This window comes from Alkalihalobacterium sp. TH-98 (genome assembly GCF_057473385.1).
The window spans coordinates 57672-115342 of the sequence record NZ_JBYCKM010000044.1 but is presented as its reverse complement, the minus strand read 5'-3'; the positions used below and the strand labels follow the sequence as shown (position 1 = coordinate 115342).

Below are 57671 nucleotides of genomic sequence, written 5' to 3'. Positions count from 1 at the left end.
TCATCTCGGTGCTGTTTCCTGTAATCATCCCAATTTGTTGGGCGACTTTCTGAATCTCTTTATCTAAAAAAGCCCCCGGAACGTGAAGCAAATTATCCACATGTTTTTCAAGCTCATCAATATCATCAAACGGCTTTTCAATGTAATCATTTGCGCCATTTTTAATCGCATCAACAGCTGTCTTAACCGTACTATAACCTGTCATGATAATGACCTTACATGAAGGTGTTTTTTCCTTGATCATTTGTAACACTTGTAGTCCGTTCGTATCCGGCATTTTTAAATCAACCATGGCAAGGTGAAAACTCGTTTGGTTTAAGTGATCAACGACTTCATGATAAGTCCGTGCTACACTCACTTCATAGCCTTTTTTCGTAAACAAGTAACTTAAGAAATTTCCAATTTCGTATTCATCATCAACCACGAGCAGTTTTGTCATTTAGACACTCCTTCCTTTAGGGAGTTTAAGAGCTTTTCAAATTCCTCATGTATTCGTGAAGGATATTATTTAATTGCCTTCTTTTTTTATGGGCACTAATAAAATAAATGTACTTCCCTTTCCTTTATCGCTGTTTACTTCAATGCCGCCGCCATGTTCTTTGGCTATGCCTAAACTAACAGACAAACCTAAGCCTGTTCCATTCATCGCATCTTTCGTCGTGTAAAACGGACGGAAAATTTCGTTAATTTCTTGCTCACTAATGCCCACCCCATTGTCTTGTACCGACAAATAAACAAACGTTTCATTTTTGATCTGTTTCATCCCTGTTTTAATTAAAATCTCTTTTTCTAGTTTCTCAGTTTCTTCTAAAGCATCTCTTGCATTTAAAATGAAATTAATAACGATTTGTTCGAGCTGTTGTAAATTACCTTCTATCAACGGAAGCGACGGGTCAAGGTCGACACGTAACGATACGCATTGTCGTTCAATCTGATAACGAATTAAGCTTAAAACCTCTTCAACGGCTTTATTAATTTGACATGGCTCAAATTCATATTCATCTTGGCGGGAAAACGTTAATAAATTACGGATGATATTCTTACTTCGCAGTCCGCAATTATGAATATCCTTCAATAAATTGTAGGTAGGGTCCTGCTCATTAAAATCACGTAAAAGTAATTGACTATTTCCGATAACAGCGGTTAACGGACTATTCAATTCATGTGCGACTCCTGCCGCCATTTCCCCAATGGCAGCCAGTTTCCCCGAATGCATCAGTTGCGCTTCGGTATATAATTTTTTCGTTACATCTTTCAAATAAATAATAACCCCGTACATTTCTTGCGTTTCATTAAAAACCGGATATGTATAAATATCACAAATTCGATTATGATCCAATCTCGACTGGCGAAAAGCGGTTTTCTTCGTCCGATAGCTTTCGCTGACTGGACAGTCAATTGGATCTTGATAATGAATCACTTCATACGTTTTTCTTCCATACAAATCGCCATCTTCTAATTGAAAAAACGCTTTGACCGCATCATTAAAGCGAATAATTCGATAATCTAGACCAACAAATAAAATTAAATCTTGAACCGCTCGAAACGTTTCTTCCCACTCTTTTTTTCCGTTTAACACCGCATTATATAACGAAGAGTTTTCCATACATACCGCCATTTGATCGGCTAGTTGTTCAAGAAACGAAAAGTCATCATTCGGGTAATCAATTCTCGTCTTACTCCCAAGACTAAGGACACCAATCACTTGTTTTTTTCGAAATAGAGGTAAGCAAACAACCGTTTCAATTCCTAAAAGCTTCATCGTATTCTTCTCGACGTCAGATAGTTGTCCATACGTTCCATTCACATCATTCATAAGAACCTTCTTTTCATCGATCACTTGATAATACAATGAATTTTTATTTGGCAGGACTTCCCCTACTTTTAAGAAAAATGAATCTTGCGGATACACATTCGTCAAGACTAACTGTTGACCTTCGTAAATCGTGAGACTCATTCGATCAAACGTATAAAGCTTTTCAAGTTTTTCCATGATGTTTTTCAGAAGTTCATCCATCGTCATGTCAATCGTAAAACTTTTCGTCACTTCATTAATAATTTCCAGTTTCATGTTCTTCTTTTCGAGTTGTTCAACCATTTTTTTCAGTTCTGTATAGTAATTTCTTTTGGACGATTTAACCCCTGTTAATCTCTCAATCATCATCTGTTTTTCATTTATCGGCATTGGTCATCTCCCCTACATCGCTCGTGAAAAAATGTCCTTTATATCTTTTGTCGTTACATCACGAGGGTTCGTAATCATGCATGCATCTTCAAGTGCCATCGTTGCCATTTCGTCCATACTTTCTTCATCTGGTGAATGTAAGGCTAATTCGGAAAAATGCTGAGGGGCCCCAACTTCTTTGGTGAGTTGGCGGATCACCTCAATTCCTCTTTTTCCTGCTTCCATTGGCTGAAATCCTCTCGTATCCACGCCTAATAATTCAGCAATCTCAACATACCTTTCAGGTTTTGCTAACAAATTAAAGTCCATCACATGAGGTAAAAGGATTGAATTCACTTCGCCGTGAGATAATTCATACCGCCCACCGACCGCATGAGAAATCGCATGAACCGCTCCTAATATGGCATTTGAAAATGCTAAGCCCGCTTGAAGACTCGCCATTGCCATCGCATGTTTCGCTTCTTCATTTGACTTAGTAGCAACAGACGGTCGTAAATATTTACTGACTAACTGGATGGCATTCTTTGCTTGGACATCCGTAAGCGGTGTAGCTGCAATACTGACATACGCTTCAATCGCATGAGTTAACACATCTAAACCGGTCGCTGCCGTTAAACTCGCATCCTTCGTCGCTAAAGTCAGTGGATCTGTGATTGAAATATCAGGAATAAGCGATTTTGAAATAATCGTCATCTTCTTTTTCTTCTCCGAGTCTACAATGACAGAAAATTGAGAAACTTCAGAGCCTGAACCAGCCGTTGTCGACGCCATAATTGTTGGCGGTAACGGTGCCAACAGCTTGTCCACCCCTTCATAATCATTGATCTTTCCACCATTCGTCGCAACAATCGCAATCGCTTTAGCGACATCCAAGACACTGCCACCGCCAATCCCAAGCACCGCATCACATTCTGTCTCTGCAAACACTTGCGCCCCGTACGTCACTTCAAAATCTTTCGGATTCGTCGTCAAATTAAAAAAAGTCGAATACTCCAAACCAGCATTCAAACAATTCTCCATCACCTGATCCACCCAACCTGCACGACAAACACCGGTATCACTGACAATCAATATTTTCCTTGCACCTAACCGTAAAAAACTTTCCCCCACATGCTCCAACGCACCCTTACCAAAAATAATTTCGGGAGACATAAACTTATTGATCATTGAGTATCAACAACCCATCCTATTAATCTAGAAATATTTGTAATCGTTTTCATTTAGTTTACTATATTTTGGATTTAAGGGACAAGTTTTTGTAGCAGTTTTCCAATGTCACAGTATAAAATAGAAGTACTTAAACTTTTAGTCAGAAGGAAGAGATTTATGAAAGTATTCTCATACATATTTATCATAGCTGGACTAGGATTACTTCTGTTCGGTGGATACCAATATTGGCAAACACAGTCAGCTCAAAAAGCCAGTCTTACATCTGCTTATGAACTTCTCAAAACGTCAGAAACAGCGGATAACGTTCAACCTACCATCGACGACTTTAATCCTGAAGTGGGAGAAACCGTTGGAATATTATCGATACCTTCCATTCATGCAGAACTTCCAATCGTTGAAGGAACAGATGAAGATGAATTAGAAAAAGGTGTTGGTCACTACAAAGGAACAGCTTGGCCAACGCAAAACGATCAAATTGTCTTATCCGGGCACCGAGACACCGTGTTTCGTAGAATGGGCGAGCTTGAAATTGGGGATCGATTTATTATTAAACTTCCTTACGGGGAGTTTGTGTATGAAATTGAAAGTACGAAAATCGTGGATGCTGATGACCGAACGATTATAGGCTCAACAGCACCGCATGAAGTACTAGTTGTCACGACGTGTTATCCATTTTCTTATGTCGGCAGTGCACCGGACCGTTATATTATATATGCAAAACCGATTAATTAAACGTCAAAAGACAGCGTAAGAACGACTATTCTCACGCTGCCTTTCTTATATTTATATGGAAACTAGTATCATTTCGATATACTTTTGGAATGCATGTGAAAAACAATATGGAATTCAACTAAAAGGAAGTATGAGAAGTTACTCTTCTCATACTTCCTTTCTCATTCTATACCTGCCCGTTATTTCTCCGGTAAAATTCATGAAACAACTTCATTAAAGCTCTCTTTTCAATCCGAGAAACATAGCTTCTCGAAATGTTTAATTCTTTTGCAATTTCTCTTTGTGTTCTTTCCTTCATTAAGTCTAAGCCGAACCGCCCGACAATGACTTCTTTTTCTCGTTCATCTAGAACGTGGATGTAATCGTAAATTTGTTTCTTTTCCATTTTCAGTTGGATCGTGTCAACGATGTCATCGGTTTCTTCTTGAAGGACATCAATTAACGTAATTTCGTTTCCTTCCTTATCCGTTCCAATTGGATCATGGAGAGAAACATCTTTTTTTACTTTCTTTAACGCACGAAGGTGCATGAGGATTTCATTTTCAATACACCTTGCTGCATATGTCGCTAATTTCGTTCCTTTACCTTGCGAATAGCTCTCAATCGCCTTTATTAACCCAATCGTACCTATCGAGATCAAGTCTTCGGTATCCTCACGTGTATTTTCAAACTTTTTAACGATATGGGCAACCAATCGTAAATTATGTTCAATGAGGCGATTTCGAGCTTCTTCGTCTCCTTGCTCCATGAGCTGTAAGTACTTTTGCTCCTCTGCTTTCGAAAGCGGTTGCGGGAAGGCATTGTTTTTTACGTACGATACAAAAACAATGACTTCCTTAAAGAAATAGGTGATGGCTGCAAATAATGACACTTCCTCACCCCCATAAGGTTTGATATCTTATGTCTATGTAGGGATGGGCTCGGTTGTGTCTGTACACAAAAAATATGTGAAATTTTTTAAATATTACACTTTAAGAAACATATTTAACTTGATCTAATCACAAAAACAACTCTTTCAATGTAATACTTAAATAGTCAACATTTTTCTTCTATAAGATTAAAACATAATTACCTTTATAGAAAAATAAAACTTTCGTTAGTAAAATCTCGACATTATCTCCAATTATCTATTGCTATTTTACAATTTATTCCTGCTACATTTGGGCTATACCTTAAGGTTTATAAACTTCCAACTACGTAAAGAGGACTAAATAACTATAAAAATAACCTTTTCACTGTTTTCATATTGTTTAATAGGTTAATTATACCTATTTTGTGTTATAACATTGTCAAAATTCATTACTTTCTAAATTTTATTACATCGACACTCTTCAACACCACAAAATTTTCTCATCCTTTATACTACTAATGACAAGCCATAAGTCATATAAATTGTAAAAAAGTATGTTAATTATTAAAAAATAAAGTAATCAGTCAAAGGGCAAACCTATTGAAAGGTAGGGACGCAAAGTCACAGGTCTAAGGTTGAATTCTCAATGATGATGGCTGGACTACCTGAAATGCTTAATGTATTTTAGGAGGTAATGATTATGAAGAGTAGCGGGATATTAAACCTTGATCACGAATGGGTTGAATTAATGAAGGAAGCGAAAGATTTAGGTATGAATACAGATGAAGTGCGATCTTTTTTCTTGAAAACTGAAAAAACTGCAAAAACCATTCGCACATCAAGGACGTTCACGATTAACAAAAAGACCTCCTCTTTTTACGCTACGCTATAATATGAGAAAAGTGATATGAGATGAAACTTGTTCATCCCGTATCACTTTTTTTACAAACTGAACCTGCCTTACTAGAAAGTAATTAAAAAAGGGAAAATCTCTAAAAATACTATATAACGAACGTAAAGCGACTGATTCTGTCTATTTTTCACTATTTTTCTTCAATTACCTTATTTGATTATCTAATATCGTTCTATATAATGAACATTAAGAAGAATAAAATGGAGTATTAGGAAAAGGGAGAGATCGTATGAAACCTACTGAAATACCCTGCGAGGAAAGGCTGCTGGATTTAGAGTGGATTTTACTTATGAAAGATGCAAGAGAGATCGGACTTCAGCTAGATGATGTTAAAGCCTTTTTAGAGCAATGTAATCGCAATCAAGAAGAAAGGTAGCGCTATCATAAATTTTATGAGTATAGTCTTAAGTTAAATAGCTTAGTTTCCCAAGTCAAATTAGTTTTACTATAACCACTATTGAAATAGTGTAGGACTACCAAACTATAAATACCTTCTTTTGACCCATAAATGAACTGTAGAAATTCGGAAGTTTTTGTCTAAAAGTAAAGGTTGAATAGTTTTTTTTTCTAAGAGTATTCTTTACAAACACATTTACACTAAGTGTTACGCGCTCTAAATAAAATGTCGATTGGAAATTTATTGCAACTGTTACTATAAATATGACTTCAGTAACTAAAAGTTTTTCCTATTTTTTTATATGATGGTAATGGGTTAACTAATTGTAGTCGCAAATTCCCAACTATTTTATTAACTATTGATCGCCGTGTTTATATATAGACCTATTGCTATACTGACAGTAGACTGATATTACTGTGTACAGGAACTAGGAGGTAGAAGAATGAACACAAAGACCTGTGAGGCTTTGGACAAAGAATGGACAGCTTTAATAATTAAAGCTAAAGAATTAGGGTTTACGATTGAAGAAATTAAAGAATACCTTAACAAAACCGTTAAAACATGATCTCGCAGTTCTATTTACAGAACAAGCCTTAAACTGTTATAATTCCTATAAGTATACAGGTTGAGAGAGGAAACGATACAGATGATCGGAGAAACAGTCAAACGATTACGATTAGAAAAAGGCTTGTCTTTATCTGAATTAGCAGAATCCGCTGGTGTAGCAAAATCCTATTTAAGTTCTATAGAAAGAAACATCCAATCTAATCCCTCCATACAATTCCTAGAAAAAATTTCTTCGGTATTAGGTGTTAGTGTTGAAACACTATTAAACGAAAATAAAGAAAAGAAAACTGAGTTAGAATACGACCTCGATTCAGCTTGGGTGGAATTAGTTAAAGAAGCGATGGAGTCTGGTGTCTCAAAAGAACAGTTCCGTGAGTACTTAGAATTTAACAAGTGGCGTAAAAACAACAATTAATTGGAAGTTCAATATATTGAAAAAACAAACAATCCACCTCTCTACATGGAGGTGGATTGTTTGTCTTCTTCTTCCGAATTCATTACTTCTATTAAGTGAATTAGCTCAACACCAAGTGCTTGTGCCATCTTTTCCAAAACCGATAAACTCGGGTTCGTCTGTAAACCGCGCTCAATATAACTTAAATAGGACTTAGAAACACCTGACAATTCAGAGAGTCGATCTAAGGATAAACCTTTCTTTCTTCGCAGCTCCCTAATATTCCCCCCATTCATATTTACCTCACCCTTTTTATTTTGTCATTTTTATCGATATTCCTCAATTCGTCTTAAAATTCATTTCATAGTAATACTCTTTACTTTGAACATTTTTCACGCACGTTAAAATCATTCCGTATACTTCCATTGACTTTCCAAATATATTAAGAGTCGTTCGATAAATGACCTGCTCTGAAACTGGAAATTTTAAAGAACTAATAAATATAAGTGATGTTGTTGTGAACTCAAATACATTAACATAAGTACATTTCGAGTTGACTACGTTGTCTTTCACGAGATGTATCATTAATTCCGCCTGAATTGGACTTTCTATATCAATGGTCTGCATTATTTGATGACCCTCCTCTCCTGCTTTGGTAACACCACTTCGTTCTTTATAAAGAATATTATATGATTAAAGTTCGTTATAGTAAACGGTACTTAAGTCCTTTCATTCTTTATTAAGAACATTTATTACGCCTTTCTTAGTGTTAACTTATTTACGTGACGCTTGTTTTAAGAATAGAAAAGTAAGAAATAGGGAATTGGTAAGGAGATCGAGAGGTATCGGCGATAGACAACAAAAAAAGTGATAGGAACCTACACACAGCCCTACCACTCTATTTTGATATAAAAACTTTTAAAGGTTGAAGCAAACCACTTTTGGTTCTGTCATTTCTTGAATAGCGTATTTCACACCTTCTCTTCCTAATCCTGATCCTTTGACGCCACCGAATGGCATGCTGTCAATACGGAAGTCACTGCTGTCGTTCACCATGACACCACCGACATCGAGCCTTTGGATCGCTTCAAAAGCAGCCTGGAGGTGATTGGTAAAGATCCCTGCCTGCAAGCCATAGTTCACATCATTTGCCCGTTCAATTGCCTCTTGTAAACTATTGACTGCGAAAATCAGAACGACGGGGCCAAAGATTTCTTCTTTAGCGATCGTTGCATTTGGCGGGACGTTTGTTAACACCGTCGGCTCGAGATATGCTCCTTCTCGGTTTCCACCGCATGCTAAAGTGGCTCCTTGTTTGATCGCCTCATTCACTAGTTTTTCAACTCGGATCGCCTCTCGTTCATGAATGAGCGGCCCCATATCAGTACTATCAAACAACTTGCTGCCTTTTCGATAGGTTTTTGTTTGTTCAACAAATTGTGCTGTGAACTCTTCATACACATCTTTTTCTACATAAATGCGTTGAACGCCTAAGCAGTTTTGACCGGCTGCCCAAAACGCTCCAGAAACTGTAGAGTCAACTGCGTGATTGAGATTGGCGTCATTCAACACAATGACGGGAGAGTTCGATCCGAGTTCCATACTTAGTTTTTTCAAGCCCGCTTTTTTCGCTATTTCTGTTCCTGTTTCTAAGCCACCTGTAAAGGAAATCATTCTAACGTCAGGATGAGTAACGAGTGTATCTCCGACTTCAGCGCCTCTACCCGTAATGACGGATAAAATTCCATCTGGAAGCCCGGCCTTTGAAAACGCTTCTGCTAGCTTTAATGCACTAAGCGGTGTCACAGTTGCCGGTTTTACAATAATCGCATTACCTGAGGCTACTGCTGGACCAATTTTATGAGCGACTAAGTTCAATGGATCATTGAACGGTGTGATCGCGCCGATAATTCCAATCGGGAACAAAGAGTAATATCCTAAACGATTTTCATTTCCACTGCTTTGATCAAAAGGGATCGTTTTTCCTTCTAATCGCCGCCCTTCTTCTGCACTGATGCGCAATGTTTGAATGCATCGTGCTACTTCTTTTCTCGCTTCGCGGATCGTTTTGCTGCCTTCTAAGGCAATCGTGACCGCAAAATCTTCTTGTTGTTCTTCTATGAAATCGGCCGCTCGCTGGATAATTTCAATTCGCTTAAAAACAGGCAACTTTGCTGACACGACAGCTCCTTTTTTTGCCGCTTGAACCGCTTCAAGCATATCTTCCTTTGTCGCTGCCGGCACTGTAGCAATAGCTTCATTATTTTCTGGATTGGTTACTGTAATCGTCTGGTCTCGGGTCACCCACTTTCCGGCGAGAAACATTTTCCTTTGTGCCACTCGAACTTTCATTGGCTTTCCCACCTTTCTTTTTTATAAAACCTCCATCTGTCTATCAAGCTTTGTCGCTCAATTAACTGACAACATTCTTTTTGGGCTGTGAAAATCATAAATGGTTCCTATATATATTCAATAAATCAATTAACAAGGAATACCCTGTTTCCGTTCGTCCTGCCCCAGGGCCTGAAAGGGTGATCGTTCCAGCTAAATCACACTCAAAAGTAACTGCATTTAGAACTCCTTGAATGGAAGCGAGTGGATGGGTTTCATCGATCATTTCTGGTTGTACCGATGCTTTGATTTTGCCATTTTCGTTGCTGACACGAGCAATTAATTTCCAACGCTTCCCTTTTGATTTCGCTTTTTTAATATCATAAGGGGTCAGGTGAGTGATCCCCTCACACTGGACATCATCGACTTTTAGCAAAGAATTCATGACGGTATTAGCGAGAATAACGATCTTATACCGCGCATCATAGCCTTCTACATCACTCGTAGGGTCTGCTTCGGCATACCCGAGTTGTTGTGCTTCTTCGAGTGCTTCTTCATAGGAAAGCCCTTCTTCCATTCTGAGTAACATGTAGTTCGTCGTTCCGTTTAAAATGCCTGTAATTTCTTTGATTTCGTTACCTGCTAGTGCTGCGAGCGGCATTCTAAGCGCAGGCGTACCGCTCATGACCGTTCCTTCAAATCCCCAGCGCACACCGTGTTGTTTCGCTAATTGTGACAGCTCCTTATAAGCTAAAGCTACTGGACCTTTATTACTCATTACGACATGTTTTCCTGCTCTAAACGCCGCTTTGCAATGATCGATTGCCGGTTGGCCTGTTTTGACATCGGTGAACGTCACTTCGACAATCGTATCTGCGTTCGTTTGCTCAATCGTTTCAAAGCTGTCTAAGTCACGAACCAATCGCTCGCTATCGGGGTAGTCATCAAGAGTCCCTGTTCGTTTGACAATGTGTAATGCTTTTTCTATATCAAGGCCGTCTGGATCATATATGGAGCCTTTCATGACATCTGAAATTGCAACGATTTTTCCTTCCCAACCGGTTTCTGCTTTCAAGGCCTCTTTTTTTTCTGCTAAAATTTCCGCCAATCCTTGACCAACTGTGCCAAATCCTAATAAAGCAAGTTTCTGCATATTCTAAGCCTCCTTCAGAAATGGCTAGCGAACTGCCTTTTTCACATGCGTAAAGGCTTCTTTAAAATCGTTGATGATATCTTCCGCATTTTCAATCCCGCATGAGACGCGAATGAGTCCTTCAGGTATTCCCATCGCTTTACGCTCTTCTGGGGTACACTCCACATGGCTAGTCGTTCTTGCCGGGCCTACTGTCGTCTCAACTGCTCCTAAGTTTGCAGCACGATGAGCAAAGGTTAAGTTTGGTAAAAGATCTTTTACGGTATCCATGCCGCCTTTTACAGAGAAGCTCATCATGCCCCCGAAGCCAACCATTTGCTTTTTCGCAATATCGTGGTTCGGATGCTCCTCAAGTCCTGGGTAAAATACGGATTCGACCAACTCTTCTGACTTTAAATAGTTTGCTAGCTTTAATGCATTTTCTTCTTGACGTCGAACGCGAAGCTCGAGCGTTTTCATTCCACGTAAGATGAGGTATGCCGCCCACGGATCCATCGTTGCCCCGTTGATTTCTCGGTAATGATAAATTTTTTCGATATACTCTTCGTTATTACTGCACGCCACTCCGCCTAATGCATCCGCGTGACCACCGAGAAATTTTGTTGCACTATGAAGGACGATATCCGCTCCAAGCTTTAACGGTTGCTGGTTTAACGGTGTCGCAAATGTATTGTCAACGATGACGATCGCTCCAGCTTTTTGACCGGCTTCGGCCATGCGCTTAATATCGGTAATTTTTACAGTTGGATTCGTTGGGGTTTCGAGATATAAGATCTTGCAGCCTTTGGCGACTTCCTTTTCTACTTCTGCATGATTACCCGTTTCACAGAACGTAATTTCTACGTCCATTTGGGGTAAGAATTCCGTAAAAATTTTATTCGTTCCGCCGTACGTATCTTTAATCGTTACAACACGATCGCCTGGTCGCAAAAAGGTATAAAGCGTATTACTAATCGCCGCCATCCCCGTTGAGAAACTCGTCGCTGTCGTTGCTTCTTCAAGTTCTTTTAATTTATCTTCGAATGCTTGAACGGTTGGATTCGTGTTTCGGCCATAAATATGTCCTTTTTTACGTCCAACCGCGACTTCATACCACTCATCCATATCATCATAGTTGTAAGCGACACTCGGTATGACAGGTACTTGAGTTGCTCCATGAACCAGATAGTCCTTCTCCCCTGCCCAGACGGCTTTTGTCCCCATATTTGCTTTTTTCATTTTGTTTTCCATACGATCTACCTCCTTGAATTAATTACGCTCCCATTCCCCCTGGCCATAATTTCTTTCCTGCGTGTTTGACAAACAACTTTCTCGGTGCACTTGCTAATAATTCATAACCTGTTTTCGTGACACGGAAGGACTCACTTAATTCAACGCCATAGTCATCCATCCAGATGCCTAGGATCATATGAAAGGTCATATTCGGCTTTAAGACCGTTTGATCACCTGGACGTAAGCTTGCCGTATGCTCCCCCCAGTCTGGTGGATAGTTTAAGCCGACTGAGTAACCAATTCTTGACTCTTTTTGGTAGCCTCTTTTCTGTATTGATTTTCTCCAGGCGCGCTCTACTTCTTCACATGTAATCCCAGGTTTAATTACGTCTAATGCACTCTCCATCCCCTCAATAACAACTTCAGATAAGTCCTTCACCTTTTCTTCTGGCTCTCCAATGGTTACAGTTCGGGCGAGGGGAGCGTGATATCTTTGATAACATCCAGCTAATTCAATTAAAACAGTCGTATTCGGTTTGTACGTTTCCTCTGTCCACGTAATGTGCGGCGTCGATGTGTGTTCACCTGCTGGCATGAGTGGAACGATCGCGGGGTAATCGCCACCGAATTCAGGTGTTCCTTTAATTTGAGCTTCAAAAATTTTCGCCGCCACATCGCATTCACGTACACCAACATCAATCGATTCAATGCCGACTTTCATTGCACGAACGGCGATTTGACCTGCGCGTTTCATATATTCAATTTCCGTATCCGACTTTATGATGCGCACCCAATTGACGAGATTCGTACTGTCTCTAAAAACAGCTTGAGGAAGAGCTTTTAATAGGCGTTCAAAGCACTTCGCAGAAAAATAGTAATTATCCATTTCGAGCCCGATTACTCGTTTGCTTTGCCCAATTTCTTTTAGAATGTTTCCGATAAAATCATACGGGTGTGTTGTATCCGAATTCACGTAATAATCTGGGTACGGAATAATATGCTCATGAAAGAGCCAGCTCGTTACTTTCGCAGCATTCGCATCCATTTCTCTACCAATCCATAGTGGCTGCGGTTCATCGATAATTACGATTAGTGCTTGATGAACATAAAATGACCACCCATTATATCCTGATAAATAATTCATATTGGCGGGGTCGGTCACAACAAGCACTTCAATTCCTTCTTGAACCATTTTCTCTTTTGTTCGACGCAAACGCTCATGAAATTCCCCATGTGTAAAATGGAGCATCTTCTCCCACTCCTTTCGCCCCTTTCTTCTTTTTTCCTTACTTTTGTGATTTGTTATTATCATAAGCGAAAGGCACCGGACACGATATTGTAAAAAGTGTAAGAATAATCAGTTATCATGTATTACACTTTTGTTAGGTTTTGGGTGTTGTGGGGGTTTTGCGGGAATTTGTGATGGGCTGTCGCGGGGCTTCGGATGGGGGGCGAGGGTAACCTCATTTGCACTAATTACTCTCTTTAATGCACTATTTATTACTACTATATTTTTCCTTTATTGTTATTTAATCACAGTTTTAGTTCATGTATTGACCTAATTTTTTCCTTTATTTTGCTCTAATCACTGCTTTAGTTCATAGTTTTACCTAATTTTTTCCTTTATTGTGTTCTAAACACTGCTTTAGTTCATAGTTTCACCTAGTTTTTTCCTATACCGCTCACTATTCACTGCTTTTTGTCCACGCTTCCTCCTATTTTTTTCCTCTTTCGCTCACTATCGCCACTTTTCGTCCACGCTTCCTCCTATTTTTTTCCTCTATCGCTCACTATCGCCGCTTTTCGTTCACGCTTCCTCCTAATTATTCCCTCCAACGCTCACGATTCAGCGCTTTTCGTTCACGCTTTCTCCTAATTTTCCCCTCTACCACTCACGATCCAGCGCTTTTCGTTCACTCTTTCTCCTAATTTTTCCCTCTACCGCACATCATTCACTGCTTTTGATTCACGCTTTCTCCTAGTTTTTCCCTCTACCGCTCACGTTTCAGCGCTTTTCGTTCACGCTTCCTCCTAATTCTTTCCTCCACGGCTCATCATTCCGTGCTTTCCATTCACACTTTCTCCTAGTTTTTTCCTCTACGGCTCACCATTCCTTTTCGTTTACACTTTCTCCTGTTTTTTTCCTCCACCGCACACCATTCCACGCTTTTCATTCACGCTTTCCCTAATTTTATCCTCTATCGCACACGATTCACTGCTTTTCGTTCACGCTTCCTCCTAATTATTCCCTCTACCGCTCACGATCCAACGGTTTTCGTTCACGCTTTCTCCTAATTTTTTCCTCTACCACTCACGATCCAGCGCTTTTCGTTCACGCTTCCTCCTAATTTTTCCCTCTACCGCACACGATCCAGCACTTTTCGTTCACGCTTTCCCCTAATTTTTTCCTCCACTACACTCCAATCACTGCTTTTAGCTAATAGATGTCGCCTTCACTTAGCTCATGCGGTCTATTAAACTCTCTCTACTAACCTAAAAAAGAGATATAAATCTCACCCGATTTATATCCCTTCCCTACTTATTTTATTTTTCTACCCAACACTAATCTACGAATTAAATATACAATCTACCTTCATTCAATGAGCGGCTTCTGAGAGTGAATATAGTTGCGGGCATCTTCTGGTGCGGATGTGGCCAGCCATATTCGAATACTTAAGTTTAATAGGAATAAGTCGTCTGGATTTACGAGTGATAGTTTGGTTAGTTTTTCAATTTTTCTGAGGCGGTATAACAACGATTGGCGGTGGAGGGACAGGCTGCGTGCTGTTTTGCTAACATTGTAATGATACTGCGTGAATATTATAAATGTACGGACGAGCTCCATTTGTCGTACTTGATCGTAATTGATTAATGGTGTGATTACGGATTCTGATAGGTGTTGGACTTCTTCATTTTCACTTAAAGATAATAAGATGCGTTCGACCTTCGAGTCATCGTAATACATTCTCTGACCCGGTCCTTTTTGGCGTCTGCCAATTTCGAGTGACTGCTGCGCATCTCGATAACTTTTTGTAAACTTTAATTCCTCATCATACACTCTGCCAATCCCCCACGACATGACTACTCCTGGTAATAAATTGCCCAATCGTCGTTCGAGCAGATCGAGAAAATAATGCACACTGTCTTTTCTCGAGACGACGGTTGCTTCAAGGAAAATAATAATTTCATCCAGTTGATAGGTCATGAGCAGTTGCTTTTCTAAAGATTGGCTTGCAAATACCACTTCTTCTTCAATGTAATAGACCATGCTATGCAGCCACTTTTCATAACTCGTATGCTTAATTTGATCGCTCTTTTCATACATGGCTCGCAAATTTTCGGGATAACCGACAATACAAACATACGGAACACTTACATCATATCCTAGCAGTCTCGCGCGCTCACTTATCCGTTCCCAAGAGGTTAAATCTCCTTTGGCGATACTGCATACGAAATCATCTCGCAACTTAAATTCAGTTTCTAGCACTGCATTTTCACGTAAAAACCATAAGGCACTTGCGGTTGAAGCGTGTTCAAGAAGATTAATAGAAAAATGGCTGAGGTCATCTTTAAGAGGGTGAGTAGAATGTAAAATAATAAATAAAAATCCGAGAACACGATGAACATCTTGTATGATCGGTAATTGGACAATTTTCCACGGGGGATGATCTAGTTTATAAATTTTTTGATGAAGCGGATGGTGTGTCGTATCATCTGTGATAAACGTATGGTGAGGGACTTTATTATCTGTTCTTAGCTTTCCCCACATCGATCGAAGCTCTTTCGTTTGCCTGGCACTTCCTTTGACTTGACCATCTTTGTCAGTTATGAGTACGGGGGCCTGAATATTCTTTCCGACATATTGTGCCACTTTGTCTAAATTTCCACCATTTAATAATATGTTTATCAGTTGCTGTTGGACTTTTTCAGACTCTTTTAATTCTTGTTGTTGCCTGCGGTTCAGTTCTTTCATGACCTCATGTGTAATATCTGCAAACCTTATTTCCCAAGGAATTTCGATGATTGGAAACTGCGCTTGCTCAGCCAGTTGAATGACTTCAGTCGGGATATCATAAATATAACGACCCGTGGCAACTGCTAAGGCACTTGCTTCAGAATCGACAACATCTTGAACATATTGTTCAAAAGCGTCAATATTTTGTTCACAGCCAATGCCAGTCGTTAAAACCAGTTCATTTTTACGGACAAAGTTTTCAACTGGGTTTTCTGTAATGGAAACCCACTCGACATAACGTTCTTTCAAATACTTTTCCCCAGAAAGGACACGAGCCGAATCCAACAAATCGAAATTCATAATATCATTCATTGTAAGTTGCAAAGCTCTGCCTCCTCTTCGAAAAGTTCTCTTACTACCACAGTATTAATCTACTCTTCTAATTATTAGCAAAGACAAGTATTTTCTCTAATTCTTACCCTTTTTCGAGTACCAGTATTCGGTTTCCTTCATTGTCTACTTCTTTTTTAAAGTTTTTTTATTAATTGTGTTTTCTTCATTTCGACCAAAAAAAAAATAGCTATCCAATGAAATGGATAGCTACTAGGGGGAGTTGGAGAGAGAACAGTTGGAGCCAACTCTTTGGTTAAGGAGCACCTTGTAAGATTATTATAAAAAATAAATATTGTTGTTACAGCTTTTATGTCAGATCTTCTTACGGAAAAAATCCGTCTTTTTCTTCAATATTGAAGTAGTATCTCATTTGTTGGATCACTTCTTGTAATTGTTGGTTATCTTGCTCTTGTCTAGCCACTCTTTCCATCTCGCTGTACATCGATTGAAGCATCGATTGTGGATCATCTTGATGCTGATGCTGACTGGCTGGAGACGTAAATACATGGTCACTTTTCATATCAATGTCCTCTGCTGACATTGATTGGAGCTGCTCTTTCACTTGATTTAAATTTGTTTTTAAATCACCGGAAATTGACTGTGCATGCTGTAAGAAATTGTTAACGATCTGTTCCATTTGTTGCTTTTTGTCCATGATTCAATCAATCCTTTCTATCATCCCTACACATAGGATTTACAAGAACATGAAAATTATGTCACATTCTTTTATTAGATATAAAAGGAAACTCGAATTATTTAAACTGCAGTTCTTTTAAATAAACAATTGCTTGTGCGCGGTCTTTCACCCCTAGTTTGCTGTAAATTTCACTGATGTAATTTTTTACCGTTCCTTCACTAATAAAAAGTTGCCCGGCAATTTTTCGGTTGCTAAATCCCTTGACGATTAAAGACGCAACTTCTCGTTCTCGTTCAGATAAATGAATTCCGTTCTTTTTAAGCTTATCGACGTTAATTTCATTTTCGATCGCCGAATTGAATTTTGAAAGGCGCTGCGCCAATTTTGATGCAATGACCGTCGGAAGCATTAACTGACCAACTGCAGCCTCTCGAATGGAGTGGATTAATTGATCATAATTCATATCTTTCAGCAAAAATCCATCCGCACCACTTGCTAAACCTTCGATAATATAGTCATCTTCTGCAAACGTCGTTAAAATAACAATTCTCATCTGTGGTTTTAGCTTTTTTATTTTTTTTAAGCTATCGATCCCGTTCATGTTTGGCATTTTAATATCCATTAATATTAAGTTCGGCTCAAACACCTTTACTTTTTCAATTGCATCTTGTCCATCTTGAGCGGTCGCTACAACTTCCATATCTTCTTCAAGATCAATGATCGTTTTCAGACCTTCCCTCATCAATGTTTGATCGTCCGCAATTAAAACTTTTATAGCCCTCAACTCACTCACCTCGATTAAAAATCTCATACCACCATTATACGATGAAATTACCAGATAATTTGTAAAACAATTGAGTTTTAACAATATTTTTTATATACTTTAGCTAGTCCTAATTGGAGTAATTTTTTATAAAATTCATTCTTATTTTAGGAGTTTCCCTTGCATAGAGCGAACATAATTAGACCTTATCTTTCTTTTTATGACCTAAAGGAGGTATTTCTTTTTTGAGAGATATTGATGACCTAGATAAGAGCATCCTCAAGCTACTTTCAAAGGATGGAAGAATGTCTTTTACCGAAATTGCTAGTCAACTTGAGGTGACAGAAAAAACAGTGCGGACTCGTTATAGAACTCTTGTAGATCAAGGAATTTTAGAAGTAGTTGGGGTCGTTAATCCTATTTCACTCGGGCTAAAAGTTTCCGCCATCTTACAGCTAGGTGTTGAGTCACAAAAGTTGAATGATGTAATGAAAAAAATAATGTCCTTTAAGGAAGTACGGCACGTTTCTTTGATTACTGGGGAATATCAACTACTCATGCAAGTTAATGTTAAAACATATGATGATTTAACATTGTTTTTAAAAGACTTGAATACGCTTTCAGGTATTAGCAAGTCGAATGTAATGGTTCAACTAGAAGTTAATAAAAATACGTTTGAAATTCATTAAGGGGGATACATATGCCAAACAAAAGACCAATCACAAGTGAGGATCTGTTTAAAATTTCGAATGTCGGCGAAGCTCAAATTTCTCCGTGTAACGGCAAGTTTGTTTTTGTAAAAACAACAATTGATGAAGATCAAGAGTACCGTTCTCACCTTCATTTCCAACGTTTCGATGATGCTTCTAGTGTACAGTGGACATTCGGAAAAGTACGCGATCACTCTCCATGCTTTTCTCCAGATGGTAAGAAACTCGCTTTTGTTTCGAATCGTTCTGGAAAATCACAAATTTGGGTTATCTCTACCGAAGGCGGCGAGCCGCAACAAGTAACCCAATCTAAAAATGGTGCATCACACCCGGTTTGGTCACCGTGTGGTACGCAATTACTTTTTAAAACATCATTAAAACTAGATAAAGATGAGAGTGTCTTTGACCAAGAGGAAAAGAAAAAAGAAGAGAAGAAATCGGAACCTCTTGTTGTCAATCGTCTAAAATATAAATCAGATGGTGCTGGTTTCCATAACGAAACGTATCAACAGCTGGCACTTATTAATATAGAAACAAATGAAATCACAGAGCTTACTTCTGACCGTTTTAGTTATGAACCGAGCTCTTGGTCACCAGACGGAAAAACGATCGCCCTTTCAGCCAACTTAACAGATGACGCTGACTTTCAAATCGTTTCCGATCTCTACCTTTTAAATGTTGAAACGAAAGAGCTTACTTTATTAACGGATCATAACGGGGTTTATACTCACCCTACATGGTCACCGGATGGAAAAACGATTGCTTGTTTTGGTAATGAACGGGAATATTTAGGGGCAACCATCAACCAAATTTATACAATTAATATCAGCACGAAAGAAAAGCAATGTATTACAGAAACATGGGATGTCCATATTACCGATGCTGCCATTTCTGACATGCGTTCCGGTCATCCAAACCCTGGTCCGATCTGGTCAAAAGATGGAAAAACACTTTACTTCACTGGCAGTGAAAACGGGAATACGAGCCTCTATGCGATTGATGAGAATCATGAAATTACACCAATTTTCGCTGAAGAAGGTCATGTGTATGGATATACGTTTGATGAGGATAGAAAATATGCCATCATTGGACTTAGTGATGCATCCAATCCGGGAGATCTTTACAAAATTGTCTTAGGTGAGAAAAAGAAAACGAGATTGACTTATATTAATGAAGCTTTTCTTTCGGAAGTTCATCTTTCCATCCCCGAGCCAATTACAGCAAAGGCAAGTGACGGCTGGGAAGTACACGGGTGGGTCATGAAACCACATGGCTTTGAAGAAGGTAAAAAATACCCAATGATCTTAGAAATTCATGGTGGTCCGCATGCCATGTATGCCAACTCGTTCTTCCATGAGCTCCAACTTTTAGCTGCTCAAGGTTATGTTGTTCTTTATACGAACCCTCGAGGCAGTCACGGTTACGGCCAAAAGTTTGTAAACGCTTGTCGTGGTGATTATGGTGGAAAAGATTATGAGGATCTAATGGCAGCAGTTGATTTTGCGCTAGAAAACTTTGATTACATTGACCAAGATCGCCTAGGTGTAACTGGAGGCAGTTACGGTGGTTTTATGACAAACTGGATCGTCGGTCATACGAATCGCTTTAAAGCTGCTGTTACCCAACGTTCAATTTCAAACTGGACGAGTTTCTATGGTGTTAGTGACATTGGTTACTTTTTTACAAAATGGGAAATTGGTGCTTGCTTCCAAGATGACCCAGAAAAACTGTGGTACCACTCTCCACTTCGTTATGTGAAGAACATTGAAACACCATTGTTAATTTTACACGGTGAAAATGACTATCGTTGCCCGATTGAACAAGCAGAACAACTATACATTGCCTTAAAACACCAAAAGAAAGATACGATGTTTGTTCGCTTCCCGGAATCGAACCATGAACTTTCACGCAGCGGTCCGCCACACCTTCGCATTGAGCGTTTAAACCATATCGTTAATTGGTTTAACGAAAAACTTTAATTGATTTATAGAGCGCTTGTTCCAACCAAGATTGCGCTTTACTAGATTTACAAAAACACCTTCGCATAAAAAAGCTGACTCGAAGAATTGCAATTTCTCACGATTAAATTCATGTGAGGAGTACAAACTTTTATGAGTCAGCTTCTTTTTTTGGTATGATAAAAATAAAAATGTCAAGGAGATGGAGGAAATGTCTGTAACTCTAGACCAAATCAAGCAACTCCTCGCCAAGAGAGATGCCGGTGTCTTAAAGGATTCACGTGCTTTAAAATCAGCGGTATTCGTTCCAATTATAGAAAAAGACGATGAACTTCACATCTTGTTTGAAGTACGTTCCAAACAATTAACCCGCCAACCCGGTGAGATTTGCTTTCCCGGTGGAAAAATTGACGCAACGGACCCATCAGAAGAAGAAACGGCGAAACGGGAATTATGTGAAGAGCTAGGACTATCCGAAGCTGACATTACTACTATTGCGGCTTTAGATGTCCTAGTCACACCATTCCGCGGGACAATCTTCCCATTTGTTGGTCAAATCTTGTCACCCGAAAAGATCTCTGCGAGTGAACATGAAGTTGAAGAAGTATTTACCGTTCCTTTATCCTTTTTACTAGAAACAGAACCGAAAATGTACAATATGAATATTCATTTTGAGCCTGATGAAAACTTTCCATTTGACCGCATTCCGAATCGCGAAGCCTATACGAAACGAACACATTCGTTTCCAGAGTTTTTTTACTTCTACGATCAGTACGTCATTTGGGGCTTAACGGCTCGTATACTTCAACATTTTATCGAATTAATTAAATCTGATCTTTAATTTTCATTCACCTTTTCTTCTCGCGGTAAAAAAAATATTAAAATAAGACTAATGAGTGCAAATATGAAAATCCCCCAATACACATAAGATAATGCCTGTGAAAGAGCTTCTTGAATAAATACGACTTCTTGTTCAGTCAGTACTTTTCTTTGTTCGGGGCTTAAAATAATATTGACAATATCCATATCCAATTCATAGTCAATAGTTCCTAAAACCCCCTCAAGTTGTGACTTTAACTTGCTATTAAGAATCCCACCTAATAAGGCCACACCAACTGCGCCTCCTAATGTTCTCATAAACATATTGGAAGCCGTGGCCACACCTCTCTTTTTCCAATCAACATGACTTTGTATCGAAACGATAAAAGTTGTCGTTGAAAAGCCCATTCCTACTCCAATAAAGAACGATCCTAATCCTGCCCAAACCGGGTGATGGATGAGCGATAGAGTTAAATAAAATGTCGAACCTAAAACTAAAGCAAAACCACCAATAAGCGCTGCCTTTCTGTACCCAATTTTAAGTAGAAGTTTTCCAGCGATCGTTGATGATATCGGCCAACCAATTGAGATCATCGTTAATGTAAACCCAGCAATCATTGCCGGCTGATTCATAACTCCTTGAACATACGTAGGAAGAAAGGATGATACTGCCAGCAGCAAAGCCCCTGATGCGAACGATGCAATGTTTGCAATCACAATTAACGGTGTTCCCCATATATCCATCGACATAATCGGTTCCAGTGCTCGTTTTTCTTGATAAATGAATGCAATAAAACTAATCCCAAAGACACTGATACATAGTAAGACAGGTAGTGAAAGCCACTCCCATTGAACGCCACCTTGGATTAACACCATCATTAAAGATCCAACACTGATTAAGATTAAGAGGGCGCCGAAATAATCGACGGCTGGTCTCGTTTTCTCAACATTCTCTTTTAAAAATAGTACGATTAAAAGTACAGCTAACAAACCAAACGGAATATTCATCCAAAAAATCCAAGACCAATGAAGGTATTGAACAAATACTCCACCTAATACTGGACCAAGAATGGATGATATCCCCCAAATACTTGCTAGATAGCCTTGAATGCTGGCTCGTTCTTCTTTCGTGTATATATCACCGACGATCGTCGTTGCAATTGGCTGAACTGCACCGGCCCCTAGACCTTGAATAAATCTAGCAATAATTAACCATTCCATTGAAGTCGCAAACCCGCACCATATGGACCCAATAAGAAAGATGAAAATACCAATCGAAAAAATAATTTTCCTTCCAAATAAATCTGCTAATTTTCCATAGATCGGGATTGAAACCACTTGCATTAGTAAATACCCTCCAAAAACCCAAGTGAATAAACTAAATCCACCTAGATCTGATACGATTCCTGGCATCGCAGTCGCGACGATCGTAGCTTCAACGGCTGCCATAAACATCGCCATAATTATCGCAAACAGGACAATTGGTCGGTTGGTTGTTTTCCGTCGGAGTAACTCTTTCATTTTTATCAACTCTTTCTAATTATGGTATTTACTGTATTAATATACATATAAAATATCAGAAAACTTTAAATTAAATATAATTTTCTTACGATTTAACCTTGAAACAATTCCAAATTTCGTGTAAATTCTAATTAAGTTTACTAATTTTTCTCTACTTGTGAAAGGGAGGGGGATTTTTTTAACTCAATATTTCTTCAACTAGGGGGCATGTATATTTAGAAAACCGACTGGTCGGTCAGTTTTATTTTTTGGTTGAAGACAGATTGAGTGTTCGTTCAGTTCATCAATGGGTTAGTGAGCTTAGGAAAAAATGAAAGCACTTACAAAATTGAAGGGGGAGATTTTTAATGAGTGCGTATAAAAAAGAAGTTTGGTTTACAATTATTATGTCTGCTATTTTCCTACTGGCTGGGCATGTCGGCTTCATCTTTTCTATCTTTCCAGTAGAAGGTAACTTGTTCGGATTTCCGATCATGTACATCGTACCAATTCTAATCGGTTGGTTTGGAATTTTCATTTTAACTCTAATTGCAGGTAAAATTGGAAATCACATCGATGAAGCAATTGATGAAGAAAATGCTCGTTTAAGTCAAGACACAAATGATAGCCAGAAAGGAGTAAGTTAAGATGGAGCAATCATGGCAGTTATCCAATCCAATTATAGGTATCGTAATCGTTATCGCAACATTCGTACTATTCTATGCTGTAAGTTATTTTTCAAACCGTGCAAGTAAATCCGTCGAGGACTTATATGCCGCTGGTGGTGGTGTAGGACCAGTAACCAATGGTCTTGCAATGGCTTCAACATACATGAGTTTAGCTACATTTTTAGGGGTAACGGGATTAATCCTAAATCTCCAAGTTCCATTTGTTTTGTTATGGATCCAAATGATTTTAGCTATTCCATTAATCACAATTATTTATGGAACATCTTTACGTCGTATGGGTGCTTTCTCACCTACTCACTTCGTTCGTGAGCGTTATGGTGTTTCTGCTTCTATTATCGCTGCATTATTTATGATCTTAGTTTCAATTATGTACGCGCTAGGACAAATGATCGGTATTGCTGTTACATTTGAAACGTTACTTGGTATTCCTTATATTACTGGACTTATTGTTGGTGGTATTTTAATTGTTGGTTATGTAACCATTGGTGGTATGAGTGGAGCTACAAACAACGCTGCTATTCAAATGGTTATTATTGCACTAATGTTTATCGTTCCATTAGGAGCAATCATGAAAGCTATGGGTGGAACTGGTTGGTACTTCCCTCCACTTTTATATGCTGATATGGTTCCTGCCATGTTAGAAGCAATGCCGAGTTTCTTTGACTACCAATATTCTTCTAAATGGTATTTTGCAATTATTCCTGCTTTAACAATTGGTTCTCTTGGATTACCTCACTTAGCGATGCGTATTTATACAGCATCTAGTTTAAAAAGTGCACGTCAAGCAATGGTATGGTTTGCATTAGTTTTAGGTCTTGTTTTCTCTGCTACTTATGCAATGGGGTTTGCAGGTGTATACTACACGCAAATTTCTGGAGTAGAAATTTCTTCTGCAGATGCGGATAAGCTTACAATTATCTTAAACTTAGTTTATAACCCTGAATGGGTAACAGCACTTGTTATTGCTGGTGCGATCTCTGCTGGTCTATCTACTTTAAGTGGTAACTTACTAGCAATTGGTGCTCTAATTTCTCAAGATATTGTTACGACACTTAAGCCAAACTTAACTAGTAAATCTAAAGTACGTTTAGGTTATATTTCAATTGCAATGGGTGGTTTAGTCAGTGTACTTTTAGCTTTCAATCCACCTGAATTCTTAACCGTAAGTATTCTATGGGCCTTTGGATTAGCAGGCGTGACCAATGCCCCTCTCATCATGATGGGTGTATGGTGGAAAGAAGCGAATAGATACGGTGCAATGGCAGCTTCTGTAGTTGGTGGAATTCTGTACATCATCGTTTCTCCTTTCGTATTCCCTAGTATCGTTGTCAGTGGTCATGCCCTAACAGATGGTATGGGGTTATCTGGAGCAATGTTATGTGTACCGCTTAGCTTTATTTTACTAATTGTAGTATCATATATTACAAACCGAATCCCAGCTTTACAAAAGAACTTACCTACTAAAGCTGATCACAAGTTAATTGAACGTATTCATGGTTGGAACGACGTTAACCCAGCTCGTTACAACAGCACATTCGGAGCATTTTTAATTACTGCAATTAGTATTGCTATCTTTGTCTGGGCACTAATGCCTTGGGAATTTTAAGTTAGAAAAGCGGAAGGTGCCTGCTTATCGGCGACAAGCGCTGGAGGTCCAGCATTAGTGTCCGGTCTTTGGACACGTTGATGGACCGAAGCACCTCGAGCCGATGGCGCCTGCAGCTAGACAGATAGAAAAGCGGAAGCGCTCGTTTAGCGGCGTATGGACTGGAGCCCTACGTATGAGATAAAGGATACACGGCGAGTGCAAACGAGCTGATGTTGACTTATCGTAAGGAACAACAAACAATGATATAAAATGAGGGGATATTTATGACAGGGTTGATACTTTATATTCGCACCACTCTACTAAACAATGAAGCTATAGCCGAACTAACCACTTCTCCAAAATGGAATATATGGGGTCACCTTGTTACTATCCTTTTAGGTGTCATTTATGGCTTTATCTCTATTCAACAAAATATCGACTATATTTCAAGCTTTGAAGCTGAGTTTTTAAGAAATATAGTCGTACCTGGATTTTTCATTCTCTCTGGGATAATAATGGTCTTTCTGACGAGAGTGGCACTATCTCTACTCTTATGGGCCGCCTCTCGCGGATTTGGAGGACCTGGCTTACTTGGACAGCTTTTCCGCCTGTCAGCCGGGGCCCTGATCCCTTCTATTCTAGCGATGCCAGGATTTATTGCTGACGGCGTTGGGGCGACAGTTCCATTCATCGCAGTAGTAGGTGTTATATTAGGAATTGCATGGATGTACATGACATGTGTAAAGATCGTACTTGTTACGCAAAAGTTTGTGCCATGGAAAGCATATGCATCCGTACTCGTAATCTTTATCTTCTTTATTAGTATCTACTACATCGTTACGCCACCAGCAACATAAACACCCTTATTCACAACCCTGTGCCAGGTAATCCTTTAGCCCACTAAAGGTACCTGGTACCTTTTTATTTTTTATATACCACCTTTTTATGTAGCAAAGAAGAGGATGACCTGATTGTCATCCTCTTCTCCATTTATATATATCATATATTATTATTGTCCGAACTCTCCGTTATCTAGTTGGTTACGATAGTGCATCGCTTTTCGGTGAAAAATCAATGCCGTCACTAACGATAACACGGTCCCAACCATCATATATTCAACATAATTTCCAGTTAAAGGAACATCGTTTGGGATAATGATACCAAGAAACATAAATACACTTAAGGACAATAAAATAAAACCAAATCGCTTGTAATCTTCTACTTTTCCTTTAATTTCACGAATTTTCTTATCATCCATGTTTACATTCCTCCTATCAACACTCTTCTATTCTAGCATAGAAAACTGTAGTCAAGAGGATGTAACTGTTGTTACTAGAGGGAATATATAGGATATCAGCAGTTCAAAAACTGCTGGTACTCGCTAAGTTATGCACTGCTTGTAACACTCCACTCTTTACTTTTTCAACTGATCAACAATTAGTAACACAAGGTTTGCAGAATTAACAGATGCCGTCTCCAAAAATTGATCATACGAAACTTTCGCATCACTACCCGCAATATCTGAAAGTGAACGAATGATAACAAACGGACAATTAAATTGATGGCATACTTGTGCAATAGCTCCTGCTTCCATCTCTGCACAATACGGGTTATTAAAGCGAACTTTTAAATCCTCTACACGAGCATGGTCGCTCATGAACGAGTCCCCAGATACGATTAGTCCTTTTACAGAATGAACTCCAACGTCATTTGCCGCTTCTTCTGCAATGGCTACTAATTCTTCATTCGGAGAATAAAAAGCTGGCATTCTTGGGACCTGTCCAAATTCATACCCAAAGACAGTAGCATCAACGTCGTTATATCGGACTTCGGTTGAGATGACGATATCTCCAACCTTTAACCCTTCATGAAAACCACCTGCAGATCCTGTATTAATGACCTTTTCAACATTAAATAATTGAATGAGCATTGTTGTTCCGATTGCTGCATTCACTTTTCCGATTCCTGATTTTAATAGGACGACATCAAGACCATTTAAATTCCCCTCGTGAAATTCACAGCCTGCAATCGTTTGATCGACTCGATCGTCTAATTTACTTTTTAATAATTCTACTTCTTCATCCATCGCACCAATAATGCCAATTTTCATGACTATCTTCCTTTCATTTGCAACATTTACTTCAACATTTTTCCATATAAAGCAGCAAAGTATACAATATCCATTGTTCTTGGTATATTATAACTGAAATTTGATAAAAAGGGAGAAATAACGATGCAAATTCATTTAGATGTGATTGAAGATAAAGTCGAATGTTTCGAATCTCGAAGCTTAAAAGAATTAGAAAAGAAAATGAATGAACAAATTGATAATAATAAGGTCCTCATGTTACAGGTTCATCATGTTCAGCATAATGTCCATATCGACCAAAAAACTTCTTTACCTATTTATACAGCGGTCGTTCATTTTAAAGCGAAAAAATAGATAGACCGCTCACTATATGAAAAAGGCTCCCTACCATCGTATAGATGGGGAGCCTTAATTTTATATTAAGCTATTAAAATCTTGTTTTATAAGTAGGGATTTGATGATAACTTAATAACTTCTACTGGTTTCCAGCCACGTTCTGTTACCCACTCGATTCTAACTCGGTAAGGGGTATGTTTATTTGCTGCATCACTTACCGTTCCAACGGCACTCATTGAATCGCCGCCGTTCTCAATTCGCCAGATAATGATGTCATCATATAAACCTGTTGCATATTGAATGGCATGGGTCATTTCTTTCCAATTGACGTGGTCTTTTGAAAAGTTGATTTCAAATGGTTCACTTTGCACTGTCCCGATCGGCTGCCATTCCCCATCAGACAACTCTTCCTCCGCTTCCTCTTCTTCTTCACGAAGTTCCTCATTTTCTGCTTCTTCTTGAGTAGAATTAATATCACGGTCATTTTCGATGGTTTGTTCCGTTTCGCTACTTTGCTCTTCTTGTTGCTGTTCCTCTTGTTGTTCTTGCTCAACATCAGCAATTACTTCTTCAGTGCCGCCAGGAGTAAAAAATATTTTCACCGCAACGTATATAATTGAGATAGCTACTATTCCGATTGCTACATTCAGCAACCGATTTAAACGACGTTTTTTACGTTGATCATATCGAGTTGAGTAGTTCATTGACTTTCTCTCCTTCCCAATTCAATCCTAATACTACCATGCAACATCTTCAATTTCTAGTTATTTTACTACTATTTCCTTGACGTTTCTAGTAGTTTATCAGTCTTGATGGTACTTTTTCCTGAAAATTTTCAAAAATTGCAATTTGCGGCCGGCTTTCACTAATTGCTCTTAATAATTGTTCAACGTCCATATCATACGGACTTGTTACGCTGTTCAGCCAGAAAGTGGGCCGACTTTGATGAAACGACCAACTGCTATAATGAACTCCCATATCATGGCCAACCAACTTAAACAATGGATCTTCTTTAGGAAAAATAAGGCTTACACCGATCTCTTGAAGAAGCTCTGGGTTCGATAAGGGAGATGCCGTAAGAACCAATTCATACTCTATTCCATGTAATTCTCTTCCATTTGAATGATCTGGTTTATAATATATGTTTAAGCGTTCTACTGATATATGATCAATAATTTCCTCCTTCGTATTCAAAGGGGGAGAGGAAAGTGCAACTGCTGAAGTCACTGTGAGCAACATGAGAATGAAGAATGTACTAAAAAAACCTATCGTCATGTTAAGTTTTTTCTTTACTTTATAAAAATCACGATAACTTTGGATCGAGAACCACATCGAACTTCCAACTAATAATAAGGTACTGATAAAGAAAAATTGATTTAATAATGGTGTAATAACTGAAATCGGTACCCCAAAGATAAGGCTCGACGGCCAGCTTAAAAACATTGGCAGGAAAACCGCTGTAACAATAAACAGTCGACCAATCCAAACCGCTATATAAGAGCCAAAAGTAAAATGAGCGAATAAATAAAAACTAATAAACAATAGAATTAAGCCGTTAATGAGTAGCACTGCACCACCTGTATATCCTATCCCTACTGGATGCCCTAGGATCACTTGAACAAAAAATAACGTACCGAAAGTAATCGCATTAATGCTAATCAGTATAATAAGAGTCGAACTAAATTTTACAACGACGATCGTTGAAACAGAAATAGGCAAACTCCGGATCCTCTTATTGACTCCACTTAACTCCTCAGCATTACAAATATGAGTAATCAACCCGTAACTCATCAATAAATTAAACAATATAATAAAGAAGATTATTCCGCTTAAATCATTTAATAAAAATCCACTCATACTACTAACATACCAAGTGATAAAAAATTGAAATAAGATCGTGAGCGGAATAAAAATCATTGAAATACTTTTCAAAGAAAGTAAATCTTTCTTAATCAAAGATTGCATCGTTCGCTCCACCTTCCACTACGTAGTATAAAATTTCATCTAAAGTAGCCGGACGTAATTGCGCATCAAACGTATTTTCCTGCTCACTATCAATCACACCTGTCACCTCATACGATCCTTTTTGATAACCATAAATTCCAGCTATAGGAAGATCTGTATGGTGGTTTGTCGTGAAGTATAGATACTTGTCTTTTAACTTTTCCTTATCTTCATATAGCGCTATTTGCCCGTCTTTTAAAAACATGACGTAATCCGCAATTTGTTCAAAATCAGTTGTGATGTGGGATGATAAGATTACGGTCTTTTCTCCCGTTTCAATCCACTGCTGAAGTAAAACTAATAATTCTTGTCTAGCTACTGGATCGAGTCCTGCAGTTGGTTCATCTAAAATCAGTACCTTTGGATGAAAGCAAAGAGCTAAAAGCACATTGACCTTTAACTTCATCCCCTTAGAAAGCTGATGGATTTTCTTTTTAGGAGACAATTGAAATTCTTTTAATAACCTTTGTTCAAGGTCGCTATCCCAGTTGGTATAAAATGAAGAGACAAAATCAATCGATTGCTGCACTGTAAAATCGCTGTACATATTGATCTCTTCAGAAACGAAACAGATAGTCCGATTAAAATGTAACCGGTCTTGATCATACGAGCTATTTGCAACAGTGACTTCACCAGATAAAAAAGGTTCAATATGTGCGATCCCTTTTAATAGTGTCGTCTTTCCTGCCCCGTTTCGTCCGATCACTGCTGTTATAAAGCCTTCCTTAATGCTTAAATCAATTGGACCTAACTGAAATTCTTTATACGATTGAACTGCTCGTTTAACTGTAACGATACCTTTCACTTTCTTTCCTCCTTTAATCTCTGAATCATTGTCATCATCTCTTCTAGACTGAGTCCTAGACTAGCCCCTAGCTGAAACAGTCGATCGACTTCTGCTTCAAATTGCTTTTCGACTTTTTGTTGTAATATTCTTTTTTCCGTTGCTTTTACAAACGTTCCTCGGCCGGCTCGCGTATATATAAATTCTTCTTGCTCTAACTCTGAATACGCCCGTTTAACGGTAATTACACTCGTTTGTATGTTTTTAGCGAGCGTTCTGATTGATGGTAATTCTGTATCTCCTTCTAATGTCCCGTCAATAATTTGTTGTTTAATTTGATCTTTTAATTGTTTATATAACGGGTCTTTTGATTCATTCGAAAGGTGAATCCACATGTTGCCACCTCGACTGTACATAAAGTATATACACAGTATATACCCACTATATTTCTAAGACAAGAAAAAACTCTCCATTCTTTTGAAAATGTAACCCGGGGTGGGTGTGTCAACTTTTTAACTTCCTTCATACCTTATATAGGAAATTTGACTATCATTGTCGAATAAATAGTATGGAGTAGTTCCTTTGAATTCTTTTCTGCTTAGTATCATGAGAAAATATAGAACTTAAGATCTAATTAAATTTTTAAAACGACTATTTTGTCAAAAGATGAAGGATTTTCTCGATTATTGCGGAATAAATGTTTAGTTTTTTGAAAACTATCTGGAACCTTATTATTTATAGAGAAGAGGAAGTTTGGTGTCTAAGAAATCAAAAGAGCATAGTGAGTTTTTACCTCGTTCAGTTAAACATAAGAGAAAAAAGAAAAAGAGCAAGATGTCCTCATTTATTTTAGTAGCTGTCCTACTCCTGTTAACTTTAGGAGGAGCTACAGCTGCAGTATTAAAACTAGGGTTAGTCCCATCACAATTAGGGGTTTTTAATCCAGGACAACAACATGAGGAAAGTAGTCCACTAGAAGAAGAGCAAGAAGGTGAAAAAGAACTTGCGGAAGATCCATCTGAGGATAATAAAATGGGTGAAGAAACAGACAACGCGCAAGAAGATACAGCTGAAATAGATGACCCAAAAGAAGTGGAGCAAGACACACATCCACAAAAACAAAATGAAGTGGACCAAGGAACAAGCTCTAATGCCGACAAAACATCATCTCACAATATTGTAAAGCCGAAAGAAAACAAACAACCGTCAGAACAACCAAAAAGCGAGCCCAGTGAAAAAGCTGAAATCGTCATTACTCACGAAGTAAAACCAAATGAGACATTATATAGCATCGTGAAAAAATACTATATCACCCCAGACACTCAACAACATAAGGTTGCGCAATTCAATAAAATTGCCAATCCAGCTACTGATCTTAAAGCGGGCCAAAAGTTAAATCTCCCAGATCCAGATATTATCGCTTTTCATAAAGTTGAGTCGGGAGAGACCTTATTTAACATTACAATGAAATACTATCGAAATACAGATCAACTCATTCCGCTTGCAAATTATAATCAAATTGTAAATCCAGCGGCCGATGTCAAAGCAGGAATGACACTAACGATCCCACATACGACAATTTTAAAAAATTACAAGCCAAGTGGAATCACCATAAAGGTGAATAAAACGACGAATACATTAACCGTCTACCAAAATGCTGATATATTAAGGACCTTTTCCGTCGCGACTGGGAAAGATGCATCCTTAACACCTGAAGGAACGTTTCAGATTGTCAATAAAGTAGAAAAGCCATGGTATAATCCGAAGAACATTCCTGGAGGAAGTCCAAATAACCCATTAGGCAGTCACTGGTTAGGTCTAAATGTTCCAGGGACGAATAACTTTAAATACGGTATTCATGGCACCAACGACCCTTCATCTATTGGAAAACATGTTAGCTTGGGGTGCATCCGCATGCACAATGACGAAGTACTATGGATGTACAATAACATTCCCTTGCAAACGACGGTCTATATTGTAAGTGAATAAAGTAACTTACCATAATTTTATCCCAAAAAAAGAACTGTTCAACAATGAACAGTTCTTTTTCTTTATTATTTAACTTCTAGAATTTTAACTTCCATTTCACCAGCTGGTGTGTTAACGGTTACTTTATTGCCTACAGATTTTCCAAGTAAGCTTTGTGCCATTGGAGAGTCGTTTGAAATTTTGCCTTCAAACGGATCGGATTCTGCACTACCAACGATTGTATATTCTTCTTCGTCTCCATCAGGAAGTTCAACGAAACGAACTGTTTTTCCTAAAGAAACAACAGAAGTATTCGTTTCATCTTCTTTAATGATGACTGCATCACGAATCATTTTTTCTAAAGTCGAAATACGCCCTTCAACAAATGCTTGCTCTTCTTTCGCTGAATCATACTCTGAGTTCTCAGAAAGATCACCGAAACTACGTGCTACTTTAATACGTTCAACGACTTCTTTACGTTTTTCCGTTTTTAAGAACTCTAATTCTTCTTCTAACTTTTGTTTCCCTTCAAGGGTCATATAATGTGTTTTTTCTTCAGCCATGACGTTCACTCCTCTTTCCATCAAAAAAAGTAAATTTACTATGAAATGATATTTCTAGAAATTAGGCTATGTAAAAGAAAAGCAAGGTTTATCACCTCGCTTTTCTTTATCCCATTAGTTCTTTAAAGCCCTTTTAAAGATACTCTTATAGTATAAACAAAAACAACGTATCCTGCTATCCTGATATGATAACTTTTTACTTTTTTTTCTTGTTTTTACTGATTTTTCGTTAAAAAGGACCGGGCTTCAAAAATAGAGCGGATTTTTGTTACCATCAAATCAATGGCCACCCTATTTTGTCCACCTTCAGGAATAATGATATCAGCATATCGCTTAGTTGGTTCGATAAACTGTAAATGCATCGGTCTAACTACAGTCGTATATTGCTCCACAACAGACTCTAATGTTCTACCACGTTCCTGAATATCTCTAGAAAGTCTTCTTAATATCCGGATATCAGCATCTGTATCAACAAATAATTTGATATCCATTAGATCACGAAGTCGTTTATCTTCTAAAATTAAGATACCCTCTAAAATAATGACATCCTTTGGTAAAACAGGTATGAACGTATCAGACCTAGTGTGCTGTGCGTAGTCATAAACAGGCACTTCTATTGACTCGCCATCTAACAACGTTTGTAAATGCTCCATTAGAAGATCATTATCAAATGCCAATGGGTGATCGTAGTTCGTACCTAGTCTTTCTTCAAACGATAAGTGACTTTGGTCTTTATAATATGCATCTTGCTCAATTAATACTATAGATTTTTGATTAAATTGGTGAAAAATTTCTTTTGCAACGGTCGTTTTACCTGAACCTGTTCCGCCCGCCACACCAATTATGATTGGCTTTTGTTTCATTATTTAACCTCTTTACGCATCATATTCCATGGATATACCGGGTATTTTGTTTTAATTTTAACAATTTGCAACGGGTGACGAGCGGCATCCAATTCATTACCATCCTCATCCCAAATCGCTTCAACCGTTTGAACAAAGTTTTCAATCTCAGGACCGAAAAATTCAATTTCATCTCCTGGTTTGAAATGGTTTCGTTGCTGCAATGTAACAATTCCTGTCTCCTTGTCATAGTCTAGGACAAGTCCAGCAAAATCATACGTCGTACGTTTGGGATGGATACCATACATTTGTTCTTTAAATGTTGGTGTTCCTTCAAAGAATTGTGGTGCAAAGTCACGGTTCGCACACTTTTCTAGTTCCTCTAACCACTCATTTTGAATGACAAAGTTGTCTGGGTCTGCACAGTAAGCATCAATCACTTTTCGGTATACGGAAGTAACGGTTGCAACATAGTGAATAGACTTCATACGACCTTCAACTTTTAAGCTGTCAATTCCTGCTTCAATTAATTGTGGAATCGATTGTAGCAGATTGAGGTCTTTTGGACTCATTGTATATTGCGTATCGTTTTCTGCAAACAAAGGAATTTCTTTAACAAGACCTTTTCCTTCTTCTTTTTGTTCAAATAGGTCGTAATCCCAACGACAGGACTGACAACAGCCGCCACGGTTAGAGTCACGAGCTGTCATATGGTTACTTAATACACAGCGCCCTGAATAAGCAATACACATAGCACCGTGGATAAACGTTTCAATTTCGATATCCACATGTTTTTTCATTTCAAGCATTTCTTCTAATCCAACTTCTCTCGCTAAAACGACACGCTCTAAACCTTGCTCTTTCCAGAACTTAACGGCTAACCAGTTACTTAATGATTGTTGTGTAGATAAATGAACTTCTACATTTGGTGCGACTCGGCGACAAGTTTCAATAATTAATGGGTCTGCAACAATAATACCGGTAACGCCTACTTCTTGGAGACCTTCCAAGTATTCTTCTAAGCCGTCCATATTTTCATTATGAGCAAAAATATTTGTCGTAACATATACTTTTGCACCGTAACGGTTCGCAAATTCAACGCCTTCTCGCATTTCTTCTTTTGAGAAGTTGTCAGCATTAGAACGAAGTCCGAACTCTTGTCCACCGATAAAGACCGCATCAGCTCCGTAATGAACAGCTATTTTTAGCTTTTCTAAACTACCAGCTGGTGCGAGGAGTTCAGGCTTTTTTGTAATGACACGTTTTCCCGTTTCGTTTACTTCTGATATAGCTTGCATCGTATTCCCTCCTTAATAAACCGTTTCTTTAAAGAAAAAGCCTGTGTCGATGTCGCGATTTGGCGGTTGGATCTCACGAATTTTCTCAACATACTCTTCTTTTTTATCTGCGTATGCATCTTCATCTGTTAAATACAATTCAATTGCTTCTCGATACATTTGGGTTACTTTTTCCATATACTCAGTACTTTTTAAAATACCATCGATTTTAAATGAGTCGACTTCAGCATCAATCATTTCTTCTAACTCATCGATGATGCAGATGTCTTTAGGACTCATGATGTGGGTACCATTTTTATCTTCAAAAATAGGGTACTTCGCATTTCGTTCTTTATCGAATAAGAACATTTGTCGTGCTTGCTCTGTTTTCTCAACCTCTAGGTTTTTACCTTGATATTCAAAGTAGTTCCCAACTAATGAACGTTTGGATTGGAACATGTTCGTCATGCCATGCACTTGTACTTCGATTTCGACTTCTGCGTTCTCTTTACTTTCCACGATCGCATCCATATTAATTTCACGAGCTAAAACAGCTCGCTTTACTCCTTGTCTTCCCCAGTAATTCGCTGTATACCAGTTGGTTGCTGTCGTTTCCGGATTCCAATGCAGCTTCATATTTGGAGCCAATTCACGAGCTAACATTAAGATCGCTGGATCCCCAAATACAATCGCATCTACATTCGTTTCATTAAGGAATTTCATATAGTCAGATGCTTCATCCAAATGTTCATTATGGAGAATAGCATTCATTGCGACATATACTTTTGCACCATGTGCTTTGGTAATTTCTTTTGCTTTTACAACATCTTCTCTAGAAAATTCCCCTGCTAAACGTAAACCAAAGCGTTGTTCACCAATTAAGATTGCATCAGCACCCGCTTGAATTAATCGTTCTATAGCTTCAACGCTATTTGGGGTTACTAGTATTTCTGGTTTCTTCCCCATGTCTTACACCTTCTTTACTTTTTTATTGATAAGGCAAGGCCGTCTCCTATTGGTAATATTGTAGTAGTAAAATGTTCATTTTTCATCAACCACTCATTGTACCGACGAAGTTTTTTTGCCATGCCTGCATGATTTTTATTTTCAATATTTTCTTCAGCCACAAGGCCACGAAATAGTACATTATCTGAAATGATTAAGCCACCTGGTCGTACCAATGGCTCGTATATTTGAAAGAACTTCTCATATTGTCCTTTAGCAGCATCAATAAATAATACATCAAATGGGGCATATAATTCAAGTTGTTCGCCTACATGTAAGGCATCACCAAAAATAATCTCTATTTGATCTCTTAGATTTGCTCTTCCAACAAAATTTACCGCCTGCTTGTACCTTGGTTCATCACGCTCGATCGTAATAATTTTTACATCATCTATTGCTTGAGCCATTCGAATCGCTGAATAACCAATTGCTGTACCAATTTCAAGAATCGATTTAGGTTGTTTAATTCTCAACAACTGTAGCAACGTTTCAATTCCAACTAACTCCATAATGGGTACTTGTTGATCTTGTGCCAATTGCTCCATTTCTATAAGAAGCTCATTTCGCTCACAAATCAGTGATTCAATATAAGCATCGATTTTATGATCATTATTAGGAAGCATCGCTTTTCCTCCTTAGTATTCCACATCTATAACGCTTTATTTTACCACAATCACCGCAGTTCACGAAATTCATCTTATGAAGCGTGTGAATAGAAAAACAATGACAATAAATAAGAGTATTATATTAAGTCTTGATGATACTACTTATAAAAAGCACTAGGATCCTTACATCCTAGTGCTCGTGCTGTTTACTTTTGAGGTTACTCTTCTTCGTCTTCTTTATTTTCTTCTGACTGTCTAGCTTCAGCCCATTCATGGCGATACTTCTGAACGTTCTGGTTATGCTCTTCATACGTAACAGTATATAGTACATCCCCACCGTACCTTGCGTAGAAATAAATGTACTCCGTTTCTGCTGGTTCAAAGGCAGCTTTAATCGATGCTTCCCCAGGATTAGCTACCGGGCCAATCGGAATTCCAGCGTACATATACGTATTATAAGGTGAGTCTATTCGTAAGTCCGCATAAGACGTCATATATAAATGTTCTCCAATTGCATAAGCAACTGTTGGATCTACTTGCAACCTCATATTGCGGTCTAATCGATTGTACAGTACACCAGAGATTGTGTATCGATCTTGTTCTTTTTGAGCTTCTCGCTCAATAATCGAAGCTAATGTTAAAGTCTCATGAACCGTATACGGATGATCTGGATAATACGACATATATTTGGCTACAATCTTATCGGTTCGTTCGATCATCGCTTCAATAATCGTTTCTATTGATACATCTTCATCAACAAAATCATATCGCGCTGGGAATAAATATCCTTCTAGCGGATGTCTGATCCCCTCGGTAAGAATATCTTCTGTTAAAACAGAATAGCGTTCAATCAATTCTTCTAGATATTCTTCATTGCTTAATGTTTCCATTATTTCTTCTTCAGTATGGTCTGTATTCTTCGCAATTAAACGTGCTGTATTTTCTAACCATAACCCTTCAGGTATCGTAAACATTAGATCAGCCTCTTGCATCACTAGGCCTTCTTTAAGTTCGTCAATGATTTCATCTAAATTCATCGCTTTTGATAACTCATACTTACCTGCTTGAAAGCCAGATTCATTTTTATATCTTACATAGTACCTAAAGAATGTTCCGTTTTCTATGACTCCCTCTTCTTCAAGGATCCTCCCGATTGAAGTGCTTGAAGAACCGATTGGAATTTCAACATTGACTATTTCTGTGCTTTCAGCATCGACAGGTCCCATTGCTGACTTAATATATAAATAACTAAAAGTTACTGCAGAAATAAAAATAAAAAAGATAATGGCAACGCAAATAAGAACAATTTTACGGACTATCTTTGCCCTGCGAACTTTTTCAGCATATTTGTCTAGCTGCTCATCTTTCTTCTGATCACTCACTAGATATCCCCCTTTCACGATTACCATTATACTACAAAACATTTCATTATTCGTGTAAAAAAGACAGATTTTATTTCCAGATGCGAATCAAGGTGGTAATGGAGTCGTTTCCACTGCGGTCCTTACTACTCTAATTCTGTTTAGGGTATTATGTTTAGATGCCCATCGCCGTCTATGTTTTTCGTGATTTATCCCACTTCTGACGACCGCTTTTTCGGTATTTCTCTTTTTTCGAGCTTCAATCCGCTCTTTGACCCCCGGTTTTCTGGCTTCTCTCTTTTTTCGGGCTTCAAACCGCTGTTTGCCCCCCGCTTTTTCGGCTTTTCTCTTTTTTCAGGCTTCAATCCGCTCTTTGACCCCCGGTTTTCTGGCTTTTCTCTTTTTTCGGGCTTCAAACCGCTCTTTGACTACCGCTTTTCTGGCTTTTCATTTTTTCCAGGCTTCAATTTGGTGCGCTGATCGATTCGCGTTTTCCACCGTTCCCTCTTATATCAGACTTCATCCTAGAAATCATAAAGGATACTCCGAGGATTATAGGAAGCAGCACACCACACAAAAAAAAACAGAGCCATTTGGCTCTGTTTCAAATTTGATTATTCTTCTTCGTCGTCTTGTTCTTCAACGAATGTATTTAGCATTTCCTCAACCATTGCCCATTCTTCATCCGTTTCTATAGGCATTAAAGCGAGGTCGCTTCCATCGTCGCCTTCTTTGTCCTCGTATTGAAAGGCAATGACTTCTTGCATGTCATCTTCTAAATCTTCTTCACTATCTCCTACTGGTACGAGTAGAATATAGTTCTTACCTGTTTCATCTACTGTAAATTTGAATAGCTCTTCGAATAAATGCTCGTCCCCATTTTCATCAGGGATAATGATACGTTCTCTTTCTTCTTGTGTCATACTACACCTCTTCATCAATTTGATTTACTGTCTAAATAGCCTTGCAATATGATAACTGCCGCCATCTTATCAATAACTTGTTTTCTCTTTTTACGGCTAACATCAGCAGAAATTAACATGCGTTCCGCTGCAACCGTCGTTAAACGCTCGTCCCATAAGATGACAGGGCATTCCAAATGTTCTTTTATACTTGCTGCGAATTGTTGGCATGCTTCACCGCTTGGTCCAATCGTTCCATTCATATTTTTAGGTAGTCCGACAACGATGCTCCCAACTTTATACTCATTGGCAAGATTAACAATATAATTAACATCCGCTGTCGGGTCATCCTCTTTTCGTCTAAACGTCTCAATTCCTTGAGCAGTCCATCCTAATTCATCACTAACAGCAATTCCAATTGTTTTAGTGCCTACATCTAAGCCTAAAATTCTCATTATTTCTCCTTTTGGTGCTGTGATAAATAAGACTTAACTAGCTCCTCAATTAATTCGTCACGCTCTAACTTCCGGATAATTGTTCTTGCATCCTTGTGTCTAGGAATGTAAGCAGGGTCCCCCGATAAAAGATATCCTACAATTTGATTAATGGGGTGGTAACCTTTCTCCTCAAGGGCTTCATAAACCGTTAGCAGCACTTCGCGGACATCGACATCAACCGTATCTTCTTGAATATTAAATTTCATCGTATTGTCCATTGAGCCCATCACAAACACCTCTTTCTATACTGCCTATTTCTGTGAGTTTTCATACCCACAGTAGTTTGATTTCATTGTACACTAAATTTTCCTTTTTAGGAAATTGATTTAATATATTCTTCCACATAATTTAAAGCACTTTCTAGCTTTTCAGGATCTTTACCACCTGCCTGAGCCATATCAGGACGGCCACCGCCACCGCCGCCGCATCTTGTAGCAACTTCCTTCACTAGTTTTCCAGCATGGAAACCTTTTTCAACAAGGTCTTTCGAAACACCAGCAACGATGTTTACTTTCCCGCCGCTTGCAGCTCCTAGTACGATAACCCCTGACGTAATTTTATCTTTCAGTGTATCCATAATTCCTCGTAAATTATCCATGTCTGTTGCCTGAACTTGTTTAATTAGTGCTTTAGTTCCAGCAATTTCGGTAACTTCGTTAATAAGGTTACCTGCTTCCATATTTCCTAATTTAGCACTTAGCGACTCATTCTCTCGCTGAAGGTCACGGATTTGTTGCTGCATCGTTTGTACACGTTGTGGAACATCTTTCAGGTTTTTCGCTTTTAACAAGTCGGCCGCATCGCGTAATAAATCGAGTTGTCCATTCATAAATTCATACGCGCCTTGACCGGTTACACCCTCAATACGTCTAACACCAGCCCCGATACCAGACTCAGAAATTACTTTAAACAGTCCAATTTCAGCTGTGTTTTGGACATGACAACCACCACAAAGCTCAATACTGTAATCGCCTACTTGAACGACACGAACGACATTCCCATACTTTTCACCGAATAAAGCCATTGCGCCCATTGCTTTAGCTTCTTCAATGTTTTTACTCATGATATTTACCGAGATTGCATTCCAAATCTTTTCATTAACGATTTCTTCGATCTTTGTTAATTCTTCACTTGTCACTTGACCGAAGTGTGAGAAGTCAAAACGTAATCGCTCTTCAGAAACTAATGAACCTGCTTGGTTTACATGTTCTCCTAGTACATCTTTTAATGCACGATGTAATAGATGTGTTGCTGTATGGTTTTTCACAATTCCATTACGGTTCGTTTCTAAAACAACAGCTTCTACTTTTGCACCTTTTTTCAATGTCCCTTCTACTACTTTAACAAAATGAAGGTTTTGACCATTTGGTGCTTTTTGTACGTCTTCAACATGTGCGACAAATCCATCACCTGTTAGGACACCTTTATCGGCAACCTGACCGCCGCTTTCCGCATAAAAAGGTGTGACATCAAGTATTACTTGAATGGTATCAGGCGATGTTCCTGCAAAATCGGTTAACTCTTTATCCTTAATAATGGCTTCAACAGTAGCTTCTGCTGAAAGTTGCTCATACCCGACAAATGTACTTTCCGTTTTTAATTCACCCAAGACGCGGTCTTGAACTTGCATCGAATCGCCTTCTTGTCGAGCCGCACGTGCACGTTCTCTTTGACCTTCCATCTCTCGCTCAAAGCCTTCACGATCTATAACTAGACCTTTTTCCTCTACATATTCTTCCGTAAGATCCACCGGGAAGCCATACGTATCATATAAACGGAACACGTCTTTACCAGAAATCGTCGTTTCACCTTTATTCTCAGCCTCAGCAATGACTTTAGAAAGAATCGTTAAACCTTCATGAAGTGTTTCATGAAAGCGCTCTTCCTCATTTTTAATGACTTTTTGAATAAAGTCGGTTTTTTCTTTCACTTCTGGGTAGAAGTCCACCATAATCTCTCCGACAATTGGAACGAGGTCATACATGAATGGCTTTTCAATTTGAATTAGTTTTGCATAACGAACAGCACGTCGTAAAAGACGACGAAGAACATAGCCGCGTCCTTCATTCGATGGAAGTGCACCATCACCAACTGCAAACGTAACCGTACGAATGTGGTCTGCAATGACTTTAAAAGAAACATCCGTTTCCTTGTCTTGACCATACTTCACACCTGAAATTTCTTCCGTTGCACGTATAATCGGAATGAATAGGTCCGTATCAAAGTTAGTTTCAACATCTTGAATGACTGAAACTAGTCGTTCTAACCCTGCGCCTGTATCAATGTTCTTTTTAGGAAGCGGTGTATATGTACCATCTGGATTGTGGTTAAACTGTGAAAATACTAAGTTCCACACTTCTAAATAACGATCATTTTCTCCACCAGGGTAGAGTTCTGGATCGTTTTCATCATTTCCATACTTTGGCCCTCGATCATAGAAAATTTCCGTATTTGGACCACTCGGACCTTCCCCGATGTCCCAGAAGTTCCCTTCAAGACGAATAATTCTTTCTTCTGGAATTCCGATTTTTTCTTTCCAGAAGTTATAAGCTTCCTCGTCTTCGGGATGAACTGTTACCGATAAGAGTTCAGGATCAAACCCAATCCACTTTTCACTCGTTAAAAATTCCCATGCAAAGTCAATTGCTTCTTCTTTAAAATAGTCACCGATCGAAAAGTTCCCTAACATTTCAAAGAACGTGTGATGGCGGGCTGTTTTTCCGACATTCTCGATATCGTTTGTTCGGATCGATTTTTGTGCATTTGTGATTCTAGGGTTTTCCGGGATAACGCGTCCATCGAAATATTTTTTCAATGTAGCTACACCACTATTAATCCAAAGCAGTGACGGGTCCTCGACTGGTACTAAGGATGCACTCGGTTCCACATCATGACCTTTCTCCTTAAAGAAATCTAAATACATTTGACGTACTTGAGCAGAAGTTAACTTCTTCACTATGTATTCCTCCTTAATTCTCGTTATTCATCGTAACCAAAAAAAGTAAAAAATAATCCTAAAAGTGGTCGACAGATAGTTATCGTTGACATGCGCTGAATGGCCAGTTATTTAGTGGCTGGCTTTTTGGGAACGTTTGATGGACCGAAGCGACCTCGAGCCAATGGCGTCTAGAAGCTATATCACGAAAAGTCCGTTTAGCGACGTATGGACAGTAGCCCGCTGCTCAGCCTTGATTTTTAGTCAATGATTAAGGTCATTGACGATGAATTATACTTCGGTCTCAATTTAGCGGACTGAGAGGACCTTATTCGAGGGTAAAACACCTTATTTTTGTTTTTGGCGGACTGAGAGGCCTCTATTAGCATGAAATCATTAACAAACATAATGATTTGTAGTAAATAAGGGCTTCTGAGTCCTCTAAACAAATAAAAAAGAGTTTTCTACTGAAATAAGGGCCTGTGTGTCCGCTAAACTTACCAAAGATGCAAATTCATTCATCCAATTCAACACAAATCGATGAAAGCTAATCTTAAGCAAAGTCGCTAGACGCTGGCACTGGCGCTAGACTATCAAAAAACGAAAAACGCCTCCAACTCGACAGATGGACTTTGACTGCCGTGAAACAAATAAAAAAACTCTCCTCCCCAAAATAAGGGACGAGAGTTATATTCACGCGGTACCACCCTAGTTATGGACACAATAGTCCATCACTCGATATGCTTTAACGCAGCTAACGGTAGGTTTTTCTACACTCGGGAGTAGCTTTCTGTTACTCTTCGTTTAGTATTTCTCTCAGCCTAGGAAATACCTCTCTAACAAACGGGCTGTAACATACTTGTTCCTTCAACGTGTTCATTATATTTTGATTTCAATATTTATTATAGAAATCGTCTCATCAGTTGTCAATGATTGAGTAAATTTGTTCGCAAGTGGAGCAACACTACTTTAACAACCGATAAAACAGGGACAGCTAAAACGAGACCGAGTATGCCAGCTGTTTCTACTCCAATGAGAAGAGCAATCATAATTAAGATAGGGTGTAAATGTACAGACTTCCCCACAATAACGGGCGATAAAATATTTCCCTCTATTTGTTGGAGGATAAAGATCAGTAGCACTGTAAAAATAAGCATTTGCCAAGAATGAAGTCCGGCTACAATAACAGCTGGAAATGCCCCAAGAAATGCACCGAAGTATGGAATAATATCAGTCATGCCAATAAATAACCCCAGTATAATCGGATATGGAACACCAATAATCCATAACCCGATCATCGCTATGAGGCCGACACACATAGATACAAGAATTTGTCCGCGAATATAGTTTCCTAAGGAATGATCGACATCACGGATAAATGCAACGCCTTCTTTTCTCCACTTTTTCGGTGTAACGTACCAAGCAACTTTTTCAATCAATTGATAATCCTTTAGTAAATAAAAGACTAAAAACGGGATAACGATAAAGTAAATGAAGGAACCAATAATCGATCCTAGTGTGTCTATTATGCGTTCTCCTAATGACTCAGCCTGTGCCTCTAAGCCAGTCATCCAATCCGCTAATTGTGCTTGCATTCCTTCTGGTAAAGCATTGATCTGTCTTTCAAATAGATTACTCCACTGTTGAATTTGCTGAATAATATAAGGAAGATTTTCTACAAACTCCCTGAGCTGTTCAACTACATAAGGGAAAGCAGCAGCAATTAAATAAGCGATTCCCCCAAAAAATAGTAAATAAATGATTAAAACGGCAACAGGGCGAGGAAGTCCATAAGCATGAGCATTTTCAATAATAGGATGTAATAAATAAGTAATAATACCTGCAATTAATAAAGGAATGGCCACTCTTGATAATACTTCTAAGACCGGTAACCAGAGTGGAGACACTTGTAAAAAAAAGTATATACATAACAATACTAAAATTGTAATAGATAAACGAATAATCCACTTGATCCCTTTTGTATGTTCCATATAAATTCCTCCATAGTTATATACTGCACAATTACGCAAAAACTATGAAGAAAAGCATGTGGGTCTGGTGATTGGAAAAGCTACTCATGCATAATTTTAAGTGTTACATTGGGACTTAACTATTTTTTGTTAAGTCGTTTACCTTGGTTGATTGGATTAATGTATTTATTGTCCGTTTTGGATTATTTATTGTCCATATTTTCATTTTATTGTCCGATTTGTTTTTTTATTGTCCGTTTCCTAATTTTATTGTCCGAATCGAGTTATTTATTTGCCAAACTGTGACAACCTCCCGTTTTACATCCTCCTGCATTTTCAGATACCTGACCTTCAAGTAGTAAATACTGTTATCCCTGCAAAAATAAAAAGAGACCGATACAAATGGATGTATCGACCTCTGTAAAGGTTTTAAGCAAAGTTTTTCAACATTCGTTTTCTCATTTTTTGTAAGTCATTTTGATCTGGTACGATATTTTGAATATCGAGGTTTCTAAGTGGCTGTACCCATTGCATCATTCGTTTTCGATTACGGCGATCTCTCATTGAGTATGCCGCCGCGCCTAAACCAATTGCCAACAATAGATTACGCATCCTTAATCACCACCAGATTGGAATTACATTTCTATTTGTAAATCATGGTCTTCAAATAGGTCGTCTAAGGAACTGAGTGAACCGTCTTCTTCCACTTGATGGAGTGACAATTTTCCTTTGGTAATCGTCATTTCAACAAAGCAATTCCAACAATAATACTGATTTGTTCCTATTTTTCCGATATCTTTACAATTACAGTTTGGACATTGCATCATAGGGTCTCCTCTTTTTTATAATTGAATAACTAGGATATCCTTGCCGATCGTTAAAGGATGCTCTGTCTTCACTACTTTACGTCCTTCCTTAATATCAGCAATTAAACCTTCTGTTACTTCATACCCTACAATCGTGCCCAATTCTTCCATAAAATATACATCCTCTACCAACCCAAGTTTCTCACCTTCACTAGTCAGTAACGGTCTTCCGGCCAGTTTTTCCTTCCCTTGCTTTAAGTGATGCTCCGCCTTGTTTTTATGATAGATCGTAGCATCCTTTAAATCTTGAATCATTAGGCTGTCATGACCAAACCCCGTAATTGCATCAATCGGAACAAATAGGTGACGATTAAACCACCCTTTCTTATCTACAACAATACCGGTCACCACTCCGTTATCGTTTAACAACAAATCATTCACAGTTCCAAGTTCTTCTCCTGTTTTAGCACAAAAAAGGGACTGACCACAAATGCTTGAAAATGTTCGCAAAGGAACCTCCTCCTCTCGAACAGTTATAGTTTCTACGTTTTACTTTGTGTTCATCCTAGTTTCATGTTACCAATGCATCCTTTAGCTTATCACAAAGCATAGAATTTCTAATGTGTTCGTCTTTTTGCTCAATCGCTTGGAAAAGGGCCTCTTGTTCACCACATAAGATTAAAAATTGCTTAGCTCTTGTCACTCCCGTGTAGATTAGGTTACGTCTGAGCATGCGAAAATATCCTTTAACGACAGGCATAATAACGATTGGGAATTCACTACCTTGAGCCTTATGAATCGATGAGCAATACGCGTGTGTAATTTGGCTTAAATCTTTTTTATTGTAAACGACCTCAATTCCTTCAAAAGAAATAACGATTTGATCGACTTTTTCTACATTTTCCTTTGCATAGATAATCGCTACAATTTCACCACGGTCTCCATTAAACACTTGCTCATCGGGGTTGTTCATGAGCTGAAGGACAACATCGCCTTTTCGATACACCACGTCTCCAAATTCGATTTCTCTTCGCCCCTCGACAGGTGGGTTGACCAGGTTTTGCAAGTGAAGGTTCAGTCGTTCAATTCCTGCATTTCCTCTGTACATCGGGGCTAGTACTTGGATATCCTTCGGTGCATATCCTTTTTTTACTGCATTAAGGTACACTTTTTCGATCACTTGCATCACTTGATTTTGATGACATGGAAAAAAGCGACGGTCATCTTTAGCTTCTTTCAAGTCTTCTGGTAAAGCTCCATTTTTAATTTCATGAGCAAGCTTGATAATCGACGATCCTTCTTCTTGTCGGTAAATATCCGTTAGCTCAACAATGGGTATCGCCTGTGATCGTAATAAATCGCTTAACACTTGTCCCGGGCCAACTGATGGAAGCTGATCTTGGTCACCAACTAAAATCACTTGCATATGATCAGGGATCGATTTGAACAATTGATTAGCCAACCATATATCAACCATTGATACCTCATCGACAATAAGTAAATTTCCCTCTAATTGTTCATGTTCATTTTTTTCAAATCCACCATTTCCGCCTTTCCACCCTAATAAGCGATGGATCGTTAACGAAGGAAGGTTTGTCGCTTCACCCATACGTTTAGCTGCTCTTCCGGTAGGCGCTACGAGGAGAACTGGAAATGGATTTCCGTCCTTATAATCACTAGGTTCAAGTGAAACGCCATGAAGCTTAGCATAAATTTCAACAATTCCTTTAATAACCGTTGTCTTTCCAGTACCAGGACCACCTGTTAAGATCATGATGGGTGAAGAAAGGGCGGTTTCAATTCCTCTTTTCTGTGATTCCGCGTACTCCATTTTCAAAGTTTCCTCTAATTCACCAAGTGCCGTTAAAAATTCTGATTGAACAAACGTCAAAGGCTCTTCACGATTAACGAGACGTTTAATATTCGTCACTAACCCTTTTTCAGCAAAAAATAATGTTTTTAAGTAAATGCGCTCTTCTTCAATGACGACCTTTCCTTCTTCATTCATCATCGTTAAAGCACTTTCTACTTCTTCAGCTGAAATCGGATTAGGAGACGTCGATAATAAGTTGATGACTTCTTGAACAATTTCAGTTTTACCTAGAAAAACATGTCCATGTTGATTACTTAATTCATTTAAACAATAAATACACCCAGCCTGAATACGATCGGGATGATTACCTGAAATTCCAATCGCTTCACCGAGCAGGTCTGCTCTTTTAAAGCCGATACCTTCCACATCTTGGATCAATTGATATGGATTATTTTGAATGACATCGAGTGTTTGTTGTTTATACACCTGATAAATTTTAACCGCAAGTTCAATTCCAAACCCATATTTTGATAAAAATAAAATGACTTGTTCAATTCCTTGGTGTTCCACTAATTGATCGTATATTAGTTTACGTTTCTCTTCAGTTAATTTCGGAACATTTTCGAGTACGGACGGATCTTCAAGAATTAAAGTGATCACACGTTCTCCTAAGCTTTTAACAATGGACTCGGCAGTTTTCTTTCCGATACCTGGAAATCGATCACTTGATAAATAGTGAATAATCCCTTGAGCCGTTTGCGGAATATCCCGACGAAATTGCTCGACCACATACTGCAACCCAAACTTTGGATGGTCATGAAGCCTTCCAAAAAAGACGTAAGTATCTTCTGGTTCTACTTTGGGCAGTGTTCCTACAACTGTAACTTGTGGATCATCTAGCTGCTCTGTTGTGTCTAGAACTTTTACGGCAGCTACTGTATAAAAGTTTTCTTCGTTATGGAAAATAACGTGAGTGACCTCTCCTTTTATATAAGGAGCTTGGTCTTCTTGACTTCCTCGGTTCTCCATTTTATCTGCCTCCTATTGCGTTAGCAGTTCCTCCATTTTCTTTTTCCCGTTTCCAGCAAGGAGATGGTCTGGTTGAATTTCAATTGCTTGATTAAACGCTTCTAACGCTTTTTCTAGTTCATTTTTATACGCATAGGCTACACCGATGTTAAAGAAGGCATCGGCGTGATTTTCCTCTTGTGCTACGACTTCTTTAAATTGTTTCAACGCTTCATCTATTTGATCAAGTTGCGCAAGGCAAAGGCCATATTGAAAACGAGCATCAATATCGTCAGGGTTCATTTCCGTTACCGTTTGAAAATGAACGAGTGCATGATTTAATTGCCCTAATTGATAGTGACTCATCCCAATCATAAAATAAACATCACCCTCTTTAAGCTCATTTTCGATCGCTTGGTTAAACATCTTAATCGCCTCATCAAATTTCTCCAATTGATAGAAGGCATTTCCTGCACCATAATAAGCAGTTGCTGTAGAAGCATCTATGGAAATTGCTCTTTCAAAAAATACGATCGCTTTTTCCAGCTCACCAACGATCGCTAGTAAGTTTCCAAAATTAATAAATCCTACTGGATCATTTGGATTAGCTTCAATTGCTTGATTAAAGTAAGAAGCTGCTTTTTCATAATCTCTTTCTTGCATTGCTTGCAATCCTTGTTGTATGTAATCGCTCATTATTTTCCCATCCTTATCTTTTTACTTAATATGTGGTTGTACTAATTTAGTATATCAAAGAATTGTGACTGTCACCCAAACACAAAAGGAGAACTTAGATTAAAGTTCTCCCTCTTCTGTCAAAATGACATCTATTGTACCGCCGCCTAGACATACATCTCCATCGTAAAAAACGACAGCTTGACCAGGTGTAACTGCTCGTTGTGGTTCATCAAAAATGACTTTTACGTTGTTGTCCGGGAGCGGAATGACGGTAACTCCTTGATCTGGCTGACGGTATCTGAATTTTGCTGTACATTTAAATGGCTCCGTTGGCGGATTAGGACTAATCCAATTCAAATGGACGCCGTATAATCCTAATGAATAAAGTCCTGGATGGTGGTACCCTTGTCCAACATATAATATGTTTTTTTCGATATTTTTTCCGATTACAAACCAAGGCTCTCCAGCACCGCCAATTCCTAATCCTTGGCGCTGTCCCAATGTGTAATACATGAGGCCATCATGTTTTCCTTTGACTTCTCCATCTAGCGTCTGCATTTCACCAGGCTGAGCTGGTAAATAGGAGCTTAGAAACTCTTTAAAGTTACGTTCACCAATAAAACAAATGCCCGTACTGTCCTTCTTTTTAGCTGTTGCTAAGTTTGCTCGTTCTGCAATTTCGCGGACTTCTTTTTTCTCGATATGTCCAATTGGGAACATCGCCTTGGAGAGTTGTTCTTGACTTAATGCATTTAAGAAGTACGTTTGATCTTTATTGTTATCTAAGCCACGAATTAAACGGTGCTCTCCATCGTGAAAATCAACACGCGCATAGTGGCCGGTTGCTACGTAATCCGCACCTAGTGTAAGTGCATGTTGTAAAAAGGCCTTGAATTTTATTTCTTTGTTACACATGACATCTGGATTTGGTGTTCTCCCTGCCCGATACTCATCTAAGAAGTAAGTAAACACTTTATCCCAGTATTGCTTTTCAAAATTAACGGCATAGTACGGAATACCAATTTGGTTACATACTTTAATTACATCATTATAATCTTCTGTCGCGGTACAAACTCCGTTCTCATCTGTATCGTCCCAGTTTTTCATAAAAATGCCGATTACATCATAGCCTTGCTCTTTTAATACGAGTGCAGTAACGGACGAATCTACTCCTCCACTCATTCCAACAACGACACGAGTATCTTCTGGCTTTTTATCTAGTTGTCTGTTCATACTACTCACCACCTACAAAGCTAAGGCTGTAACAGCCATCTATAGTGCTGTAATTCTCTTTACTATTTTTGCTGTTTCCTTAGCTGCTTTCTCTATATCCTCTATAGTATTTCCATATCCGAAGCTAAATCTCACTGACGATTTTGCTTTTTCATCATCTTTAAACATCGCCGAAAGAACATGCGATGGCTCAAAGGATCCGGCTGTACATGCTGATCCGCTAGAAACCGCTATCCCTGCTAGATCCAAATTAACAAGCAGTGACTCTACATTCACACCTTTAAAACTGATATTTAAAACATGCGCAAGGACATCGGAAACATGCCCATTAACAGAAAAGTCTAGCCCCTCTTCGCGAAAAATACCAATCATCTGCTCACGAAATTGAAAATAGCGCTGCCTCTTTTCTTGCACGTCTTCCATTGCTATTTTTGCAGCTTCTGCAAAGCCGACGATGCTGGCTACGTTTTCTGTCCCAGCCCTGCGTTTTCTCTCTTGTTCCCCACCGAACAATTGAGGCTTTAGATCATAGCCCTTTTTTGCATATAAAAAACCAGTTCCTTTTGGTCCGTTAATTTTATGGGCAGAAACGGATAGAAACTGTACCGACAACTCCTCAACATCTAACGGGATGGTCCCATAAGCTTGGACGGCATCGGTATGAAACGCAATGCCCTGTTCCTTCAAGAACGCACCAATCTCTGCAATGGGTTGAACTACCCCTACTTCATTATTTCCGTACATGATAGAAACGAAGATGGTTTCTTTACGGACATGATTTTTTAATTCCGTTAACGACACCTTGCCTTGATCATCTACAGGTAAATAAGTGACCTCAAATCCTTGTTCTTCTAATGCCTTACACGTATGTAGAACAGCATGATGCTCAATGACTGTTGTGATAATATGATTACCCTTGGCTTTATTTTTCACTGCATAGCCAATGATTGCCATATTATCGGCTTCCGTTCCACCGCTTGTAAAGATTAATTCATCTGGATGAGCCCCTATCGTTTGAGCTAACGCTAATCTGGCTTCATCTAATGCATGCCTCGTTCTACGACCAAAGCTATGAATACTTGAAGGGTTACCAAAATGCTCGCTGAAATAGGGCATCATCGCTTCTAATGCTTTCGGATGTAGAGGTGAAGTCGCTGCATGGTCTAAATATATCGGTTTCAATTTCCACACCTACTTTATCGTTCACTATGTGTTATTCTCTATTTGTTGAAATATCACATTTTTATCAAAAGTTAAAAAGGAATTATATGTAGAACATGTAATATTCTTGGTTTCCTTTATCCTCATATTCGGCTAAATCTTGAAGTGTAGTATTATCTAATACATCTTTAACCGCATCGCGGATTTTTATCCATAAATCGCGTTTTGCTGGCTCTTCATCTTCGAGCACTTCAACTGGACTAATCGGTCCCTCAAGAACACGAATGATATCTCCAGCTGTAATTTCAACTGGTTCTTTGGCAAGCATGTAGCCGCCATATGCTCCTCTTACACTTTTAACAAGCATCGCATTTCGTAATGGCGCAATTAATTGCTCTAAGTAATGCTCAGACAGATCGTGATCCTTTGCAATTGATTTTAATGAAATCGGTCCTTCACCGTATTTCTTTGCTAATGCCATCATGATGGTTAACCCGTAACGTCCCTTTGTTGATATCTTCATTATTTACCCCTCTTTCTATCAATCGATCCACTAGTCGTTGACATTGTGGCAAAGTAATGCCAACTACACTTCCAATTCCAAAACAAAAAATTAAAGTCCCAATAAAAACAGGTCCCCCTAATAACCATCCCGTTGTAAGAACTACAATTTCCATTGCACTTCGAACCCATTGTACTTTGAGTTTTGTCTTTTCCGTTATTGCTAACATAAGGCTATCTCTAGGACCGGCTCCACATTTTGGCGCAATGTAAAGGCCAATTCCATAACCAATAATAATAATTCCACTTACCAGCATAATGAGTTTACCAATAAATGAACTTGGCGTACTTAATATAAATAAAAAAATATCAATAAAAACTCCAACTAGGACCATATTAACAAACGCACCTACTTGAGGCCATTCTTTTGTCAACAAGGTCGTAACTCCAATAATAACAAATCCCATAATAATTGACCACGTACCGATGGTTAACCCTAATTGTAAGGTTAGGCCGATATGAAGTACATCCCAAGGAGCACTTCCTAGATCAGCTGTTATCATTAAGGCAATTCCAAAAGACATGATCACTAAACCTATCATAAAAATTCCCCAACGTAGGCCTAGTTTCTTTCTTCTCCAATCACTATGCTCCTCTATTCCCATGTTGTATTCCTTCTCTCTATGCTCTTCTCAAACTTTAAATTCTTTGCCCATTATAGCACGAATTGGATTTTATTTGCATTGAAACAGATCTAACTCTTTTTCAATTCTTGAATTCGATTATGGAATTGCGCCAGTCTTTTTTCTTGCCCACTTTCTTTTGGTTTATAGTACTTCTTGTCTTTTAAATGATCAGGCAAGTATTGCTGCTTTACCCAGCCTCCAAAGTCGTGCGGGTATTTATAATCGACTCCCCTGCCCAATTCCTTTGCTCCTCTATAATGTGCATCTTTTAAATGATCAGGTACTTCTCCAATATTGGCGGATCGAACATCGTTTAATGCGTGATCTAATGCCTTATAAGCACTATTTGATTTTGGTGAGAGGCATAACTCTGTCACAGCAACAGATAGTGGAATCCTTGCTTCAGGCAAGCCTAAACGTTCTGCCGACTGAATGGCTGACAATACCATTTGTGGAACATGGCTGTTCGCTAGACCAACGTCCTCCCATGCGGTTACGAGCAGTCTGCGGCAGATTACATCCAAATCGCCTGCTTCTATTAAACGAGCTAAATAATGAAGTGCACCATCCACATCGGATCCCCTCATGCTTTTTTGAAAGGCACTTATGATGTTATAAAAGTGATCTCCCTTTTTATCATAATGTAAACTTTTCTTTTGTAAGCACTCTTTGATGATACTTAAAGTAATTAAAATTCGGTCATCTTCATTTGGATCGGTTGACAATACTGCGATTTCTAAACCATTAAGTGCCAAGCGGATATCTCCACCACAATGGAGAGCCAGCTCATCAAGAACACCCTCTTCTAATTCAATATTGAGTTTCCCAAAGCCTTTTCGTTCATTATCCAAGGCTCGCTGTAACACTTCTTTAATCTCATCAGGCTGTGGGTGGGTTAACTCCAGTACAGTACAACGGGATTTAATCGCATTATTAATTTCGAAATGTGGATTTTCTGTCGTTGCTCCTATAAGAATAATCAATCCACTTTCCATATATGGAAGTAAAAAGTCTTGTTGACTTTTATTAAAGCGATGAACCTCATCAACAAATAAGATGGACTTTCCAAGTAACTTCGCTTCTTGAACAACTGCTTCCATCTCTTTTTTTCCTGATGAAACAGCATTTATTTCATGATAAGGCAATGAAGTTAGCTGTGCGATTACATTTGCAATGGTTGTTTTCCCTGTACCTGGTGGCCCGTATAAAATGATAGACGATAATCGATTGGATTTTATCATACGTTGCAGTAATCTTCCTTCGCCAACGATATGCTTTTGACCAACAATTTCATCTAATGCAGCGGGTCGCATTCGAAAGGCAAGTGGTTCCGTAAAGTAATTTTCCACTAAATATCAACTCCAATAATACATTCCTTAAAACAAATCTAGTAGTCTCTTGAATATTTATCTATTCTTATTTTAATAGTCAATCCATTTTTCTTTTGGACACCTTAATTGGACCAAGTCCATTGGCTTTTTAGTAATAGTCCCAAATATTAATAGTTCTATTATATATACTACACCGTTCTAGTTTGCAAACGGAAGGACTGTATTTCGTCTGATTGATGAACCTCTTCGTTAATAACCAATACTAGTATTTTCATATCGAATGTATAAATCCTAGATTTGTTGGAAATATTATTAGTAAATTTAACTAAAATATGAATTTACTTGTAAATTAAGAAAGATAAGGAGATGGTATTATGAAAGTACGCCAAGATGCTTGGTCACATGAAGATGATGTTCTTTTAGCAGAAACCGTATTACGCCACATTCGAGAAGGAAGTACTCAATTAGTTGCATTTGATGAAGTAGGAGACGAATTACACCGAACTTCTGCAGCTTGTGGATTTCGTTGGAACGCAGTTGTACGCCAAAAGTATGTAGATCAAATTAGAGAAGCTAAAAAAGAACGTAAGGAACGCAAGAGAGCAGCTGCATTCGCAACGAATCGCCGACCTGTAAGAAACGCTTCTTTATATTATCCTGTTATGAATACAGCACAACCTTTAAACTTAGAAGGTTTAGATATCGAAACGGTTATTTCATACCTTCGTTCTCTAACTTCAAATCAACTTCCAGCAGATCAATTGAAAAAAGAGAATGAAAAGCTATTAAAAGAAAACCTTGAGCTATTAACTCAAAACAAAGAGCTTGAAGCTGAATTAAAGACAATTCAGGAAGAACATCAAACAATTGAAGACGACTATCAATCACTTATTCAAATTATGAATCGCGCAAGACGTATGGCTATTTTACAAGAAGAGGAGCCTTTATCTAACGCTACATTCCGCATGGATAAGAACGGTAATCTAGAAAAAGTCGCAAAATAAAAGCAACAGAATATACTTTCTGTTGCTTTTTTCTTATCTATTTATACGTTTCAAAAAGGAGAACAAAAAGAGCCGAGAAAATCAAGGAAGCGTAGTCTCCGAACACCGGAACGTATGGGTTAATACGTGAGAAGTGAAGGAGCAAGCTGACGAGCTTCCACAGGATGTGGTGACTTCGACATTCCCACAGGACGTGGGGTTCTTAGTCGAAGGTCTTCTACTGACAGATTTTCCCCGGACTTTTTGAACATCCTCTATTTATCTTCTATTATAATATACGTTGCTTTAATAGGACCGTGAACACCTACAACTAAGTTCATTTCTATATCTGCACTATTACTTGGACCTGATATGAAATTGACACAAGAAGGCACTTTACCTGTTTCTTCTTGAAGCTTATGAATATAGCTTGTTGCCTGTGTCATTCTTGGAACAATCGTACTTTTTGGTATAAGGGCTACATAGTACTTCGGTAGAAGACTTACAGATCTGCCTTTCCCATTATCACTCAATAAAACAACTGTACCTGATTCTGCTAGCGTTAAATCAGCAAACGTTAGACCGATATCTGCCTTCTCAGCAATTCTTATATTCTCTTCTCCTGCATTCGTATCCCAAATATGAACATCTATTCCTTTGGCATCCGCTTGCTTATAATACTGATCAACTCCATACTCTTCTAAACGAGGGTCTGCCCAGCTCACAATTGACTTTGCTTGAAAGCCATTAACAACCTCTGATAGTACATCAGTTAATGTTTCTGTTGTTGCTAGAGCGACCTGAGTGTGTATACGAGTACATTGTTCTTTTAACACATCAAGAAGTTCATCTTGTGTTAGATCTTTAAAAACATCCCATTGGGGTTGATGTTTCCAATTCGGACGTGAGACGGGACCCGTTTGTCGGCTTCGACCAAGACTTTTTGCTACTTGATTTAAAAACTTTTCTTTGTTGTGTACTGTACCGTTAGCCATTAGTTGTTCTCCCCCTTTTCACGATCCTTAAACCAGTTACGGAAACTTTCTTTACTCGGCTCTGGGAAATCACGAATATCTGTCCATGGCTTAATAGGGCCTGGACCTTTCGTCACTTTCCCCTCTTTTGCAAATGGCCCCATCATCGTTGGTGCCATTTTTGAACCCATGCTGTATAACTTTGGTGAACTAGCTGCCACTGCGAAGCCTTTCATAGCTAACTTCTCACCAAAGCCACCTTTTCCTTGTTCTTCAACAATATTGCGACGATGTTTGACGAGTAGGTCATGTAATGGAATTTTTACCGGACATGCTTCCGTACATGCTGCACACAAACTCGAAGCATAAGGAAGTTCTTTATAATCTTCATACCCGCCAAGCAGTGGAGATAGAACCGCTCCAATTGGTCCCGGATAAATAGAACCATAAGAATGCCCGCCGATATGACGATAAATGGGACAAACGTTAATACAGGCTGCACATCGAATACATTGAAGTGCGGCTTGGAATTCTGTTCCTAAAATATTCGAACGTCCATTATCGACAATGACAAGATGAAACTCTTCAGGTCCATCAACGTCACCTTCATCTTTTGGTCCTGTTAATCCTGTAATGTAACTCGTTAACTTTTGACCAACAGCACTACGGCATAACATACTTACTAAAATATCAAGCTCTTCCCAAGTCGGTACAATTCGTTCCATACCCATTACTGTAATTTGTGTCTTTGGAAGTGTAGTGGACAGACGAGCATTTCCCTCATTAGTAACAAGTGAAATTGCCCCTGATTCAGCAACAGCAAAGTTACAGCCCGTCACACCGATATCCGCTTCTAAAAATTCATTTCGTAGTTGTTCTCTTGCAAATAGTGCTAGTTCCTCCGGTTTGGACGATTTGTCATAACCTCGTTTTTCAGAGAACGTATCACGAATTTGCTCTTTGTTTTTATGCAGTGCAGGAGCAACAATGTGTGACGGCGGATCATGATCATCAATTTGCAGAATATATTCCCCTAGATCCGACTCAATCACTTCACAGCCTGCTTTTTCTAGCGCTTCATTCATACTAATTTCTTCAGTCACCATCGATTTAGATTTAATGACTTTTTTCGCATTTTTTTGCTTTGCTATATTTGTGATATATTCATTGGCTTCTTCTGCTGTTTGTGCAAAAAAGACTTGCCCCCCGCGTTTTACTACGTTTTCAGTTAACTGCTCTAAATAGTAATCTAGGTTTTCTAACGTATGCTGGCGAATCTCTTCCGCTAAATCTCTCCACTCTTCCCAGTTTCCTAGCTCTTCTTGCGCTTCTAGTTTCTTATTCTTTAAGCGTTCCTGAGCGGAAACCATTGCATTTCTCATAAATTCATTTTTTAACCCTTTATCCACTCGGTCAAAAAACTTCTCATCACTTATTTTCATCGTCATTTGTATCACCGCCTTACTTGTTCGTTATTTTTTACTGTTCAATACTTGCGCGATATGCATTACTTTAATCGGCTTTCCTTGTCGTTCAATTCTACCGCCAATATTCATTAAGCAGCCACAGTCAGCTCCAACTAGCACTTCTGCTTCTGTTTCTTCAATACGTTCGATCTTTTCATTAACCATCTGTTCTGAAATGGGAACCATTTTAACCGAGAACGTACCACCAAAACCACAGCACGTTTCTTTATTTGGTAAACTTGCAAACTCAAGACCTTCGACATTTTCTAATAATTTCATCGGTGCATCTTTCACACCTAATAAACGAGTCATATGGCATGATGTATGGTACGTCGCTTTTGTTGGCAGCGATGCTCCAACATCCTCAATTTTTAAGACATCAACAATAAATTGAGTTAGTTCAAACGTTTTAGCAACTAACGCTTCCGCTTTTGCCTTCCACGCTTCATCATCTTTAAAAAGATGTGGATATTCGTGGATCATCGAAACGCAAGACCCTGACGGTGACACGACATAATCAGATGCAGCAAATGTTTCAATCATATGTTTGGCCACATCTTTCGCTTCTTTATGATAGCCACTGTTGTATGCCGGCTGGCCACAGCACGTTTGGTTGTCAGGAAACACAACTTCACAGTTAAGTCTTTCTAAGATTTCTACTGTATCTTTACCAACGCCTGGATAAAAAACATCCGCAAGACAGGTTATAAATAATGATACTTTCATAGGATACATCTCCTCTATAGTGATCTGGTCATCAGATGATTAACTTATATAGATAACTGTAATAGGAAAGAATAAAGATTTCAAGCCCCACATTTGATGTGGAGCTTGCTTTTATTTATTTTTCTTTAGGAGCTTTGATTAAGCTGCCATATCATCATCTTTTTCAATTTTACGATTTTCCTGACTTCCTTTATAGAATGCATAAAGCGCACCTACAATAACAATTAATACCATAAACGTACCTAAGTTAA

60 protein-coding genes, 1 riboswitch and 1 other annotated feature (2 of these 62 cut by a window edge) are annotated in these 57671 nt (G+C 38.6%); of the genes, 15 read left to right on the top strand and 45 right to left on the bottom strand.

The annotated features are described in order from the left end of the window. The 3 genes from AC2VNP_RS15630 to AC2VNP_RS15620 all read right to left on the bottom strand — a co-directional run. A protein-coding gene (locus tag AC2VNP_RS15630; RefSeq protein WP_486918217.1) for a sigma-54-dependent transcriptional regulator crosses the window boundary here: on the bottom strand, positions 1-439 show its start. The gene continues 1025 nt to the left of window position 1, outside the view; only the first 439 of its 1464 coding nucleotides appear in the window; its start codon is at positions 437-439; the stop codon falls past the left edge of the window. Positions 440-508: 69 nt separating this feature from the next. Then, entirely contained in the window at positions 509-2185 is a 1677-nt protein-coding gene (locus AC2VNP_RS15625) for an ATP-binding protein (protein WP_486918216.1), read from the bottom strand. Between the two features lie 12 nt (positions 2186-2197). Beyond that, on the bottom strand, positions 2198-3352 hold the full coding sequence (locus AC2VNP_RS15620) for an iron-containing alcohol dehydrogenase (protein WP_486918215.1): 1155 nt from the start codon (positions 3350-3352) through the stop codon (positions 2198-2200). Positions 3353-3511: 159 nt separating this feature from the next. Here AC2VNP_RS15620 and AC2VNP_RS15615 point away from each other — a divergent pair, with 159 nt between their 5' ends. Next, entirely contained in the window at positions 3512-4087 is a 576-nt protein-coding gene (locus AC2VNP_RS15615; RefSeq protein WP_486918214.1) for a class D sortase, read from the top strand. 166 nt (positions 4088-4253) lie between these two features. Here AC2VNP_RS15615 and sigK read toward each other — a convergent pair whose 3' ends face one another. Then, the gene (gene sigK, locus AC2VNP_RS15610) at positions 4254-4958 is read right to left on the bottom strand and encodes an RNA polymerase sporulation sigma factor SigK (RefSeq protein ID WP_275118437.1); all 705 of its coding nucleotides are present in this window, start codon (positions 4956-4958) and stop codon (positions 4254-4256) included. A gap of 559 nt (positions 4959-5517) precedes the next feature. After that, positions 5518-5606, top strand: a riboswitch (cyclic di-GMP riboswitch). A gap of 31 nt (positions 5607-5637) precedes the next feature. Between sigK and AC2VNP_RS15605 the strand changes: the two genes are divergently transcribed. From AC2VNP_RS15605 to AC2VNP_RS15590, 4 genes are all read left to right on the top strand, one after another. Further along, positions 5638-5829 carry an anti-repressor SinI family protein gene (locus tag AC2VNP_RS15605; protein ID WP_486918213.1) on the top strand — a complete coding sequence of 64 codons (192 nt, stop codon included), beginning with the start codon at positions 5638-5640 and terminating at the stop codon, positions 5827-5829. Positions 5830-6079: 250 nt separating this feature from the next. Then, positions 6080-6226 carry an anti-repressor SinI family protein gene (locus AC2VNP_RS15600; RefSeq protein WP_486918212.1) on the top strand — a complete coding sequence of 49 codons (147 nt, stop codon included), beginning with the start codon at positions 6080-6082 and terminating at the stop codon, positions 6224-6226. Between the two features lie 463 nt (positions 6227-6689). Then, the gene (locus AC2VNP_RS15595) at positions 6690-6812 is read left to right on the top strand and encodes an anti-repressor SinI family protein (protein WP_486918211.1); all 123 of its coding nucleotides are present in this window, start codon (positions 6690-6692) and stop codon (positions 6810-6812) included. Between the two features lie 81 nt (positions 6813-6893). Beyond that, positions 6894-7229, top strand: coding sequence for a helix-turn-helix domain-containing protein (locus AC2VNP_RS15590; protein WP_486918210.1), 336 nt, complete (start codon positions 6894-6896; stop codon positions 7227-7229). Positions 7230-7270: 41 nt separating this feature from the next. Here AC2VNP_RS15590 and AC2VNP_RS15585 read toward each other — a convergent pair whose 3' ends face one another. The 9 genes from AC2VNP_RS15585 to AC2VNP_RS15545 form a co-directional block, all read right to left on the bottom strand. Continuing rightward, positions 7271-7504: a helix-turn-helix domain-containing protein gene (locus AC2VNP_RS15585; RefSeq protein ID WP_486918209.1), complete on the bottom strand. Its 234-nt coding sequence runs from the start codon at positions 7502-7504 to the stop codon at positions 7271-7273. Positions 7505-7547: 43 nt separating this feature from the next. Then, positions 7548-7835 carry a hypothetical protein gene (locus tag AC2VNP_RS15580; protein ID WP_486918208.1) on the bottom strand — a complete coding sequence of 96 codons (288 nt, stop codon included), beginning with the start codon at positions 7833-7835 and terminating at the stop codon, positions 7548-7550. Between the two features lie 291 nt (positions 7836-8126). Beyond that, positions 8127-9560 carry an aldehyde dehydrogenase family protein gene (locus AC2VNP_RS15575; RefSeq protein ID WP_486918207.1) on the bottom strand — a complete coding sequence of 478 codons (1434 nt, stop codon included), beginning with the start codon at positions 9558-9560 and terminating at the stop codon, positions 8127-8129. A gap of 94 nt (positions 9561-9654) precedes the next feature. Then, entirely contained in the window at positions 9655-10692 is a 1038-nt protein-coding gene (locus AC2VNP_RS15570; protein WP_486918206.1) for a homoserine dehydrogenase, read from the bottom strand. Between the two features lie 24 nt (positions 10693-10716). Further along, the gene (locus AC2VNP_RS15565) at positions 10717-11922 is read right to left on the bottom strand and encodes a cystathionine gamma-synthase family protein (RefSeq protein ID WP_486918205.1); all 1206 of its coding nucleotides are present in this window, start codon (positions 11920-11922) and stop codon (positions 10717-10719) included. Between the two features lie 22 nt (positions 11923-11944). Beyond that, a complete protein-coding gene (locus AC2VNP_RS15560) occupies positions 11945-13153 on the bottom strand; it encodes a M24 family metallopeptidase (RefSeq protein ID WP_486918204.1) in 1209 nt (402 codons plus the stop codon). A gap of 1344 nt (positions 13154-14497) precedes the next feature. Next, positions 14498-16243 carry a PucR family transcriptional regulator gene (locus tag AC2VNP_RS15555; protein ID WP_486918203.1) on the bottom strand — a complete coding sequence of 582 codons (1746 nt, stop codon included), beginning with the start codon at positions 16241-16243 and terminating at the stop codon, positions 14498-14500. A gap of 331 nt (positions 16244-16574) precedes the next feature. Then, the gene (locus AC2VNP_RS15550; protein WP_486918202.1) at positions 16575-16907 is read right to left on the bottom strand and encodes a hypothetical protein; all 333 of its coding nucleotides are present in this window, start codon (positions 16905-16907) and stop codon (positions 16575-16577) included. A gap of 97 nt (positions 16908-17004) precedes the next feature. Further along, a complete protein-coding gene (locus AC2VNP_RS15545; protein WP_486918229.1) occupies positions 17005-17682 on the bottom strand; it encodes a response regulator in 678 nt (225 codons plus the stop codon). Positions 17683-17897: 215 nt separating this feature from the next. On the opposite strand from AC2VNP_RS15545, the gene AC2VNP_RS15540 reads away from it, so the two are divergent. The 3 genes from AC2VNP_RS15540 to AC2VNP_RS15530 all read left to right on the top strand — a co-directional run bounded on the left by AC2VNP_RS15540 (position 17898) and on the right by AC2VNP_RS15530 (position 21161). Further along, a complete protein-coding gene (locus AC2VNP_RS15540; RefSeq protein ID WP_486918201.1) occupies positions 17898-18341 on the top strand; it encodes an Lrp/AsnC family transcriptional regulator in 444 nt (147 codons plus the stop codon). Positions 18342-18352: 11 nt separating this feature from the next. Further along, positions 18353-20341, top strand: coding sequence for a S9 family peptidase (locus tag AC2VNP_RS15535; protein WP_486918200.1), 1989 nt, complete (start codon positions 18353-18355; stop codon positions 20339-20341). A gap of 190 nt (positions 20342-20531) precedes the next feature. Further along, entirely contained in the window at positions 20532-21161 is a 630-nt protein-coding gene (locus tag AC2VNP_RS15530) for an NUDIX hydrolase (protein WP_486918199.1), read from the top strand. On the opposite strand, the gene AC2VNP_RS15525 is transcribed toward AC2VNP_RS15530, so the two are convergent. Further along, a complete protein-coding gene (locus AC2VNP_RS15525; protein WP_486918198.1) occupies positions 21158-22660 on the bottom strand; it encodes an MDR family MFS transporter in 1503 nt (500 codons plus the stop codon). The genes AC2VNP_RS15530 and AC2VNP_RS15525 overlap by 4 nt on opposite strands. Positions 22661-23007: 347 nt before the next feature. Between AC2VNP_RS15525 and AC2VNP_RS15520 the strand changes: the two genes are divergently transcribed. The 3 genes from AC2VNP_RS15520 (at position 23008) to AC2VNP_RS15510 (ending at position 25773) form a co-directional block, all read left to right on the top strand. After that, positions 23008-23286 carry a hypothetical protein gene (locus AC2VNP_RS15520; protein ID WP_275118377.1) on the top strand — a complete coding sequence of 93 codons (279 nt, stop codon included), beginning with the start codon at positions 23008-23010 and terminating at the stop codon, positions 23284-23286. 1 nt (position 23287) lies between these two features. Then, positions 23288-24934: a sodium:solute symporter family transporter gene (locus AC2VNP_RS15515; protein WP_486918197.1), complete on the top strand. Its 1647-nt coding sequence runs from the start codon at positions 23288-23290 to the stop codon at positions 24932-24934. Between the two features lie 266 nt (positions 24935-25200). Then, positions 25201-25773 carry a hypothetical protein gene (locus AC2VNP_RS15510; protein WP_486918196.1) on the top strand — a complete coding sequence of 191 codons (573 nt, stop codon included), beginning with the start codon at positions 25201-25203 and terminating at the stop codon, positions 25771-25773. A gap of 152 nt (positions 25774-25925) precedes the next feature. Here the strand turns inward: AC2VNP_RS15510 and AC2VNP_RS15505 are convergent, their stop codons facing one another. Both AC2VNP_RS15505 and mtnN read right to left on the bottom strand, forming a co-directional pair. Continuing rightward, positions 25926-26174, bottom strand: coding sequence for a YrhC family protein (locus tag AC2VNP_RS15505; RefSeq protein WP_486918195.1), 249 nt, complete (start codon positions 26172-26174; stop codon positions 25926-25928). Positions 26175-26330: 156 nt separating this feature from the next. Next, positions 26331-27026 (bottom strand): 5'-methylthioadenosine/S-adenosylhomocysteine nucleosidase, encoded by a 696-nt coding sequence (gene mtnN / locus AC2VNP_RS15500; protein ID WP_486918194.1) that lies wholly within the window; start codon positions 27024-27026, stop codon positions 26331-26333. 123 nt (positions 27027-27149) lie between these two features. On the opposite strand from mtnN, the gene AC2VNP_RS15495 reads away from it, so the two are divergent. Next, on the top strand, positions 27150-27359 hold the full coding sequence (locus tag AC2VNP_RS15495; protein WP_486918193.1) for a DUF2536 family protein: 210 nt from the start codon (positions 27150-27152) through the stop codon (positions 27357-27359). Between the two features lie 86 nt (positions 27360-27445). Here AC2VNP_RS15495 and AC2VNP_RS15490 read toward each other — a convergent pair whose 3' ends face one another. From AC2VNP_RS15490 to AC2VNP_RS15475, 4 genes are all read right to left on the bottom strand, one after another. Beyond that, positions 27446-28045 carry a YrrS family protein gene (locus AC2VNP_RS15490; protein WP_486918192.1) on the bottom strand — a complete coding sequence of 200 codons (600 nt, stop codon included), beginning with the start codon at positions 28043-28045 and terminating at the stop codon, positions 27446-27448. 88 nt (positions 28046-28133) lie between these two features. Continuing rightward, on the bottom strand, positions 28134-29306 hold the full coding sequence (locus AC2VNP_RS15485) for an ABC-2 transporter permease (protein WP_486918191.1): 1173 nt from the start codon (positions 29304-29306) through the stop codon (positions 28134-28136). Beyond that, entirely contained in the window at positions 29290-30150 is an 861-nt protein-coding gene (locus AC2VNP_RS15480) for an ABC transporter ATP-binding protein (RefSeq protein WP_486918190.1), read from the bottom strand. Before AC2VNP_RS15480 ends, AC2VNP_RS15485 begins: the two co-directional genes overlap by 17 nt. After that, positions 30147-30524: a GntR family transcriptional regulator gene (locus AC2VNP_RS15475; RefSeq protein ID WP_486918189.1), complete on the bottom strand. Its 378-nt coding sequence runs from the start codon at positions 30522-30524 to the stop codon at positions 30147-30149. The genes AC2VNP_RS15480 and AC2VNP_RS15475 overlap by 4 nt, the downstream gene beginning before the upstream one ends. A 361-nt stretch (positions 30525-30885) precedes the next feature. On the opposite strand from AC2VNP_RS15475, the gene AC2VNP_RS15470 reads away from it, so the two are divergent. Beyond that, on the top strand, positions 30886-32118 hold the full coding sequence (locus tag AC2VNP_RS15470; RefSeq protein WP_486918188.1) for a L,D-transpeptidase family protein: 1233 nt from the start codon (positions 30886-30888) through the stop codon (positions 32116-32118). A gap of 65 nt (positions 32119-32183) precedes the next feature. On the opposite strand, the gene greA is transcribed toward AC2VNP_RS15470, so the two are convergent. The 6 genes from greA to mltG all read right to left on the bottom strand — a co-directional run bounded on the left by greA (position 32184) and on the right by mltG (position 37771). Further along, a complete protein-coding gene (greA, locus tag AC2VNP_RS15465) occupies positions 32184-32660 on the bottom strand; it encodes a transcription elongation factor GreA (protein WP_275118366.1) in 477 nt (158 codons plus the stop codon). A gap of 215 nt (positions 32661-32875) precedes the next feature. Next, positions 32876-33523, bottom strand: coding sequence for a uridine kinase (udk, locus tag AC2VNP_RS15460; protein WP_486918187.1), 648 nt, complete (start codon positions 33521-33523; stop codon positions 32876-32878). After that, positions 33523-34800, bottom strand: a complete 1278-nt coding sequence (locus AC2VNP_RS15455) for a peptidase U32 family protein (protein ID WP_486918186.1) — start codon at positions 34798-34800, stop codon at positions 33523-33525. Before AC2VNP_RS15455 ends, udk begins: the two co-directional genes overlap by 1 nt. A gap of 12 nt (positions 34801-34812) precedes the next feature. Continuing rightward, on the bottom strand, positions 34813-35745 hold the full coding sequence (locus AC2VNP_RS15450) for a peptidase U32 family protein (RefSeq protein ID WP_486918185.1): 933 nt from the start codon (positions 35743-35745) through the stop codon (positions 34813-34815). 14 nt (positions 35746-35759) lie between these two features. Continuing rightward, on the bottom strand, positions 35760-36407 hold the full coding sequence (locus AC2VNP_RS15445; RefSeq protein WP_486918184.1) for an O-methyltransferase: 648 nt from the start codon (positions 36405-36407) through the stop codon (positions 35760-35762). 200 nt (positions 36408-36607) lie between these two features. After that, the gene (gene mltG / locus AC2VNP_RS15440) at positions 36608-37771 is read right to left on the bottom strand and encodes an endolytic transglycosylase MltG (RefSeq protein WP_486918183.1); all 1164 of its coding nucleotides are present in this window, start codon (positions 37769-37771) and stop codon (positions 36608-36610) included. Between the two features lie 174 nt (positions 37772-37945). Between mltG and AC2VNP_RS15435 the strand changes: the two genes are divergently transcribed. Then, complete coding sequence (locus tag AC2VNP_RS15435) at positions 37946-38230, top strand: hypothetical protein (protein ID WP_486918182.1); 285 nt, start codon at positions 37946-37948, stop codon at positions 38228-38230. A 134-nt stretch (positions 38231-38364) separates the two neighbouring features. Here AC2VNP_RS15435 and AC2VNP_RS15430 read toward each other — a convergent pair whose 3' ends face one another. From AC2VNP_RS15430 to AC2VNP_RS15360, 15 genes are all read right to left on the bottom strand, one after another. Continuing rightward, entirely contained in the window at positions 38365-38673 is a 309-nt protein-coding gene (locus AC2VNP_RS15430; RefSeq protein ID WP_486918181.1) for a DUF1292 domain-containing protein, read from the bottom strand. Between the two features lie 14 nt (positions 38674-38687). Beyond that, on the bottom strand, positions 38688-39107 hold the full coding sequence (ruvX, locus tag AC2VNP_RS15425; RefSeq protein ID WP_486918180.1) for a Holliday junction resolvase RuvX: 420 nt from the start codon (positions 39105-39107) through the stop codon (positions 38688-38690). Beyond that, positions 39107-39376: an IreB family regulatory phosphoprotein gene (locus tag AC2VNP_RS15420; RefSeq protein WP_209122861.1), complete on the bottom strand. Its 270-nt coding sequence runs from the start codon at positions 39374-39376 to the stop codon at positions 39107-39109. The genes ruvX and AC2VNP_RS15420 overlap by 1 nt, the downstream gene beginning before the upstream one ends. An 86-nt stretch (positions 39377-39462) precedes the next feature. Continuing rightward, positions 39463-42105, bottom strand: a complete 2643-nt coding sequence (gene alaS, locus AC2VNP_RS15415; RefSeq protein ID WP_486918179.1) for an alanine--tRNA ligase — start codon at positions 42103-42105, stop codon at positions 39463-39465. 652 nt (positions 42106-42757) lie between these two features. Further along, positions 42758-42964: a binding site (T-box leader), on the bottom strand. A gap of 46 nt (positions 42965-43010) precedes the next feature. Continuing rightward, the gene (locus AC2VNP_RS15410) at positions 43011-44075 is read right to left on the bottom strand and encodes an AI-2E family transporter (protein WP_486918178.1); all 1065 of its coding nucleotides are present in this window, start codon (positions 44073-44075) and stop codon (positions 43011-43013) included. Between the two features lie 408 nt (positions 44076-44483). Continuing rightward, a complete protein-coding gene (locus AC2VNP_RS15405) occupies positions 44484-44666 on the bottom strand; it encodes a DUF3918 family protein (RefSeq protein ID WP_486918177.1) in 183 nt (60 codons plus the stop codon). A gap of 23 nt (positions 44667-44689) precedes the next feature. Continuing rightward, positions 44690-44878, bottom strand: coding sequence for a hypothetical protein (locus AC2VNP_RS15400; protein WP_216829090.1), 189 nt, complete (start codon positions 44876-44878; stop codon positions 44690-44692). Positions 44879-44896: 18 nt separating this feature from the next. Then, complete coding sequence (locus AC2VNP_RS15395) at positions 44897-45370, bottom strand: PRC-barrel domain-containing protein (protein ID WP_486918176.1); 474 nt, start codon at positions 45368-45370, stop codon at positions 44897-44899. 61 nt (positions 45371-45431) lie between these two features. Further along, positions 45432-47702, bottom strand: a complete 2271-nt coding sequence (recD2, locus tag AC2VNP_RS15390; RefSeq protein ID WP_486918175.1) for an SF1B family DNA helicase RecD2 — start codon at positions 47700-47702, stop codon at positions 45432-45434. 12 nt (positions 47703-47714) lie between these two features. After that, positions 47715-48377 carry a tetratricopeptide repeat protein gene (locus AC2VNP_RS15385; RefSeq protein ID WP_486918174.1) on the bottom strand — a complete coding sequence of 221 codons (663 nt, stop codon included), beginning with the start codon at positions 48375-48377 and terminating at the stop codon, positions 47715-47717. Positions 48378-48476: 99 nt separating this feature from the next. Continuing rightward, the gene (gene mnmA / locus AC2VNP_RS15380; RefSeq protein WP_486918173.1) at positions 48477-49592 is read right to left on the bottom strand and encodes a tRNA 2-thiouridine(34) synthase MnmA; all 1116 of its coding nucleotides are present in this window, start codon (positions 49590-49592) and stop codon (positions 48477-48479) included. 39 nt (positions 49593-49631) lie between these two features. After that, positions 49632-50774, bottom strand: coding sequence for a cysteine desulfurase family protein (locus AC2VNP_RS15375; protein WP_486918172.1), 1143 nt, complete (start codon positions 50772-50774; stop codon positions 49632-49634). Between the two features lie 82 nt (positions 50775-50856). Then, entirely contained in the window at positions 50857-51276 is a 420-nt protein-coding gene (cymR, locus tag AC2VNP_RS15370; RefSeq protein ID WP_275118350.1) for a cysteine metabolism transcriptional regulator CymR, read from the bottom strand. Next, complete coding sequence (locus tag AC2VNP_RS15365) at positions 51209-51919, bottom strand: YczE/YyaS/YitT family protein (RefSeq protein ID WP_486918171.1); 711 nt, start codon at positions 51917-51919, stop codon at positions 51209-51211. Before AC2VNP_RS15365 ends, cymR begins: the two co-directional genes overlap by 68 nt. Positions 51920-52008: 89 nt before the next feature. Further along, entirely contained in the window at positions 52009-53253 is a 1245-nt protein-coding gene (locus tag AC2VNP_RS15360) for a replication-associated recombination protein A (protein WP_486918228.1), read from the bottom strand. 392 nt (positions 53254-53645) lie between these two features. On the opposite strand from AC2VNP_RS15360, the gene AC2VNP_RS15355 reads away from it, so the two are divergent. Next, positions 53646-54275: an RsfA family transcriptional regulator gene (locus AC2VNP_RS15355; RefSeq protein WP_486918170.1), complete on the top strand. Its 630-nt coding sequence runs from the start codon at positions 53646-53648 to the stop codon at positions 54273-54275. A 254-nt stretch (positions 54276-54529) separates the two neighbouring features. Here AC2VNP_RS15355 and AC2VNP_RS15350 read toward each other — a convergent pair whose 3' ends face one another. The 4 genes from AC2VNP_RS15350 to AC2VNP_RS15335 all read right to left on the bottom strand — a co-directional run. Then, positions 54530-55249, bottom strand: coding sequence for a LutC/YkgG family protein (locus tag AC2VNP_RS15350; protein ID WP_486918169.1), 720 nt, complete (start codon positions 55247-55249; stop codon positions 54530-54532). Then, positions 55249-56676: a LutB/LldF family L-lactate oxidation iron-sulfur protein gene (locus AC2VNP_RS15345; RefSeq protein ID WP_486918168.1), complete on the bottom strand. Its 1428-nt coding sequence runs from the start codon at positions 56674-56676 to the stop codon at positions 55249-55251. Before AC2VNP_RS15345 ends, AC2VNP_RS15350 begins: the two co-directional genes overlap by 1 nt. A gap of 24 nt (positions 56677-56700) precedes the next feature. Further along, on the bottom strand, positions 56701-57420 hold the full coding sequence (locus AC2VNP_RS15340) for a (Fe-S)-binding protein (protein WP_486918167.1): 720 nt from the start codon (positions 57418-57420) through the stop codon (positions 56701-56703). A gap of 138 nt (positions 57421-57558) precedes the next feature. Then, a protein-coding gene (locus tag AC2VNP_RS15335) for an L-lactate permease (RefSeq protein ID WP_486918166.1) crosses the window boundary here: on the bottom strand, positions 57559-57671 show its 3' portion. 1669 nt of this gene lie beyond the right edge of the window; the window shows 113 of its 1782 coding nt (coding positions 1670-1782); its start codon lies beyond the right edge, outside the window; the stop codon is at positions 57559-57561.

Excerpts from the sequence above, each read along its gene's own strand:
- AC2VNP_RS15625 (WP_486918216.1), bottom strand. The coding sequence starts at position 2,185 with ATGCCGATAAATGAAAAACAGATGATGATTGAGAGATTAACAGGGGTT.
- AC2VNP_RS15620 (WP_486918215.1), bottom strand. The coding sequence starts at position 3,352 with ATGATCAATAAGTTTATGTCTCCCGAAATTATTTTTGGTAAGGGTGCG.
- AC2VNP_RS15615 (WP_486918214.1), top strand. The coding sequence starts at position 3,512 with ATGAAAGTATTCTCATACATATTTATCATAGCTGGACTAGGATTACTT.
- AC2VNP_RS15605 (WP_486918213.1), top strand. The coding sequence starts at position 5,638 with ATGAAGAGTAGCGGGATATTAAACCTTGATCACGAATGGGTTGAATTA.
- AC2VNP_RS15600 (WP_486918212.1), top strand. The coding sequence starts at position 6,080 with ATGAAACCTACTGAAATACCCTGCGAGGAAAGGCTGCTGGATTTAGAG.
- AC2VNP_RS15595 (WP_486918211.1), top strand. The coding sequence starts at position 6,690 with ATGAACACAAAGACCTGTGAGGCTTTGGACAAAGAATGGACAGCTTTA.
- AC2VNP_RS15590 (WP_486918210.1), top strand. The coding sequence starts at position 6,894 with ATGATCGGAGAAACAGTCAAACGATTACGATTAGAAAAAGGCTTGTCT.
- AC2VNP_RS15585 (WP_486918209.1), bottom strand. The coding sequence starts at position 7,504 with ATGAATGGGGGGAATATTAGGGAGCTGCGAAGAAAGAAAGGTTTATCC.
- AC2VNP_RS15580 (WP_486918208.1), bottom strand. The coding sequence starts at position 7,835 with ATGCAGACCATTGATATAGAAAGTCCAATTCAGGCGGAATTAATGATA.
- AC2VNP_RS15575 (WP_486918207.1), bottom strand. The coding sequence starts at position 9,560 with ATGAAAGTTCGAGTGGCACAAAGGAAAATGTTTCTCGCCGGAAAGTGG.
- AC2VNP_RS15570 (WP_486918206.1), bottom strand. The coding sequence starts at position 10,692 with ATGCAGAAACTTGCTTTATTAGGATTTGGCACAGTTGGTCAAGGATTG.
- AC2VNP_RS15565 (WP_486918205.1), bottom strand. The coding sequence starts at position 11,922 with ATGGAAAACAAAATGAAAAAAGCAAATATGGGGACAAAAGCCGTCTGG.
- AC2VNP_RS15560 (WP_486918204.1), bottom strand. The coding sequence starts at position 13,153 with ATGCTCCATTTTACACATGGGGAATTTCATGAGCGTTTGCGTCGAACA.
- AC2VNP_RS15550 (WP_486918202.1), bottom strand. The coding sequence starts at position 16,907 with ATGGACAAAAAGCAACAAATGGAACAGATCGTTAACAATTTCTTACAG.
- AC2VNP_RS15535 (WP_486918200.1), top strand. The coding sequence starts at position 18,353 with ATGCCAAACAAAAGACCAATCACAAGTGAGGATCTGTTTAAAATTTCG.
- AC2VNP_RS15530 (WP_486918199.1), top strand. The coding sequence starts at position 20,532 with ATGTCTGTAACTCTAGACCAAATCAAGCAACTCCTCGCCAAGAGAGAT.
- AC2VNP_RS15525 (WP_486918198.1), bottom strand. The coding sequence starts at position 22,660 with ATGAAAGAGTTACTCCGACGGAAAACAACCAACCGACCAATTGTCCTG.
- AC2VNP_RS15520 (WP_275118377.1), top strand. The coding sequence starts at position 23,008 with ATGAGTGCGTATAAAAAAGAAGTTTGGTTTACAATTATTATGTCTGCT.
- AC2VNP_RS15515 (WP_486918197.1), top strand. The coding sequence starts at position 23,288 with ATGGAGCAATCATGGCAGTTATCCAATCCAATTATAGGTATCGTAATC.
- AC2VNP_RS15510 (WP_486918196.1), top strand. The coding sequence starts at position 25,201 with ATGACAGGGTTGATACTTTATATTCGCACCACTCTACTAAACAATGAA.
- AC2VNP_RS15505 (WP_486918195.1), bottom strand. The coding sequence starts at position 26,174 with ATGGATGATAAGAAAATTCGTGAAATTAAAGGAAAAGTAGAAGATTAC.
- mtnN (WP_486918194.1), bottom strand. The coding sequence starts at position 27,026 with ATGAAAATTGGCATTATTGGTGCGATGGATGAAGAAGTAGAATTATTA.
- AC2VNP_RS15495 (WP_486918193.1), top strand. The coding sequence starts at position 27,150 with ATGCAAATTCATTTAGATGTGATTGAAGATAAAGTCGAATGTTTCGAA.
- AC2VNP_RS15490 (WP_486918192.1), bottom strand. The coding sequence starts at position 28,045 with ATGAACTACTCAACTCGATATGATCAACGTAAAAAACGTCGTTTAAAT.
- AC2VNP_RS15485 (WP_486918191.1), bottom strand. The coding sequence starts at position 29,306 with ATGCAATCTTTGATTAAGAAAGATTTACTTTCTTTGAAAAGTATTTCA.
- AC2VNP_RS15475 (WP_486918189.1), bottom strand. The coding sequence starts at position 30,524 with ATGTGGATTCACCTTTCGAATGAATCAAAAGACCCGTTATATAAACAA.
- greA (WP_275118366.1), bottom strand. The coding sequence starts at position 32,660 with ATGGCTGAAGAAAAAACACATTATATGACCCTTGAAGGGAAACAAAAG.
- udk (WP_486918187.1), bottom strand. The coding sequence starts at position 33,523 with ATGAAACAAAAGCCAATCATAATTGGTGTGGCGGGCGGAACAGGTTCA.
- AC2VNP_RS15455 (WP_486918186.1), bottom strand. The coding sequence starts at position 34,800 with ATGCAAGCTATATCAGAAGTAAACGAAACGGGAAAACGTGTCATTACA.
- AC2VNP_RS15450 (WP_486918185.1), bottom strand. The coding sequence starts at position 35,745 with ATGGGGAAGAAACCAGAAATACTAGTAACCCCAAATAGCGTTGAAGCT.
- AC2VNP_RS15445 (WP_486918184.1), bottom strand. The coding sequence starts at position 36,407 with ATGCTTCCTAATAATGATCATAAAATCGATGCTTATATTGAATCACTG.
- AC2VNP_RS15435 (WP_486918182.1), top strand. The coding sequence starts at position 37,946 with ATGTTTTTCGTGATTTATCCCACTTCTGACGACCGCTTTTTCGGTATT.
- AC2VNP_RS15430 (WP_486918181.1), bottom strand. The coding sequence starts at position 38,673 with ATGACACAAGAAGAAAGAGAACGTATCATTATCCCTGATGAAAATGGG.
- ruvX (WP_486918180.1), bottom strand. The coding sequence starts at position 39,107 with ATGAGAATTTTAGGCTTAGATGTAGGCACTAAAACAATTGGAATTGCT.
- AC2VNP_RS15420 (WP_209122861.1), bottom strand. The coding sequence starts at position 39,376 with ATGGGCTCAATGGACAATACGATGAAATTTAATATTCAAGAAGATACG.
- AC2VNP_RS15410 (WP_486918178.1), bottom strand. The coding sequence starts at position 44,075 with ATGGAACATACAAAAGGGATCAAGTGGATTATTCGTTTATCTATTACA.
- AC2VNP_RS15405 (WP_486918177.1), bottom strand. The coding sequence starts at position 44,666 with ATGCGTAATCTATTGTTGGCAATTGGTTTAGGCGCGGCGGCATACTCA.
- AC2VNP_RS15400 (WP_216829090.1), bottom strand. The coding sequence starts at position 44,878 with ATGCAATGTCCAAACTGTAATTGTAAAGATATCGGAAAAATAGGAACA.
- recD2 (WP_486918175.1), bottom strand. The coding sequence starts at position 47,702 with ATGGAGAACCGAGGAAGTCAAGAAGACCAAGCTCCTTATATAAAAGGA.
- AC2VNP_RS15385 (WP_486918174.1), bottom strand. The coding sequence starts at position 48,377 with ATGAGCGATTACATACAACAAGGATTGCAAGCAATGCAAGAAAGAGAT.
- mnmA (WP_486918173.1), bottom strand. The coding sequence starts at position 49,592 with ATGAACAGACAACTAGATAAAAAGCCAGAAGATACTCGTGTCGTTGTT.
- cymR (WP_275118350.1), bottom strand. The coding sequence starts at position 51,276 with ATGAAGATATCAACAAAGGGACGTTACGGGTTAACCATCATGATGGCA.
- AC2VNP_RS15365 (WP_486918171.1), bottom strand. The coding sequence starts at position 51,919 with ATGGGAATAGAGGAGCATAGTGATTGGAGAAGAAAGAAACTAGGCCTA.
- AC2VNP_RS15360 (WP_486918228.1), bottom strand. The coding sequence starts at position 53,253 with ATGCGACCCGCTGCATTAGATGAAATTGTTGGTCAAAAGCATATCGTT.
- AC2VNP_RS15355 (WP_486918170.1), top strand. The coding sequence starts at position 53,646 with ATGAAAGTACGCCAAGATGCTTGGTCACATGAAGATGATGTTCTTTTA.
- AC2VNP_RS15350 (WP_486918169.1), bottom strand. The coding sequence starts at position 55,249 with ATGGCTAACGGTACAGTACACAACAAAGAAAAGTTTTTAAATCAAGTA.
- AC2VNP_RS15345 (WP_486918168.1), bottom strand. The coding sequence starts at position 56,676 with ATGACGATGAAAATAAGTGATGAGAAGTTTTTTGACCGAGTGGATAAA.
- AC2VNP_RS15340 (WP_486918167.1), bottom strand. The coding sequence starts at position 57,420 with ATGAAAGTATCATTATTTATAACCTGTCTTGCGGATGTTTTTTATCCA.